Source organism: Candidatus Thiodiazotropha sp. AKAK3, assembly GCF_058244645.1.
Genome location: NZ_JBSYOQ010000023.1, coordinates 1 through 57,671, shown reverse-complemented (window position 1 = coordinate 57,671; position 57,671 = coordinate 1). Strand labels below are relative to the sequence as shown.

The window sequence follows — 57,671 nt, the reverse complement described above, 5'->3', positions numbered from 1 at the left end:
TTGTTCACTTGACTCTTGACGTTATCACTCCATACTCTTAAAAAAAGCTGTTTATCATATATTTACGTGAAATATTATAGTCGTTTACTTCTGCCTTCCCTGATACTTTTTTGCATTGCGCTGTCCGTTTTCGCAGAGACAGCCAGTTCTGATGCTGTATCGGTGAAAGGAACCAAGCTTTCAGCTGACAATCATCCTCTGCCAAGTAGTGCGCTGGAGGATGAATATTGGCAGTGGCTTACTCAACTGGCTGACGAACTGGACAAGATGATATCCCGTCAGCCAACTCTCCGATCAACGAGAAATCTCTTGAAAACCGATTGTGAAAGGTCTCAATCGGTTAACTATCGAGAGCAAGCGCTCTTGGCAGAAGCTGATCTGGCAAGAAAGGATCTTGGCCTCTATTTTGATGCTGGGGTAACTGATGAATGGGACTCAGAATTCGAATCAGAAGATAGTCAGCGGGCCTATGTCGGCTTGACGTGGCGAGTGCTCGAAGATGGCTATCGAGAGCAGCGGCACCGTGCCAATTTGGCTGAAGCCCGAGCAGAATCAGAAGTACTTCAGTCAAAGTTAGATCTGCGGAAATCACTTGAAACCTGTCGATATGATGCAACAAGGGATAGTTTTGCCCCTGTATGGCTGCCACTGCTGACCCTCAAGGAGTCTTTTCTGAGTAAGCTCTATGAGCTGCAAAAAGAGAGCTACTTGATGGGGGGAATATATTTAGATGATCTTCTCGACAGTCAAAGGGAGCTGAAATCGATACTTGAGCACTATCGCATGCTGCAGCATGGATTGGCGCAGCAAAATGATAGAATTGAGCCTGGAATGCCCCCGCTATTGGATCTGGATATGGCAGAAATTCGTCAACGAATTCAGGATGATCCTGAGCGGGAGAGGCTTTTGAATCTAAAACACTCTATTTTAGATCAACAGAGCATCTCCAATGACGATAAGCGTTTGCGTTTTTATCTTCGATATAACGTGCATGAGGATAGCCGCGAAAATGGTCCAACTGTTGGTGCAGCCTTCTCCATGCCACTTGCAGCTGGTCGTTATTCAGAGTCAATTGTGGATCTGCATAAAAAAGGTATTCAGCAGGAGATAGAAGATGGAGAGCGAAAAAGACTCAGACGAAGTGAGCTTGCCTATAGTGAATTGTTGGAGCAGCGTGAGCGCGTAGTAAAACAGAATTACCGCTATCTGGCAGCCTATGAACAGCTCAGGCGTACGATTGGAAGGCATCAATGGGTGGCTGGATCAGGAGAGTTTACACATGCTGTGACGAGGATGACTACCCTGATCGAAAGTGCCGTGGAACTCATGCGTGCTGTAGAAGAGATGTATAGACGGGTACATCGGGTGTTTGTCCGGGGGGGTATCTCCTACAGTCCTGAATTGGTAACACTTACGTCGCTACAAAATAGCACTTATCGGGCTAGAGAAGGGGGTAGGGCGGTATATATTTGGTCTGCCAGTTTTAACCGCTTTCCGAATGGATTGATTCAGGAATTTATACGTGCAAAAGGTATTAACGAGGTTATTCTGAGTGGCAGTGAGCAGATTCAAGATAAGAAGCTATCAGGGTTCCTGAGGGTATCAGAACAGAAAGGGGTTAAGGTTCAGCTGTTGCTTGGTGACAATAGCTGGCTTACCAAATCCAAGCAAAAAGCACTACTGGTCAGGTTGGGACGATTGATTGAGCGCAGTGGGCATCTACACATTGATGTTGAACCTCATACACTCGATGATTTTAAACAGAAGCGACGGACCTATCTGGAGAGCTACCAGCAACTGATTTCTGCGATTTCAAGTCGGCTTGGTAAACAGGGGCAAATCTCAGTATCAGTGCCGTTACATTGGGATCCACAGGACTATCAGCATCTCAATACTACAGTTGATCGTATCTATCTGATGGCTTATGAGATCAGACGGGTTGATACCTTGCAGCGTAGATTGGCTGAGGTTCTCCCTCATCTCTCACTCGAAAAAGTTGTCATTGCATTGCGGCCTGAGGATTTTATGAATGAAGTTGAACTTGAGTCTGTGATAGAGCAACTCTCGAAAAAATTTGGCGTGGAGCACTTTGCGCTACATGATATTGACAGTTATCTAGAACTCAGCGATGGGCAGTAGATGAGAATCAGAAACAAAAAAAGCTTTGTTGTAGTAGGGCCGGAAGGTAAAGCACCCAAGTCGATATGGTCAAAGTTAACCCATGTGGTCTACCTTCTATTCCTTATTCTGCTAGCTACATATTTAATCTATTTCATCTTTTACCGCTTCACTGCATTCGAATTGCAAGGTCAGGTAAGTGTAGAAAGAGTAAGAATCAGTGCTTTGCAGGGTGGACGTATAACTTTGCTCAATGTTCAAGCTGGGGAGTATGTAAAGTCTGGAGATCAGATAGTAATATTAGAAACCAATGAAACATGCATAGTAAAGTCAGATAAAACATTGCGCAAATTGAAACAGTCCATTGCATTAGATCAGCAACGTCTGAAACTCCTTAACAGTAGAAGAGATATTGTGGCGACTAGAAAGCAGGGTTTGCTGGATGAACGCAGACTTGGCAGGGTGTTGGAACTTGAACGCCGGAAATTGACTGAAACGCAGTCACTGCAACGTGACCTGGATGATTTGGATATGAAGATCCAGGTTATTACTGAGGAGATAAAACTGCAGCAATTTGAACTTCAACAGCAATCACAAATAGAAGACGAGACAAGTGACTGTGGACTGGAAAGAATTGTTGCACCAGTTGATGGAGTAGTGGTGGCAGTCAATCAGCACCTGTATGAGGTCATCAATCGAAAAGATACTATTCTGACCTTAATGCCGGACAAACCAGAAGTATGGGTCGAGGCCTTTTCTAAAAAAGATGAACGTTTGCCCAATCTATCCGGACAGAGTGTAGCTGTCAGATTGCCAAACAATGAGATCACGCAAGGAAAAGTTTCGAGTCTTCACGCTGCTGCATATCCATTCCCTGAAAGGGAATATGATATCTACACTCCTGAAGCGAGTTCACTAAGTCTAAAGATTATACCGATCAACAATGAGACAGCTGTAGAGTGGAGTAAATTCGATAGAATGGCTGTAACGGTAGAGGGCGAGCGATGAATAGAGGACTCTTGATTTCGGCTGATGAAAACCCGCTACGCTTACCCCTCTCGAATAGCGCAGAAGAATCTAATTGGCGTGGCTTGGATGCTGGCGCGGATGTTGATTATTTCCTCATTGATACACCAAATAAAGATCAAGCCAAAAAAATAATTGATTTAGTGAGGCATAAGTTGCTTCCGGCAGTCTATCTTAAACCGATTGTGTTAGTCAGTGTTTGGGGAGATCTGCCAAAATCATTGCAGGATCAATCTGATTTTGTCATTAGCCGACAGCAGATGAAGCGTGAATTGCCAGCAACCCTGTTGGATGAGATTGAGGCTCTTAATCGGCGTATCAACAGTCTGCAAGAGCAGAAATTAAGAGCTGATACCAACCTGGCGTTACGGCTTCTTCGCTACCTATATACAAGGGATAGGGAGATTGAGCCAATCCCTTCGATTCATAGTCGAGGAGGATTTACCTATCCAGGATTAGAGAGTCTTTTTGGCGTAAATGATCTGAGTATGTGGCAGACTATTGAATTTCTAACTGCTCAACATCTGATTCAGACTCGATTCATTACTCGAACACATCAGTGTGCGAGTTGTGGCTGTGCTTTTTTGAACTTTAAAGAGACTTGTCCTCAGTGCCAATCTGAAGAGCTTGATTCAGATGATTTGGTTCATCATTTTCGCTGTGGGTATACAGCAGAATTGGCAGATTTCAAACAACAGGAAAAGCTGGTCTGCCCTAAATGTGATCAGAGCTTGAAGCATATTGGCGTAGATTACGATAAGCCTTCGGTAATGTATCATTGCAGAGGTTGTGATCATCGTTTTCAAGAACCGGAAATTGCAACCACATGTTATGATTGCCATCGTACTGCACCACCCGAACATCAGATCCACCGCAATATAGATGCCTTTAAATTGAGTATGCTGGGAGTTAATGCTGCTCTGTTTGGTATCGACTCACTTTTTGCTTCGATACTAGAGCGTAAGCTACAGTTGCTTCCGCTTGATCTATTTGAACGATTTATATCTGTTGAGAAGGCGCGGATTATCCGTTACAAGCTTTCAAATTCAAGTTTGCTGCTTATTGATATCAAAGGACTTGAAGAGATCTACCTGAAACTGGGCGAGCGCACCAGCGAGGTCTACGAGGAACTTGCGAATCTATTTTATGCCATGTTGCGTAATTCAGACCTTATCAGTAGTCGAAACGAATCGCTATTTCTCATGCTGTTAACCGAAACCTCTCCCGATGATGCGAAAATTGTTCAACAGAGGTTAAGGCAGGGTGTGTCAGAGCTGCTTAAAGCCAGTTTGGGAACAACTCCTGAGATTATCTCGAATATTACCAGTGTAGACGACTCTTTAGACCTGACAGAGTTTATGGAAAAGTTTTTAAACGAAAACCATGCTGAATGATACTTTCGACTTTGTAACTGGTTTGAGTACAGGGCAGTTGATCGCCTATTTCTGGCCCTTCTTTCTATTCGACCTTACACGTTATGTATTGTTTGATGTTCTTATACTGACGCTATATTTACCAAGAAGAAAGCGTAACAAGCAGAGAAGGGCAGAAGCAAGGAGACTGCTTTTCCATGAGAAGCCTCTGGTCTCGGTGATCGCTCCTGGAAAGAATGAAGGTAAGCATATCCCAAGTTTAGCTGAATCGCTGACCAGGCAGACCTATAAAAATCTTGAGATAGTAATAGTAGATGATGGATCTGATGATGATACTGAAATTATCTGCAGAAAATTGCTCAAGGATGGAAAAATAGATCAATTTATCCGTAATGATGTGCGTGGTGGGAAGGCATCAGCTGCTAATACAGCACTATATTACTCAACGGGTAAATATGTAATCCATCTTGATGCGGATTCTGAACTTCGTTTCGACTCAATCGAAACAATCCTCCTGCCTTTCTATCAGGATTCCAAGATCGCAGCAGTAGGCGGTGATATCCGTGTCGCCAATCTTAACGATACAATGGCGACCAGAACCCAGGCAATTGAGTACTTCAAAGGGATATCTACTGGGCGAACGGTCTCTTCAATGCTGGGTATATTGCGCATAGTCGCCGGTGCCTATGGTGCTTTTCGCAGGGATGTTCTAGATCGGCTAGGTGGCTGGGATGTCGGCCCTGGACTGGATGGCGATATCACCATGAAAATACGTAAGCTTGGCCTGAAAGTGGTTCATGAACCCCATGCAGTCTGTTATACGAATGTGCCAACCAGTTTTCGTAAACTGGCGAAACAGAGATTTCGCTGGGACAGATCCATGGTGCGTTTTCGTGCAAGAAAACATTTTGATGTTTTGCTGCCAACGTCGAATTTCATGTTGAGTAATTTCATTGCAACAGCTGAAAACCTATTTTATAACCTATTTCTCAACTTCAAATGGTGGTTCTATCTTGCACAGGTAATATTTTTCTATGGTGCAATGCTTCACAATATTATAATAGTTAATTATTTACTCTACACCTTCGCAAATCTGGCAGAGTTCATGGTTGCTGTGGTATTGCTCAGAAAGACACTGCGCAAGCAGGATTTGTTACTATTTCTCTATCTGCCATTGATGCCACTCTACACTGGCTTATATCTAAGGATTGTTAGAACTTATGCCTATATCATGGAGTTTATACATAGATCATCCTACGCAGATCAATGGAATCCATGGAAAGTATCAAAGGTTGTCAAAAAAGATCGGCTTTAATATGTCTATATTTTCGAGATATCATCGACTCCCTAAGTAAAAAAACCGGGGCGTACCTGCTGCCCCGATTCCTGTTGATACTCGTTATTTGTATCGTCTATCTCATCTTGCCACTCTTCGATTGCACTATCTGTTAAACGTCTTGCCTGAACACGTGTTCCTGTTTTTGACTTTATATGTACCCCTCCTTTTCGCAGTAAAGGAGATTGGGCGACATGATTGCGTATAGGTCTATTCCGTTTTGGCATGGTAATTCTCCTTACAAGGCCAGTTTGTACCACTCAACCTGTTTTAGGTTACGTTTTTTTCGTTTAAAACCACGATCTGTCTTGATGAACTCAGGGTCTTCATTGGTGATTTGAAAGCAGAACTTCCTCGGAAGATCGGAGTAGATCGAACGAGGTGGAGATCCACCAAAGACCTGCTTTATTCTCTGCCCAGTTTCATGGGTATGGTAGTAGATTTTTCTGATCCCCAACTCTGTATAGATGAAGCGTATTGCAGCTGTCAGCATGGCTTCAGACCAGATGTTGTAAAATGGTGCTAGAACCTTCTCAGCATAGGTAATAAAGGCTTCCTGTTTACAATTACACCACTCTAAATGCCAGGGTGTAGATCCGATTTTGATACCCTTTAAGCAGTGCAATACCGACCGCACCCAATCACTCTGTATCTCTTCTATCAAGGCTTCGTTACTGTCTAAATCAAAGTCAATTCTTGCCCAGGCCAGAGTGTCACGGTATAGAGTGCGCTTGTTTCTATCCATAACCGGATGACCATTGTAGTTAAAGATATAGTCATCATCTGGTTTAACAAGACGGTGATAGGCTCGATTGTGCTTTTCTGAAAAATTTAGCTGAAGTACCAGGTTGCAGCCTTTACGAGTTGTTTGGTAGTCCCATCGATTACTATTGCCCCAGCGGTCGACTGTCAATACAAAGGGTTGACTGGTCTCTTTCCAGGTATGCTCAAATAGTTCTGGTGTCAGTTTGCCATGTCCATGGTGTGATAGCAGCGATTTAATATCTGGTTGGTTTAACAGATGCTGAAATTGTGACTGCTTGATTGCATTGACGCTGCACTGCTCCTTAGTGGCGCAGAAAAGCAGAAAAAAAGCATACTGACCCTTGAAGTAGTGAAACAGTGTGCGTTCTTCTGACAGGCAGGCAATAACTTCATCTAGTATCTCTTTCCTCATGACAATATCCTTTCTTGAAATCTGTTCGTTCTGCTCTATATTTTTTGTCTTCTTTAACTTTTCTCGTAAACATAATTGTTCTCCTGTGGTTTAAATCTATTGCTAACCTTTAATACAGATAATCTGTTTCAGTGTGTGTACTACATCAACCAGATCGTTCTGATTTTGCATAACAGATTCGATGTTTTTATAAGCATCAGGGATTTCATCTATAATTCCCTTGTCTTTGCGGCATTCAACCCCTTCAGTTTGGTTGACTACGTCCTGCTCAACAAATTTTCGTTTGGCTGCACTACGACTCATTTTCCTTCCTGCACCATGTGAGCAGGAGCAAAATGATTGAGGATTGCCCTTACCCCGGACTATAAACGACTTGGCGCCCATGCTGCCTGGAATGATGCCTAATTCATCTATACCAGCACTGATCGCCCCCTTACGTGTAACAAAAACATTTTCACCAAAATGTTTCTCCTGGGAGATATAGTTGTGATGGCAATTGATCGCCTCTTTAGTAATACCGAATTTTGGTAGTTTCTTTCGTAGTGTCTGGAGAATGAAATGCATCATTTCACGACGATTGGCAGTGGCATAGTCTTGAGCCCACTCTACCGCCTCAATATAGTCATCAAAATGTTTCGCACCCTCCTGGAAATAGGCTAAATCTTTGTCTGGAAGATTAACGATGTGTTGCCCCATATCTTTTTTTGCAAGATTGATGAAATATTGTCCAATTGCATTACCTACGCCTCGACTGCCTGAGTGAAGCATTACCCAGATATCATCGTTCTCATCTATACACAATTCGATAAAGTGATTACCGCCACCCAAAGTGCCAATTTGTCTAACCCAGGTTTGATAAGGTCTCTTCTGTAGAGAATAGATCTTTTTGTGCTTATTAATGATCCTGTCCAGCCCCCCGGAAAGGGCGCGGATAGTCGACTGACGTGCACGATCAGATTTATGCATGTTAAAACCAACTGGAATTGATTCTTCAATCCCCAATCTTATGGCTCTCAGATTGTCAGGTAGATCCTTGGCCTTAATCGATAGGCGTATAGCATTCATGCCACAGCCAATATCTACACCAACCGCCGCAGGAATAATTGCCCCCTTTGTCGGTATTACTGAGCCAACAGTGGCCCCTTTTCCATAATGCACATCAGGCATAGCAGCAACATGGTTATGTACAAAGGGCAGCTGTGCAATGTTGTAGAGTTGTTGCATGGCTTCAGCTTCCACTTCGTCTGTATAGATCTTTACCGGAACTCTGCCTTTACTGATTGTTCGTTTAATAGGCATGGTCGTTAACCTCGTCTGATACCGCAACTACTTGGAATTTGAGTGCAGGTACACGTTTTCTGGCAAGAATACGCGGATCGATGCCATCTTCAGAGTCAAGTTTGCTGCATAGTTTGTTAGCTTCAATAAGCCACTGTTTTGATCTCTTCATTGTTAATTCCTACACTATGGCGTGATAATGGAATTGCATAGGGCGCAATAATCCACAGCCGCCAGTAGATGTCAGCGTAAAATATTCAGTGCTATGTAGGAGCCCGGTCCAAGCGACCGGATGAAGTTACCGGAAGGTAATGGACACGAGGCTCATGAGTAGTTGAAATAGATTCATTCATTGCCTCCTGAAAATTGAAAGTAGAAAAGATGGAGCGGGACTCTACGATATGGATTTATCTCTGTCAATAAATATATATAATTACTTCTAAATAGTTGCTCCGCAGCAACTCTATGAATACAGAGGTGCCCTTAACACTGTGGCTGAATAGCTCAACAAGGTATTTAATTGATATTGTTACTACTGTCATAAACGGAGTCATCGTCTTATCTAAAGCACCAGAATTGACGGGCAGGGTACTACGCCACTCCAAAGCTTTTTGTGATTAAACAGATCTGTGTTGTCGGATTTAGTGCGTCCTAATACGGTAGCGCATGCACAGGTTTCGTGCGCAGGCGCACCTTGATAGTGCGTGTCTTCTGCAATTACCAGGTTATTCTGACAGGTATTATGATCTTTTTCGCCGCTAAGGTCTGGCATAAAGGGGTAAATTGCCCACATACCACCCATTCAACCACACCCCGTGTGCATCAATAGATATAATCTATTTTGTGGCATAAAAACTGCTCTGTTTAATTATCAACGTGAGATTAGTCATGAGCGCCCGCCATTCAATGCTTCGCTCCAAGCTGTCATATCAATCGCTCGCGTTTAATAATTTTTACCATCAATCTTACGGACGCGGTGCACCGTTTTCCGGTAGATAAACGATAATTGAGGAAACAATATGAGCCAGAGTGCAGCACGTTCCCATGCAGTTTTTGAAATCACTACAGGCGCACCGATATCAGTTAAAAAACCAGAGTCTTTGGAGAGTATCTGGGCCAGTGATGTCTTTACATTAATCAAAATGGAAGACGCCTTGTCGAAGTCCGCTTTCAAGGCAATGAAGAAAACTATGGAAACAGGTGATTCACTTGCACCTGAGGTTGCTGATGATGTGGCGGCTGCAATGAAGACTTGGGCACTATCCAAAGGTGCTGATTACTTTGCACATGTGTTTTATCCACTTACTGGTGCTTCAGCAGAAAAGCACGATAGTTTCATCGTCACTGACGCAAGTGGTAAAGCAATAACAGAATTCAATGGCAGTCTGCTGACTAAGGGCGAACCTGATGGCTCCTCATTTCCAAATGGTGGAATCCGTCAAACCAATGCAGCGCGCGGCTATACCTTTTGGGATCCAACCAGTCCCGCATTTATTCTTGATACAGAGAATGGTGCCACACTCTGTATTCCTTCGGTTTTTGTCTCCTGGACCGGTGAAGCACTAGACAAAAAAGTACCTCTGCTACGTTCCAATGCAGCCGTTAATGAGGCCGGAACCAAGTTACTCAAATTGATGGGTGAGAGTGAAGTGGCACCCCTTAATTCAAGTTGTGGTGCAGAGCAGGAGTACTTCCTGGTTGATGCAAAATTTGCAAACCTTCGGCCTGATCTGCTGTTGGCTGGTCGCACCCTGTTTGGTGCCCCTTCGCCTAAGGGACAGGAGTTTGATGACCACTATTTTGGTGCGATTCCAGAGCGTGTGCAGGTCTACATGGAGGATGTCGAGGAGTCACTCTACCGACTCGGTATTCCTGCCAAGACCCGACATAATGAGGTCGCTCCTGGTCAATTCGAAATCGCTCCCTATTTCGAGGCGGCCAACGTGGCGGCGGATCATCAACAGATGTTAATGACTGTACTTAAAAATATCGCCAAGAAACATGGCTTTGTATGTCTGCTGCATGAAAAACCCTTCGCAGGTATCAATGGTTCAGGTAAACATGTTAACTGGTCGATCGGAAATGCTACCCAGGGCAATTTACTCGATCCTGGTGACACCCCACATGAGAACCTTAACTTTCTTCTGTTTTGCGGTGCGGTCATCCGTGGCGTTCATAAATATGGACCACTGCTCCGTGCTGTTATTGCATCGGCCGGTAATGACCATCGTCTTGGTGCTAACGAGGCCCCTCCTGCTATCCTCTCTGTCTATCTTGGCACAGAGATAGAGCAGATTTTTGAACAGATTAAAGAGGGTAAGCTCGATGGGATAGGTGCCAGCGGTATAATGGATCTCGGTTTGTCACAGATCATCCCGTTTGCAAAGGACTCGGGGGATAGAAATCGCACCTCACCTTTTGCATTCACTGGAAATCGATTTGAGTTCCGCGCTGTTGGTTCGAACCAGTCTGTCTCTGGTCCGTTGATTGCAATGAACACCATCCTCGCTGATTCACTAAACTGGATGTCCGAGAAACTGGAGGCGGAACTTGCCAAAGGTTCCGAGCAGCCAGCTGCTGTAATTGCAGTTTTGAAGATGTTAATAAACGAACACAGTGTGGTTATTTTTGGTGGTGATGGCTACTCAGCTGAGTGGCACAAGGCTGCTGTCGAAGAGCGTGGACTTTTGAATCTCCCTACAACGGCAGATGCTTTACCCTACCTCTGCGATGATGATGTCAAAGCGCTGTTTGAGCGCACGAATGTATTGTCTCCGGTGGAGCTTCAGAGTCGTTACGAGGTCTATACCGAAATTTATATCATGTCGATTGCAGTCGAGGCCAAGCTGGTTGTTGAGATGGCCAAGACAATCATCTATCCAGCTGCAATGCGCTACCTGGCAGAGCTTGCTGATACAGATGCAGCAATAGGTGCTATGGGTATTGAGCTGGATCGATCGGTAGCCAAGAAAACAGCTGAAAGTGCCAATGCCATGATTGCGAAAGTTGCAGAGTTAAGCGAGGTCTGTAGCCGCGAGGAGTTTGCATCTACCGATGAGCATATGCAGTTTTGTGCAATGACGATTCGTCCACTTATGGACGAGGTACGCTTGTACGCGGATTCACTTGAAGCTGAACTCGCTGACGAACAGTGGCCATTGCCGAAGTATCGCGAGATGCTTTTCATCAAGTAAGACAGCATCAATGTGATATTGAGAGTGGCGGGATTCTCTCTCTAAAGATCCCGCCACTTGCATATTGCCGCTGTCAATATTTCTTTGGGTGAAGTTTAGTAGCTTGGCGAAATACAACTTGGATTCAGTGATCAGAGTAGCTGGAAGAGGGGAATAACAGTCAGCTGGTCTGGCTTTTATTCCATCAGAGGTTTACTTGGTATTGATTGATTGTGACACGGAAATACCGTCTTATGAAAGGGGTAGTAGTTCTGGGATTTATAAGCATATCCTTTAATTAGGCATGAAAATTCTTTATGATGTTCACTAGTTACGTTGCTGTCGCCCCTAAAATTGCCAGGCAGAAACGAATCAAAGCCTTTCTCCTGAACAATGAAAACGACCTGATAATATAAAATATTTGTCGCCTGGAAGACGATGCGCTGCTCACCATCAATCTCCTTTTCGCATGGCTTAAGTCATCGCGCTGAGTCGAGCTTAACCTCTGGCAATACGGCTAACACCGTAACTGCTATGTCATCCCCCGTGGCCATCAGAATCACGATTTTACTGATACTCTTGCTGAACGCTGTCAATTCATTTGCAGTGGAGCTGGAGGTTTCACCTGAGCGTTCCACCAGTGGCACCTTTAATCTCAGCTGGAAGGGGGAGGTGGGGGAGAGCTACCGTCTGTTCCAGGTCGATAGGGGTGATCAGTCTGATTTGATCTATCAAGGTGTGGATACCGCGCGAGTTATGACCGGCTTGCCCGATGGTGACTATATCTATCGGGTAGAGGCGGCGTCAGGCAGCAGCGAGCCACGTAAAGTCACAGTTGCTCACCATAGCCTGGTTCGAGCCTTCAGCTTCTTCGGCGTTGGCCTGGTGGTCTTTATTGCTACAGTGATTATGATTGTTCGCGGCAGCAAGGGGCACTAAGCATGGAGAGTGAGTTACGCATCAACTTCGAACGCTTGAAGCAGAATCTGGACGACCTTTCCAATATCGGTCGGGAAAAGGATCACGGCATCTACCGCATGGCCTTCAGTGATGGGGATATGGAGGCAAGGCGCTGGCTCTCGCAACAGATCGAGTCTGCCGGTCTGAGTCTCTACCAGGATGGTGCCGCCAATCTGGGGGCACGTCTCAACTGGACTGATGACCGACCGGTGGTAATGACCGGCTCACACATCGATACAGTCCCCGGAGCTGGCCACCTGGACGGCGCACTGGGTGTTATCTGTGGTCTTGAAGCTCTGCGGGTTCTGCATGAACAGAATGTTTCACTAAGCAGCCCAGTTGAGCTGGTCGCCTTTTCCGATGAGGAGGGGCGGTTTGGAGGTCTACTTGGTTCCCAGTCTCTGTGTGGCCTGTTGACACCGGAAGCGATCCTCGCAGCTGAGGATCTGAATGGGATACGCCTTACCGAGGCTATGCAGCAGCAGGGGCTGAATGCTATGGATGCGCTCTCCGCCCAGCGCGATCCCGGCAGCATAAAGGCATTTCTGGAATTACATATCGAACAGGGGCCGGTACTTGACCGTCAAGGCATGCAGATTGGTGCGGTTGATGCTATCACCGGACTCTTTAAATGGAATGTGCGCCTGATCGGCACCGCCAACCACGCAGGTACCACCCCAATGGAGATGCGCCAAGACGCCTTCCAGGGGCTGGCCGAGTTTGCCAGTCAAGTCGACCGGGTACTGGAAGAGCACGGCTCGCCCCGTAGCAGAACCACTATCGGCCGTGTCGAACTCTTCCCCGGTGCTGCCAATGTTGTACCTGGCATCGCCGAGTTCTCGCTTGAGGTCAGGGATACCGATCAGCAGGTGCTCGAAGCCTTGGCTGATGCTTACCGCCGGGCTCTCTCGGCCATAGCTCGCCGTCGTGACCTGATGTTTGAATTCGAAGTTCTTAGCACTATTGAACCCATACAGTGCCACAGTAGCGTGATAACTGCCGTGGAAACCTCAGCCCGGGATCTTGGTCTGGAGAGTCATCGTATGCCCAGTGGCGCGGTGCATGACACCCAGATTATGGCCTCCATGGCACCAGCAGGTATGGTTTTCGTGCCGAGCAAGGAGGGGCGAAGCCACTCCCCGGCAGAGTGGACGGCCTGGAAAGATATTGAAGCCGGCGCTAACACCTTGCTTAACGCTTTGGCCCGGCTAGCAGCCTGAAAAAACTACGATAAGAAGTAATGCCCATGATGCAAAAAGATAAACTGGCAGAATCGATTGAGACAGGCGGTGAGTTTGTCAATCTCGATCCCTTACGCAATACCTATCGGGAGGCGATCACTGAAACTCCCGCAATAAAAAGTTCTCTGCGCCATGCTGACACCGCGCTGCTCTGTATCGATATGCAGTATCTCGATGCAGCGCCTGGCTACGGGGTTTTTGCCGATGCCGCTGCTTCCGGGGTGCCGCTGGAGGCCCAGGAGTACTATTTTGATCGGCTTAAGTACACTGTATTGCCCAGCGTCAACAGACTACAGGAGGCATTTCGCAGATTCGATCTGGAGGTGATCCATACCCGCATTCAATCTCACACCTCTGATGGACGTGATCGCAGTGCAGGCCACAAACGACTCGGCCTGCATGCAGCTCCAGGTTCCAAAGAGGCTGAGTTTCTTGAAGATGTGGCTCCCCAGGGGGATGAGATTATTATCAATAAGACAGCCTCAGGTGTCTTCAATTCCACCAATATCGAGTACATCCTGCGTAACATGCATATCACCGGTCTGTATGTTACCGGTGTCTACTCCAATGAGTGTGTCTCCACGGCCATCCGTGATGCATGCGATCTCGGCTTCCATGTCACTTTGATCTCTGACGGCTGTGCCACTGTGACCCCTGAGCTGCAGAAGGCGACTATTACCACCATGAAAGATCGCTATGCCAGGGTGCTCAATGCCAATGAGGCCATTGCCGAATTAGAAACACTATTTGAGTCGCGTAAAGCGTTGTGAACAGCGTCAACTCCGCCATCCTATCTCCCTCTACCGGCTGGTTTATTCTTGCGGTCTTCAGTCTGCTATGGGTAGCGCTTGGATGGTGGTTTGGTCGTGGCAACAAAGATCTGGAAGGCTATATGCTGGCCGGGCGAAAAGTTGGCATGGCGCTGGGTACCGCCACCGCCATGGCTACCTGGGTCACCAGCAACACCACGATGGCAGCGCCGCAATTGGCTCTACAGATGGGTATTTGGGGCATGATAGGTTACTCCCTGGGTTCTGTCGGCCTGCTGCTCTTCGCACCTTTGGCGCGTCGTATTCGCCAGCTGATGCCTGGCGGTTTTACCAGCGGTGACTTTATCCGCCTTCGCTATGGCAAGACTGCCTGGCGGGTGTTCCTCGCCATCTCTCTTTTTTACGCCTTGGGTTGGCTCATCTCCATGGGCATGGCCGGTGGTGTTCTGATCCATGCCCTCACTGGCATCGACTACCAGTTTGGAATGAGCGTGATCGTGCTCATCTGTGTGCTCTATACACTGCTTGGAGGACTGCGAGCAGTCATCGGCACAGATTTCCTGCAGACCCTGATTATTCTGGTCGGTATCGTGGTGCTGGCCTGGCTGGCGATCGATAAGATCGGCTTCGAGACCATGCACACGGCCCTTGAAAAGGAGCGCCCTGAGCTGCTCAACCTGCTGATGCCTGCGGCGATCATGTTCCTCTTCAATAACCTGCTTTTCGGCGTTGGTGAGATCTTCCACTCCAACGTCTGGTGGAGCCGCGCTTTCGCCTTTCGTGAGGGGGTGGGTTTCAAGGCCTATCTGGTTGCTGGTCTCTTCTGGGCTCCGATACCGATCGTCGCTGGATTTATCGCACTGAGTGCGCCAGCCCTGAATCTGAACATACCTGCTGCCGATATGGTTGGCCCTATGGTAGCCGCAGAATTGCTTGGCACCGGTGGTGCGATACTGGTCTTTATCGTCGTCTTTGCTGCGCTCGCGTCGAGTCTTGACTCGCTGTTGGCAGCTACCTCCGATCTGATCCTCACCGACATATACAAGGGACATTTCAAACCCGATGCCGATCCGGAGATGCTGGCCCGTGCAGCACGCTGGGTGATCATCGGTCTGGGTATCGCCACCTGGCTGGTCTGCCTGCCAAGGCTGACTACATTGGCGGCTCTACTCCATTTCACCGGAGCTTTTGTGGCGAGTACCATCTGGCCAATCGCTACCGGTCTCTTCTGGTCCAGAGCCAATGCGACCGGTGCCACTCTGGCCATGGTGCTTGGTACTGCTGCCGGACTCACTGCCTATTTCCAGGTCGGTTTCTATGTGGCTGCGCTGGTCTCTGCCGCTGTCTCCATGAGCGTCGTATTGATTGCGACCTGGAGTAGGCCGGCGGACTTTGACTGGCAGGATCTTGATCCCGACAAACTCACCGCAAGACAGGAGTCAGGTGTATGACTGCATCCGTCACTTTTCTCTCTATCCTGGTAGGCGGCGCTACTTTCATCGCAGCGCTGATTCCATTCATTTTGATCGCGCTCTGGCTCTTGGACCTGCGTCGTGGGAGGCTGTGGTGAATAGTTATCTCGACCCTCGCCTGAAAGATCCTATCGAAGAGGATACACTCGATAGACAAGGCTTTGAGCGCCCCCATGAACTGATGCAGGTGGTGGAGGAGGATCTGTTACCACTCCTGGAACTGGCCCACAGACCAGTGATCTCATCGCGTCAGTTCAACCGGGAGCAGTTGATCCAACTCTGCCGCTTGGCCGCGCGCTTTGAGACCCAGCCTTCAATTATCAGCCGGCCACTCACCGGGAAGATTCTGATCAGTGCTTTCTATGAACCCAGTACCCGCACTCGTCTCTCGTTCGAGAGTGCCTGGCACCGATTGGGGGGGGATATTATGTCGATCACCGATCCCGCCTCTACTGGTATTGCCAAGGGTGAATCACTCTTTGATGTGGGTGAGATGCTGAATCATTACGGCGATATGGTGGTACTGCGTGACAGCAATCAAGATGCTGTGTATGAGATGCTTGAAGCGCTACGAATTCCTATCATCAATGCTGGAAACGGCCTGGATGAACACCCCACCCAAGCCATGGCCGATATCTACGCTCTTCTCAAATGGAAGCCTGAGCTGGTAGCCAGGGAGTCGAGTTGTCGAGTACGTATTGGTATCATCGGTGTCCCCAGCCGGATGCGTACAGTACGCAGTTTGCTGATCTACCTGTCGCAGTTTTCACAGGGCATCGATGAGGTAGTGATCATCGCTGAGGGCAATAGTGACAGTGAGATGTTTGATCCCAGTCAGCGGGAAGAGTTGGAGGCATCTGGACTGAAACTCAGTGTCACCGACGACATGCAGAGTGTGCTCCCAGAACTTGACGTGGTCTATATCAATGCCATTGCCTGGACTGGCGACAGCTACGAATCCCACGGCACAAAGTATACCTTGAGTGCCGACTCCAACTTCAAATCTGATGCTATTGTTTTGCATCCCCTTGCGCGGGGTGCTGAGTTGGATCGTAGTTTGGACGACACAGCGCACAACTGGTACTTCGCCCAGGCACGTGGTGCTGTCTTCATTCGCATGGCCTTGCTTTCGACCATGCTCAAAACATTCAGCTAAGTGGATATTTAATCATGTGCGGTATTGCAGGTATCTTTCACGCTGATCGGGACAAACCGGTCTCTCCAGAAACCCTGGTTGCGATGGCGGCCATTCAGTACCATCGCGGGCCTGACGGTTTTGGTTGGCAGGCGATGCAGGGCATAGGTTTCAGCCACGCCCGTCTGTCAATAATCGATCTGGATGAGAACCGGGGGCGTCAGCCTTTTATTACTGAAGATAAACAGTTGATGCTGACCAAGAACGGTGAGCTCTACGACTATAAGCGTATCCGCGCAGATCTTACTGCGCGGGGGGCTCGCTTTCAGACCAAGAGTGATTCGGAGATCATCCTCCACCTATACCCGCGTCACGGTCTGGCCGATACCCTGACTCACCTGCGTGGTGAATTCGCCTTTGCCCTCTACGACAAGCAGGAAGATACCCTGCATCTTGTGCGCGACCGTTTTGGCATCAAGCCCCTCTACTGGACTCAGGTAGGAGAGACCCTGGTCTTTGGTTCCGAACTCAAGGTTCTATTTGCCCATCCTGAGGTGCCACGTCGTTTCGATCCGCAGGGCCTCTATCATCAGCTGATGCAGACCATTGTCCCTGGCTCCACCGCTTTTGACGGCATCCATCAGGTCAAGCCCGGGCATGTGGTGACTATCCGTCGCCGTAACAATAAATTGGAAATTTCTGACAAACGTTATTGGGACATGCCTTTTCCAGAGGATGGTGTACATGCTGACCTCAGTGAGGAGGATGCAATTGAAGGTGTACGCGCCAAACTGTTAGAGGCGGTCAACCATCGCCTGGAGGCTGATGTACCAGTAGGCTGCTATCTCTCTGGTGGCATCGACTCCTGTTCCATTCTGGGGCTGGCATCAGCGGCTCAACAGTCACCGGTGAAGGCCTTTACCATTGGCTTTGATAGTGCACAGTATGATGAGACCCCGATCGCCACCGAGATGGCCCAGGCCACAGGTGCTGATCAGGATGTGCTGCGGCTCTCCGCAGACCACCTCTACGACAATTTCGAAGAGACCCTGTGGCACACAGAGCGAACGATTTACAACACCCTGGCAGTGGCCAAGTTTTTAATGAGCCGCCATGTGCGTGACGCTAACTATAAAGTTGTGGTCACCGGAGAGGGCTCAGATGAACTCTTTGCCGGATACCCGGCTTTCCGCAACGACCTGTTTCTGCACGGCCTTGACCATCTGCCTGAGGCAGAGCAGCAGGAGTGGCGCCGAATGTTGCATGAGAATAATGCCTTGTTTAAAGGTGCCATGTTGGCAGAGAACGAGATTGATGATCCAGCTCTGACAGCGAAGATTGGTTTCACCCCCGCTTGCTTACAGCCCTGGTTGTCCAGTTCCTCTTTCGTACCGGGCATTCTCAACCCGGATATGGCAAATACGCTCAAGGATTACCGACCTGGTGATGCGATCGCTGAGGCACTCGATGCAGACAGTCTTGCAGGTCGCCATCCCCTGGATCGCGCGCAATATGTCTGGATCAAAACCATGCTGGAGGGGCAGATCCTCACCTGGGGTGGTGACCGGGTCGATATGGCCAACTCGATGGAAGCCCGTCCTGCATTTCTCGATCACCATTTAGCTGAATTCGCCGCCACCCTACCGCCCTCTATGCGTATCAAGGGTAAAAAGGAGAAGTGGGTGCTGCGTGAAGCGATGAAAGGGCTGTTGCCGAAGGTGCTCTACGAACGCGAGAAGTTTGCCTTTATGGCGCCACCGGCTCATACCGATCCTAAGAAGTGGCAGGCGATGCAGGCTCTGGCTGACAAATACCTGAACCCTGAAGCGGTCGAATCAGCCGGGCTTCTCAGTCGCGCTGGTATCGAAGCTCTGTTTAAACAGCATGACGATCCCAACACCACAGACGCCACCAGAAATACTATGGATGCGGTATTCAACCACATGCTGGGCGTGCAGGTGTTGCATGAGCAGTTCGTAGCCACTGATCTACCCGCGCAGGCTTTGGCCAAGGCAAAAGAGTTGGGGTGGTCTCACCTGGAGTAGGGCAGGCCTTACTAACCAGGCCATAACCATCCCGATACTTATGGTCTGATTTGTATGGCTAACAAATAGCTAAGATCAGGGTGTGGCGCACAGGGAACGGCCCAGCCCATTCCTGCCAAGCGCAGCTACACCGAGCTGATCTACTCTTGTAGCCGCTAATCTTTGAAAGTAATGACAGACCGCCTGGGTGATGGGAGTGGGCCATTTGCCATATATCTTCCAAATCATGAATCTATCGCCACAAACTTTGAAATTATCAGTTGGACATTGCTGATTTTATTGGTAATTAAAAAAATTGTTCAATCTCGCGATTTTACTCTAAAATAGTCTGGTAATAGGTTGATATCAATAAAATATTTCTTGGCCAGAATCATGCGTAAAACCTTTGCCTTCATCATAGTGGCTTTCTGTATCACTCTCACGACGCCCACGATAACTCTGGCTGCCCAAGGCTATGATGTCTCATATGTGTGGTCACGTAACCTCAGCAGTGTGCAGGAGTATCGCGACAAGGTCTCCTATGTGTTGGGGCAGAGTGTGGCCAAAGATTTGAAAGTGGTTGCCAGGGATGATCTCTATGGTCTGATTTACAGTCGAAATGGTAGCAGTGAGAGTACGGCGCGGGTTGTTAAATCGCACTCAAAACTTTTACGTGCAAAGGGGCTTGATGCAGTCAGTCCGATCAAGTCACGTAACTGGAAAAAAGTGGGCGAAGCGCCCCTGCCCAAAAAGATCATAACCGCAGTCGCGCCTACACCGAGAGCGAGTCGCAGCAGCCATATCAATCATCTTGAGTCAGCTGTAGAAGCCTACATTGATGAATTACGAAACAGAGGGAAGATCACTGCTGATGAGCGCACTGGGTGGTCTGTATTCGATTTCACCACAGGTAAAAAGCTGGTAACGATCAATGAAGATGTGCAGTTCCAGGCAGCCAGTCTGGTTAAGCCTTTCATTGCTGCTGCCTTTTTTCATAAAGTGAAACAGGGGCAGTTGAAGTATGGCCCAAAAAGCCGACGGCACATGCAACGCATGATTCAGCATTCGAACAACGCCTCAACCAACTGGGTAATAAGGCAGGTTGGTGGTCCCCAGACCGTACAGAAGATTCTTAAACGTCACTATCCACGCATCTTTCAAGAGACGCTTCTGGTCGAGTATATTCCAGCCAATGGGCGAACCTATAAGAATCGAGCCTCTGTGCATGACTATAGCCGGTTCCTCTATGCAATCTGGAACAAAAAGATAGCGGGGGCGAAAGAGATCAAACGTTTAATGGCCCTGCCAGGAACCGATCGCCTCTATACCGGCGTGCCGGAAGTACCCAGAGGTACCCGGGTATACAACAAAACTGGTAGTACTGCACGGTTGTGCGGAGACATGGGTATCCTCAGTGTCAAGGGTTCTGATGGCAAACGATACCCCTATATCTTGATCGGAGTTATCGAAAAGCAGCGCAATGCCAAGAACTATACAACCTGGATTCGGTCCCGTAGTGAGATCATCCGTAACGTCTCTGCGATCGTCTACAAGGGTGTAATTGCACATCACAGTGACAGTTGAAGGGTTAATAGGATGATCAGGAGCTGTCTTTACTTGACTGGGGGTAATGAATCCTCGCAAAGATTCTGTTCAGAACACATATTAAGGTCAATCACTGGTAATTAGAAGATTGAAAATGCCCCCCACAAAACTCAATATTTTTGTTGATGATGAGGAATCTAACTTTTTCTCAAATCTGAAAAGCCCCTCTCCCTTTACGGGAGAGGGGTTGGGGAGAGGGTGTACGCGAAGCGTTTCATGTGGTTGAAAGAGAAAAACTGCATTGATCGTTCATATTTTTCTTGCTGATTGTTGGGGAAAATAGGGTGGTCATTCTCCCCCTCTCCCCCGGCCCCTCTCCCGCGAGGGGAGAGGGGAGTTTCACTCCCCACCTATTTAAAAATACTGATGACTTGTAAGTTTTTCTAGCTGTGATCTCTGCTTTACGATGCTTTTCATGGCATCAATAGTCAGTACTGACCCAGGCCCATCTCGATGTAACCCGTGGGGCAGACCTCCTTGCAGATGTGGCAACCGACGCACTTGGTATAGTCGGTCTCAACATAACGTCCCATGGCGCGCTCACTCTTGTTTACGCGGTAAACAGCATCCTGCGGGCAGTAGATGACACAGTTGTCGCACTCGAAGCAGAAACCGCAGCTCATGCAGCGCTTTGCTTCACTGATTGCAGTCTCCTCTGAGAGTCCAGTAAAACGCTCCATCATGCTTCCCAATACATTGGAGGTATTCACATCCACCTCATCCCTGGTATTCAATGGCTCGTATGAGAAGTGCCCTGTAAACATTGCACTACTCTTGACCACATCTGCATCGGCACGATTCTCAAAATTGTGGACAGACCACTTGGCGTCGCTGGTGCCCCAGGTCTGGCCATGGTTGTACTCATCCGGGGAGAGATCTTTCTCAGCCAACTCCTGTAACAGATCGAAATGATGACCTTCCACCTTGGGTCGGTCATCCACTGTTTTGCCATTCAAATATTTATCAATACCCTCAACAGCTATAGAGGCCTGACCAATAGCAGTGGTCAGCAGATGTGGATTCACAGCATCCCCAGCTACGAAATGACCGGTCTTACCTTTGACCTGCATACTCTGGTCGGCATCGATTAGATTCCACTCATTGGCAATGCCATCGATACCTTCATAGTCACCGGTCTGGCCGGTAGCAGCAACAATCAGCTCGCAGCTGATCTCGAATGGTTCTCCGTTGGCCTCCATTTTGCCGCTGGACCAGTCTACCGGTTGCACTTTCAGAGCATAGGCACGACCCTGATCATCCAGCATCACTTCAAGTGGTGCCAGGCTGTCGTGGATCTCCACACCCTCTGCGATACAGGCCTCCAGCTCATGCTTGGTACAAGGGGCCTTGGCAATGGGGCGGCGATAGACCAGCCAGCAATCAGAATCGGAGCGCTTGGCTGTCTGGTCGTTGCTCTGGCTGCCTGAGCCATCAAAAACGGCCTCAGGTCGTTCAGAGCTATCGAGGTTTGCCACTTCACCAATGCGCTTGGCCACAGCGGCCACGTCCATCGCAGTATCGCCACCACCAATTACCAGGATGCGGCCGTTCAGATATTTTAAGGAACCCTCATTGAATGACTTCAGAAAGGTCATTCCATCCACACAGTTTGGTGCAGCACCACCTTCAACACGTAGCGGCTTTCCAAACACAGTGCCTACGCTCCAGAAAATGGCATCGAAATCTTTCTCCAGCGCTTGTACCCCTAGGTCACGCCCTACACGGATATTAAGTTCCACATCGATACCACCTACGTCGAGGATACGTTGGGTCTCGTGTTGCAGTACATCCCGTGGAATACGATAACCAGGAATACCGAACACCATCTGGCCGCCCAGAGCGCTATGGGCTTCATAGATGGTTGAGCGATGACCAAGACGGCGCAGAAACAGCGCGGCGGCAAGGCCGGCAGGACCACCACCGATGATTGCCACGCGCTTACCGGAGTCTGTCTCAGGTTTGGTGAAGGCCAGGTTGTTCTCCCGCGCCCAATCACCAATATATTGTTCTATTGAGTTGATGCCAACATGACCGTCCAGAGTGTTACGATTACACCCTCCCTGGCAGGGGGCAGGGCATACCCGACCCATGATCGCTGGAAAGGGGTTCGCCATAGTCAATCGCTCAAAGGCGTGCTGCTGCCAGGGTATACCGTCCTTGGGTTTATCCAGACCACGTACAATCGATAACCAGCCACGGATATCGTGGCCAGAGGGGCAGACATTTTGACAAGGAGGCGTGCGCTGGATATAGGTGGGGCAGACGTAAGACTCACCTTGATTGATCACATCACTATCCCAGTCATAATGCTCATCATCACCATCTTCATAGCGCCGATATGTTGGATCACTATCACTCATTTTACTAATCACTCCTTTAACTGCTTATTGATCTAATCTTTGTGCACTGCCAATTAACTCTCCACTGCCCCAGAAAAGAGTATGCAAAGTATATAGAGTGAAGGGGCTGTTGTGCACAATTTAAACAAAAGTTTTTTAAGAGAGGCTTAAACCTGGTATGTAACCGGTCACCCTTTTAAAAAATTGAGACAAATTTAGTCTCATGCCGGAGTATATCTATACCCGAGTTTGTTTATGTCACATAGCATTTTCATTGTTGCTATAAGCAGTATGTTAAATCTAATTGATCCAGATCATAGATACTAACCAGGTCATAGATATTCGATGTATGGGGTACAGATTGGCTAAGGTGCAGATTAACTAACCTCCAAGGCAAATATTTGTGATCAAAGTCTCAAGCCACTTCATGGTTACTTAAGCTATTGCATAGATAATCATTCTGACGAAGTCCTGTGTCAGGCCAGAGAAGGGTAGATGTAATGGACATTTTCACCATTATAATTATGATATTGGTTCTTGTGGTAGTTCCGATAGGGGTTAGCTATCTCGCGCGACGAGGAAAAGCACTCTACGATTCCGGGGAGAGTTTCGCTTTTGAGGTATCGACTTTTTCGCCGGATGTAAATGGTGAGGCAGTGGAAAATGAGCAAGAGATCACTGTCTCCTTTTGCGAAAGCAGTAAGCAGTATCGCTGGATTGGAACAAAGGAGTCTTTACTGGAATTTGCTGAATCGAGAGGTATTGAGGTTGAGTCCCTTTGCCGGGCAGGGGAGTGTGGTTCCTGCCGGACCAGGCTTGTTGAAGGCGAGGTGAAATATCATAAGAAGCCCGGTATCAATCCAGGTCGTGGCTATTGTTTGCTGTGTATCTCTAAACCCAGATCGAACATCGTGTTGAAGAGGTAGGGCTGTCAACCAGGGAACCTCATGTTTATCAAAAAAATTAAAATAACCAAGTTTCAATTAGGGGAATAGAGGCTGCACTTTACTATCTGGTAGTTATTGATCAACTCTATTGAAGCCCTGAAGACGATATATGTTAGTTTTCGGGGTAATAATATCGTTAATAATCCTCTCTATATTGCAAATGATCTTATTAATTGAGATAGGTCAAAGAATTAGTATATTTGCATGTTCAATTATTGTTGATTATGACACTATATAATCCGAAAGTTAAAAGAAGTATTACAACTGCTTTCGCCATAGATGCTTCAATAAATCTAGACGCGGTTATTTTTGGATGTCCCGTCTCTATCGCAAAAAGCGTGACCATGAATATATATCCTATATGTTCTGCAGTTTTATTTTTGTTAGTTGCTCGTTAATAGATAGACGTAATTTCTTATATTGAAATTAGTCACTGGTTTCTAGAGTGTCTCTTTATTATTAACCAATGCTGTTTCGTGCTCTAATTTTCAATCATGAGTGGTAACTTGTAAGTATTCAACTTCAAGTATGGGGATTTTGCAGACAAATCTTACAGATTATTATCTATCCTGCTTCTACTAAAAAATCATTCTTCTTTTGTGATTTGATTTATCCATTTTGTAGTTACTGAGCCCTATGGTTTGACTATCTAGTCTCAGCTTAATTAGTATTTAGGAGAAATCAATGAAAATAAAAAGCTTGTATTTAGTCATGCTTGTTATGTTTTTTGGACAAGCATTTGCCGCAGAAGATTCAACTTCGACAGGTGATGTGGGGAAGCTTGATTTCAGTCTCAAGGCGATGCACATTCTGGGTGATGCCGGTAATGGTTATGATCCATCTGAAGGTAGTGCATATTTGATTAAATTAAAATACCTGACTCCATCCTGGAAAGACCTGAAATTAGGCGTAGGCTTTTACAATGTTGGGGATTTGTTTAACTTGACTGATTTTGATGCGGCTGCTGATTCTGATAAGCGACTGGCACGTGGTATGTTTGTAACTGATGATGGCCAGGAAAAATCCCATATGGGTGAATTCTATCTGAACTACACGCATGAAAAATTTGTGGTTAATGGTGGACGACAACTTTATAAAACTCCATTGACAACTATTACTTATAGTACCATGCCGAATTTTCATACGGCCTTCGGTATCAGTACATCAGCTATTCCGAAATTAAAGTTGTCTTTAGATCAGGTCACTCAGATCTCCTTTGGTGCGCGATCTGCGACTGACTATGGATTGATAGGTGAGGCTACACGAACTGCTGGTGCATCTTTTAGCCCCGTTGCTTTAGAGCAAGCTGAATTTTTGAGTGTTTCAAAAGCTGCAATAGGCGTTGACGAAGATACAAATGGCATTACAGTTCTCGGCGTTAACTACGATTTAATGAAGAATGTAAAAATATCAGCCTGGAATTATTATGCTGATGATATTTCAAACACACTCTATATGGATGCCACCGCCGGATTTCCAGTTAATAAATTTAAAATTGGCATTTCAGCACAATACTTAACCCAGAGCGAGACTGGTGATCTAATTGATGAGATGGATTTCCGTGGGTTTACCGATGGTATTGATTACAATCTTTTTGGACTTAAGGCTGTATTGAAAGGTAAGGGCTGGATGGCTTTTGCTGCATATAATAAATCGAGTGGCGACACAGGTATGTTTAATTCTTGGGGTGGTGATCCTGCATACACAAGTACAATCTTTTCTCGCAACGCTTATCGCGAGAACGTCAGTGCATATAAGCTTGGCGTAAAGTACAATTTCATGAAGAACTTATTTGCAATGCTTAGTTATGCAAATTATGGTCAATCAGATACTCTTGGCTTCGGTGGTGCTGGCACTGCGGCAACAACAGATGCTGATGAAATCGACCTGGTATTGGTTTATAAGCCGATAAAGGATCTGATGGTGAAACTATTTCATGCCGAACGCACAAGCGAATATGATGGTGTCGTTGATAGAACACAATCTCATACACGACTGATAGCATCCTATAAGTTTTAGTGGATTATATTGCAGAGATGAACTCCCGATGAATAGTCGGGAGTTCAGTATTACACCATGAAATGGTAGTGATTATATCTTCACGAGTAGAGGGAATCGCCGATCTCCATAATCAGATGTTGACTCGCTACTGAGTCATCATTATGTGTCAGGAAAAGTAACAAGCTATCTTATTCACTCTAGCCTACTACCTGGAGTTGACAGGTAGGGCCATAAGAGAGAATGTGGTTTTATTTGGGAGGCGGTTCATTGCGGCTTTGTCGATTTTCTGAAGCCAAATTCAGACTCCATAGACAATAGTAAAACTATAAACTATCTGTTGAAATAAATGATCGATCTCCCGAAGTGGTATGGTTGTATCAATACCTGATACGCCCGCTCTTAGATTAGCTTTCGATAGAGATCCCAGGGACAAGTGAAGTTATGAAATTACTGTCTAAACTCAATCCTGATTACAGCAACAGGGTAGTTCGTTGCGACAACTGATCATCCAGGCTGCAAAACTGCCCTGGCTGGTTCTCCTGATACTGGTTGGTGTTAGTCTGATGGCAGCCAATCAGCTTTACAAACTTACATTCAATGTCTCGACTGGTGATATGCTGGTCTTGGATGATGTCGATCTCGATTATTATCGACAGACGCTGCAGAATTTTGGCTCTGACAGCGTGATTATTGCCTACTTTGGAGATGGTCAGTTGGCCACAGCCGGAAAGCTACAGGCTGTACGCCAAGTATTGGATCGCATAGAGGCTTTGCCTGACGTTCAACGTTCAGAAAGCCTATTCAATTTGCCGCATATCCGCAGCGTCAATGGTGATGTCACCACTACCCCGTATCTGGCAGAAGTGCCGGTAGACCAGGAAAGAGTCACTCAACTGTTCTCTCAGGCGCTGAAGAACCCCTTTGTCACAGGTAACCTGTTGGCTCCCAGCCACAAGGCTATGGCCGCTGTTTTTTACCTACAGACAGGGCTCGATGAAGCCAGGGCCGAAGTCGTGTCAAACAGTATCGATGCCCAACTTGCCACCCTGCAGCAAGAGCTTGAGCATGCATTTCAGCTCGGTACGCCTTTTCTCAACAAAGAGATCGCACTACGTATAGACCAAGACCTGCGACACACCTTACCAATCGCTCTGGCTGTTCTGCTTATCACCCTGGCGCTGGCTTTGCGTCGTGTAAGCGGTATGCTAATTCCGCTCCTGTCCGCTGGCATCAGTGTATTGTGGACGCTTGGTCTGATGGCTGCACTGGAAATCCCACTGAATGTGGTGACAGTGATCGTACCAGCGCTACTGATTACCATTGGCTCAACAGAAGATATCCACCTGCTCTCAGAATACTACACCCTACGTGATGCTGGTCATCGTAAGAGTGCAGCAGTAAATTACATGGCCAGTAACATGGGCACTATCATCACCCTGACCTTCTTCACTACCTACCTGGGTTTTCTATCGATAGCCCTCAACGATATCAAGCTACTTAGCCAGTTTGGCCTGATTGCCTCCAGCGGCCTGCTGATAAACTACCTTGTGACGATTGGTTTGGTGCCGGTTCTGCTCGAACTATTTGGCACAAAATCCACCAACAATGCAAAACGTGGCCACCGCCGTCTGCTTCCCCTGTTAGCTGAGCGCACCTATCAGATAGTCAGTCATAATCGACCTACCGTAGTTGTACTGATTATTGTTGCAGTGGCACTTTCCGCCGCAGGTATAGGAATGTTGAAACCTGACAACACTACACTTGGTTATTTCGAGGAAGATTCAGAACTAAGACAACGCCTGCAGACAATTCAATCTGAACTTGCCGGCATGGAAACCATGTCCATCGTGCTCGATTCCGGCATCGAAGGTACTTTTCTACAGATACATTATCTTGAGGAAATAGAGCGTCTACAGCGTTACCTGGTCGAGTCCGGTTTTGCTGATTCAACTCTTTCCTTTGTCGACTATCTCGCGTTCATGCATGTGGCAATGGAAGAAGATAACAGCGCTGAGCTCTATCTGCCAGATGACGATGCCATGGTTCGCGAGTATATGTTGTTCATTAAACACAATCAGGTTAAGAGCTATCTGTCGGAAGATCACAGTATGGCTCGTATTGCGATTCGCCACCGGGTAACGTCATCCTATGAGCTCAATCAGTGGACTGAAAAGATCCGCGCCCACATTGCAGCTGATGTCGATCCCGGATTGAACGTCAAGCTCACAGGAGAGTCTCTATTGGCTGCCAAGGCAGCTGATTATATGATCGATGCGCAGTTACAATCACTTCTGCTGATGATTGCCGTGATTTTCATGATTACCTCGGTACTGTTCTTCAGCAGCAAGGCTGGCTTGATAGCAGTTCTGCCCAATCTACTTCCGATACTTATCCTATTTGGTACCATGGGCATGATTGGGCTTCCCCTGAATACAGGTACTGCGATGACAGCCAGTATCGCACTTGGTATCTGTGTGGATGACACCATGCACTTTATGATGCGCTACAACCAATTGGCAAAGCGCATGAGCGACAAGGCAGATGTCCTGCGCCAGACAGTTCGTCACGAAGCTATTCCCATCCTTACCACATCAGTCGCCCTTGCACTGGGTTTCGCGGTAATGGCGATATCAAACTTCCCGCCAATCGTCCATTTCGGGTTGCTCAGTGCATTTGTCATTTTTCTCGCTGTAGTGGCGACTTTTATCTTTACTCCGCTGTTATTGAGCTTCGTCAGCCTCATCACTCTGTGGGATGTATTGTCACTCAAGCTCAAGCGCGAGGTGGTTGAAGAGTCCCAACTGTTCAGTGGACTGAGCGCGCTGCAGGTTCGTAAAGCAGTACTGCTTGGTACTATGAGCGAGCATCAGGCGGGTGAGGTCGTAGTACGCCAGGGTGACATGGGCCGGAACCTTTACATTATGCTCGATGGGGATGCAGTCGTTTCCAAGCAGCATGAAGATGGTTCAAAAAATGTGCTCGATACCATCCAGGTTGGTGACATGTTCGGTGAGATTGCACTCGTTGCAGATCAGCCACGCATGGCTGATGTCACCACGCAGAGCCAGGTCACGCTGTTGAGTTTTGACCGTGCAGCCCTCGCACGTATCGCACACATTTACCCACGCATAGCTGCAAAAATCCTCGGAAATATCTCCCTCGTACTGGGGGCACGTTTTACCCGTATCACTAAGCTCGATCCAATGCTTCTCGACGATGAGACAGGAGCCTTGAAGAGATCTGTATTCACACTCCTGCTGGAAAAAGAGATCAGTGCAGCACGACGCCACAGTCATCCCCTCTCGCTGTTGATCCTGAAACTACAGGGCATGGAAGAAGATGGCAAGGTAACTTCAATTGCTCAGATTTTCCACATATCTCGCATTACTCTGATGCATCTGCGTTCAGAAGACCACCTGTGCCGCTGGAACAATTCAACCTTTATCCTGTTGATGCCAAAGACAGGACAGGAGCAGGCAGAGCGGGTGAGGGACAGATTACTGGCAGCGATCGGCACCGAGAGAGGGTCACTAAATCACTGCACGATGCTAGACGAAACAGAAAGTTTTGAAAAGTTTCTGAAACGTATAGAACAGAAAGAACGTTCAATGCGCTAGGGCCTGTTAACACTAATCGAATCGGCCCTGCTGAGACTGTTTTTTTATCCAGAACCAGGAGTATGGTGATCATCTCAGAGAAGTACGCTTAGAATATATTGATTTTTGAAGGGGGTGTCTTCGGGAAAGAGAGGCTAAACCCTACATATTTATGTAGATCTGTTACAAGCTGTTTCACAAACCAATACATAGCAGTTACATGGATGTATACTTTTTGAAAGGATTACAGGAATAGTCGTGGGGTATGAGGACAATGAAACCAGTGACTGCCACTTTTCTTCAGCTGGGTTTACTAACACTGACTGCAGTTGTACAAATTAACTCCGCTATCTGTGCAGCTGGTTCCCCTGCTCAGGATTCACGTAAAAAACCGGGATTCTATACTGATGATTTTCGTATACTTCCTGAGGTTGAAGCGACCGTCTACTACGATAACAACATCTATGCGACTAAACGGCTCAAGGAGGCAGATTGGGTTGCTTTGATCTCTCCAAGGCTGGGCGTTGACTCCCTATGGGAATCTCATAGCCTGGAATTAGATGGCGGTGCTGATTTTGGTCGTTTCACCGACAACGGATCTGAAGACTACGATGACTATTGGCTGAATGGAAATGCTGAGTTTGAGATCAGTACAGATCGTCAACTCTATAGCTCTGCCAGTTACAATCACAATCATGAGAACCGGGGTTCCAAGGAGGGGGGCAGTCTGCAAATTGATGAACCTACCACCTATGATCTCATTGATGCTCAAGCTGGTGTTAATCAGAAATTCGACCTGACCTCCATTAAAGCCGGTCTAACCTATAAGCAACTGGACTACGATAATGTTGGTAGTCTCTATAACGACGATCGTGATCGTACAGAATCAGGGTTTGGGGCTCGTTTGAGCTATGGCTTATCGAGTCGGAGTGAAATCTATACTCAGGCAATTTTGAATCGTAGAGATTATGGGGATCGTCAGGACCAGTTTGGATATAACAGGGATTCGAAGGGTAGTAACCTGATAATTGGTGCGTCCCGCCGATATGGTAAAGGCAATAAATTAGACGCTTATCTGGGGCAGATAAACCAGGAATATGATGATTCCCGTTTTGATAGTGTCAATCTTTTGATTTATGGATTAGATCTTAGATGGTACCCCTCAAATAAGACAAAGATTACCGCAAAAGTAGAGCGCACACAGAATGAAACAACTGAGGTTGGCGCCTCAAGCTATCTATATACTTATGTCGATCTGCAGATTGACCAGAAACTCGGCAAGGATATTCTGGGATACGTCAATGTCAATCGTGGTGTTGCAGACTTTCAGGATGTGGGTAGGGAAGACGTGAGTCAGTCATTGGGTATTGGATTGAAATACTATCTCAATCCCTTGGTTATGTTTTCAAGTAGCTACAGCTATATTGATAATGACTCCAATGATACGAATCGTGTCTATGGTGTGTCTGAGAGCTATGATTATAAACGGGGCGTTATTTTCTTCACTGTGCGTGCCAGATTGGCGCCATGATATTATATGACGCACCACACTAGATTAGCGGCCTCTACCGCCGCCACCTTTGGGTCCACCATTACCCCCAGAACCTTTATTTGTGCCGCCAGGAGAGGTAGCGCTATGATTTGCAGAAGATCCGCGACGAGATTCGTAGCCCATGCCAAACCAGGTCCATCCGTCTCCCTTCTCGTCCTCCTGCCACCCCTCCTGCCAGCTGTCCAGTGCTGAGGTTTCAGACTCCTGATCATCTTCAATCTGACTGCCGACCCCACTGTCGTCCGCCCATAGGCGACCGGCAGAGAGGAGTAGCACAGAGATCAGAAAAGCTTTGAATGTCTGACTCAACATGTTTATTACCGTTGTGTATCAGTGGCCTTAGCGTCTTCCATTGCCGCCACCTGAGCCATGTCCAGCACCCCCTTTAATGACTTGGGTACTACCACCCATGGTGGCACTACCATTTCCGGAGCTGCTATTGTTCTTACTGCGAACTATTGAACCACTTGTATTGAAGCCCTGTCCAGAAGCGCGATCGTTTGAATTAAATCTAACATCGAATGCCTCCTCATTTTCAGTCAGTTGCTGGGTGGATTGGTTCACTCTTTGCCGCTTTTGGGTCTGCTCAAATGTGGCGTCATCTTTGTGAATGTTATCGCGATCCCTGATCCGGTCCCTGTCATGGGAAGGTGTCACAACACTCTCCTGGTCGCCATTTTCTGGTTGGCCGGCCGCTGTCTCATCAGATTGCGATTCGTCTCCAAGTTGCAGACGATTGCGCTGGGCCTGCTCAATATCTCGTTCCCCAACTCTATGACGTAACTGAGTGTTTTTGTCAGGGTTTTCGAACCGGTGCTGTTGTGTCGCCTCAGCTCCGTTTAAATCTGGCAAATCATCGCTGGCATAAACTACCCCGTTTACTGCAGAGAGGGTCATAGCAAGCATAACTGAAAGGTGTAATACTGTTTGTGAAGTTTTCATCGTGATTCTCCTGTTTGTGTTTCTCCCTTGACTCACTTTCAGCTTAGAACCAGACTATTTCTATTAGATTTCTGCTGTCAGGCAGTATGTTTCAAGTTGTTTCACTTTAATTGATATCTACTGTAGCTTGTGTAGTGTCTCGTACTGATTTGAGTATTTCAGGTTTAATGTGAAGCTCTCTGTTAGGGGAGCGAAAGTAAAAATGAGCTTATAGTGACGATATGGAATCGCAAAAGATATTGGTCGTAGATGATGACCCGAAACTACTTGATCTTGTTATAAAGTTTCTTAGCCGAGAGGGCTTCCAGGTGGATGGTGTTGGAAGTGGCAAGGCAATGGACAATTATCTTGCTAATCACACAGTTTCTCTCATTGTCCTCGATTTGATGATGCCAGGGGAGGATGGACTCTCGATAGCCCGTCGACTGCGTGCCAACGGCAGCGTGCCTATATTGATGCTCTCTGCCAGAGGTGAGGATATAGACCGCATTATCGGTTTAGAGGTGGGTGCAGATGACTATCTCTCCAAGCCTTTCAATCCAAGAGAACTATCTGCTCGAATTAAAGCGATATTGCGTCGTACTCAAGAGCTGAATCATCAGTCCAATGGTGGCGACCCGCAATCCAGAACTTATCAATTTGGCGATTATCTGCTTAATCTGACCACCAGTAACCTCTCCCGCAATGGACAACATATCAAACTGACATCAGGTGAGTTTTCACTGCTCGAAGTCTTTGTTCAACATCCCAATCGGATGTTGAGCCGGGACCACTTAATTGAGTTGATCAAAGGTTATGAACGATCACCCTTTGATCGCAGCATCGATGTCCGGGTTACCCGTCTTCGTAAAAAGCTTGAGGATAATCCAGACCAGCCAGCATTTATCCGTACAGTTTGGGGGCGTGGTTACATCTTTACCCCTCAAGGGGACGATGTGGCTTTGTGAGAAAGCTCTTTCACAGCGAAACACTATTTGGTCGTACCGCTACGGCCTTTACATTGGCTTTCCTGCTTTTTTCACTGTTTTCATTAGGCTTGGTTGTCTATTTCGTTACCCTGCCATTGAAACAGAGAGCCGCAAGCGATCTCTCAGCGATGGCCGTGCTCGCTGCTCAAATCTGGGTAGAGCTGCCACCTGGCACACGACCAGATTTTGAACGTGAAATGCGAGAGCACCATGACATCACTATTGGATTGTCACGAGGCGAGCCTATGATTGAAGCGCCGCAGGCTTTCTATCTTGAGGGGTTTCTTGAGGCGCTCAAAGGGCGAACAGATAAACAGCATGCCATGTTTATCGATCCTGAAATGCCGAACTGGCGGTGGGTTGAAATCCCTATGGGAGGTCGCAATTTACTAATTGGCTTTGACTCAACCCGTTTCATGATGCGAATACCCTTGACCTTGATCCTTATGGTTGTGGCTGGAACTCTGATCGCAACGGTGACTTCACTGTTAATCGTTCGTCGAATAACCAGACCCCTGGCAGCATTGGCGCAGGCCTCGACACGTATAGGTGAGGGGCGTCAGGGTAAACCTTTACAGGAAAAGGGGGCCAAAGAACTTAGAGATTTGACGCGTAACTTTAACCATATGGAGCAGCAGTTACAGGTGTTGATGGACAACCGGACTGTGATGTTGGCGGGGATTTCCCATGACTTAAGAACTCCTATTGCACGCATGCAACTGGGGTTGGAGCTTGCCGCTGATAAACTCGATGAGGATCAACTGAAAGGTTTACGTGAAGATCTTGATGAGATGAACGGCATCATTTCAGCAACCCTGCAACTATCCAAAGGCATATCTGATGAGGTTGCCAAACAGGCGGAGGTTTGCCAACAGGTCGTAGAGGTTGTGCAAGAGTATCAACAGCAGAGCTATCAGGTCGAATTTCAGGGGCTTTCTGAAATCTACCATGATCTGCCGATTGTTGCTTTTCGGAGGGTATTGCACAATCTGATCGATAACGCGATTCGATATGGTGGGGGAAAACCGGTCAAGGTGAGTTGCCAGAATGTCGAAGGTGCTGTTGCTATTTCGGTTATCGATCAAGGGCCAGGAATCCCAGTTGATCAACGTGAGACCATTCTCCAACCTTTCAAAAGGTTGGATGAGTCCCGTAGCCCCACTTCAGGGGGTAGTGGCCTGGGGCTGGCAATCGTAGACCAGCTTTGTCGTATGAATGGCTGGAGATTAGAGCTGGATGATGGTGAGGATGGCGGTACCATCGCTAGATTGTGGCTTACGGATTGATTCGGGCTGGCCATCTTTAACTCAACCCAACATATCCACGTCCTAAATGTTTCAAACTGTTTCATCACTGATCAATCAAGCAACACCTTGATACAGTAACTATTTCACTGTTCGTTATGATATTCCACATCAGAGGGGGAACCTCAACACCAATGCGAAACACTCGCTAAATCGATAATGGAGTAACATAATGACCAACCAAACATACAAAAAACCACTACTAATAATCCTCCTGTTTATACTCTTTCAATCTCAACTTTCAGTCGCCGGTGGCGGCCAATCTTTCAGGGGTAGAGGAGGGGGTGCAGGGATGCAACAGCAGACTGCAAATCTTGATTTCAATGAGGCGACCCACCTGATATTCATGCGGGAGGAGGAGAAGCTTGCAAGAGACGTCTATACAATGTTGGGAATGATGTACCCTAATTCAGTAGTCTTTGGTCGAATTGATGATTCAGAGCAGGTTCATACAGACAGAGTCAGGCAAACCTTGGATGCCTATGGTGTGGAAGACCCGAACACCAATGATAATCTGGGAATATTCACCGGAGAGTCTTACGGAGAGTATTTCACTGACAAGTATGATGCACTTATCTCTCAGGCGTCGAGCAGTGAGTTGAACGCACTCTATGTTGGCGCCTTAATTGAAGAGTTGGATATGCTCGACATACAACATTGTCCTGATGTTATCCTGGAGCAGGATAATGGCATCGATTCAGATGCGGAATGTGGATTGGTCTATACAGATCAGCCTGATGTAGAGAATCTCTATGAATCCCTCCTCAGAGGTTCAGCCAATCATTTAAGGGGATATGTCAGGGCAATCGAAGCAGTGATTGGCGAAGGGGCATATGCACCCCAACTGTTAAGCCAAGCGGATTTGGATGAGATCCTTGGTCGTTGAGATAGTTAAAGGGTAAAAATCATCTTCTGAAAAGTATGGCACCCTCCAGCTTGTCACTTGATAAGCTGGAGTTTCATTCGATATGAGTGCCCGATCCAGGTGATATAGATCTGACCAATGTGCAGCAACGTCAGTGGAAAGAGACGGCAACTGTAAAACTGAAAAAGAGACAATCACGACCTATTCAGCATGACACTATCGTCATAGTAGCCTGGATGAAGTGCAACGGAATCCGGGAAGATCATCGCACCATTCTCCCCGGATTCCGTTGCACTACATCCAGGCTACCAAATTGGCGTAATCTGGGACATCCAACATTTAAAACTCAAATAATTAATAAATTCTCAGTCTCTCTTTGGGTGTTGTTTGTATGTGGTTTACTGACTGCTGCACTCATATGTTTGTTCCAAATCAAGGCGTGCTTTTGAAGTAATGCTTATTGCCTGTCGAAAAAGCGCAACGCAGAGTCTGGACAGGTCGTAAAGCCCCGTAGGTACAGCATGAATTCAATGCCTGTTTTATAGAACAATCTGAGATAGAGTGAACTTTCCCCCCACGTCCCCGAATTACTGCTTGCCTACAGAAATCAATCCACTTTTATGAGCTGACAAAACTCATGCAACATTTGATAGATAGTCATACAAATCATTTAAACAATTAAGTGAAAAAGAGGTGAACACCGTTATCTTAGATTGGATATTTTATTAATTGCAGAATTAGTGAAAGAACTAAAGAAGACTATGCTATTCTCGCAAGGTATAAGTCATTCTGGTTATTAGAAGTGGTCCGCATACAATATATTTAAAAGTAAAAAAGGGATATTACATAATGAAATTAATGAACACTGTAATGTTTTTGGTGCTTTCATGTTTTTTCTGCCAAGCTCAAGCAATAGAATTTGCAAGCGTTGGTCAAATTGGACCAACTCCACCTTGGAATCCAATGGCTGAGCCCCTCGAAAATATCGACCTTCAAGCAACCGAAGATATCGCAGGAGATTCTATTATGGTTGCCCTAGGTGCAGGTGATCCTGCTTTTGCTGTGGGCGGTCGGATTGTATTAACCCTAACCGGTGGTGCCACATTTGCTGATGTTGCCTATTCCTTAGAACAATGGGCGGGAGGAGCGGGTACAGGCAACTTGAATTTTGCAGTGTTTCAAGTACCAGTACCCAATCCAGGGTCTACGCAAATTGAATTTATACTGCAAGATGATGGCCTTAACCCAATCGCAGCTGAAGATTCATTTATCCTCAGTGGTGCAGTCATTGCTGGACAAGCAAGCAATTTTAACCTACCAGTGATCCCAGGAGTGGATATCAGTCTAGAAGTAGAGGTGTTCGATAATCTCAATGCTTCCAACGGTAACGCTCAAACGATTATATTTGAGAGTAACCTAGCGCCCGTTTCCCGGCCGATACCAACTATCAGTTTTTGGGGATTGGCTGCACTGTCTCTAGTCCTGGTTGGTTTCGCGCGCTATAGACTGCGTGAAGATTCTTAAGAGGAGTATTAACCAGGCATTCCAGGTTAGATCCACTCTCAACCAGTGGCGAGATAAGGCTAGGCGTGACGAAGGTGATACGAGGATAATCATCATTTGGCACTACTTCGTCAAGTAGTGCCTGGCTTTTGAACCGGCCCTCCCAAGTCCCTATACAGTTATCCTCGTCATTGGCCTCTCTTGCGATTCTTACATTGAGGTTTCGCATGAACCAGCTGACATCATAGTGTCTGAGACGCCACTTTTCGATATCTTCTGTAAATTAATCTATGTCGTATTCATTACTGTGTATCAATCTCAACAGATTGAATAACTTCAGTTTCTCGCTTCGATGCATCAATCCATTCAATGATGCTCGGATGATTCAATACACTCTTCATATATCTCTCTTCAATGGCTGGAAGAGGAATACTATAACCATAAAACCGAATGGCTATAGAGCGCTCATGGGGATCGACTGGCCATCCATGGTTTTCAAGATACTGCTCTGATATATATTCGAGAATGGATAAAGAGTCCCATATGACCAACTCATTGTCTTTCAATATCGGAACTTTGTAGTCTGAATTGTAATCAGATAATTCTTCGTCTGTTGTTTGTGAGAAGAGCGGAACCTTTTTCTCTTGGAAGTCTATATGATGATGCTTCAACAAAATCCAGGGCCTGAGTGACCAGGATGAATAGTTTTTATTCCCTATTATGAGCGTTAGATTTGACATATGTTAAGCCTTTATTCGTATTTGTAGATCAGAACAACGGCAACGCTTGTAAACTACAATTTGTATAAATAGATTTAAGTGCAGAGATTTAAATATTATAAATAAACACAGATTTAATCTGTCGTGGTTTGTATAACTAGGCGCTTACTTTGATAGGAAGAGTTTAGGCACTCAATTTAACTAAAAAAAGTTCGTATATAAAATAGGACGTAGGATGCGGTGAGGCACGAACCGCATCAATAACAGAATGCAGCGATTCACAAACATCAATGATGCGGTTCATGCCTCACCACATCCTTCGTAATAATCTTACCGTACGTTACGAGTTGGTACTTGGACTGGGGTGCCAATCATCGGCTTTAGCGTGATGGCTGCGGATGTCAGCTCAACTCAGCTCAGGTAGGCGAGACGGTTGAGCTCATACGAAGGGTTAATCGGAATTAGATCACTTAGCAGAAATAGAATCGGTTCCATGAGTCATTAGCTCATTGATAATAGAGTGGGGTGAGTGAAACTAATCTAAACATATATTACTTGGTGGGCTCACTAGGACTCGAACCCAGGGTCAAGGGATTCTGATTTTACCTAAAGAACAATAAGTTATTGTTAAGTACGAGAAAGTTACCCTAATCTAGCGAAACTGAAAGAACCTTATATACAGTAACTTAGCGTAATTTGGCGTAGATGGGCAAAACTAACGGATGTACCGCTGCTGTACCAGGTCCGGCTTTTACGCGCGCCCATTAAGGACGACCGTGGGAATGGACGGCGGAGAAGGTGATAGCTATAGTAGTAAGAGGTATTACCTTTGACTATAGAGGTCGTAGTATGGCTAAAGCAACATCCATCAAGCTTGATGACGAGTTGAAAGGGCGTGTTCAGCGCCTGGCGGAAGCACGTCGACGCTCTTCGCACTGGATCATGCGCGAGGCTATTGCTCAGTACGTCGAGCGCGAGGAAGCACGCGAGAGCTTCAAGCAAGAAGCCTTGGCCTCCTGGGCGGCCTACAAGGAAACGGGCCGCCACCTGACCGGCGAGGAAGTTCGCACCTGGCTGAGCACCTGGGGCACCGATGACGAAACGGTGGTGCCTGAGTGCCACGAGTAATTGTTACCGAAGGCGCAGCAGAAGGAGGCAGGCTATTCATGAAAACCAACCAAAGCTATGAGGACAGTCAGAGCGCCGAGGTAGATCGGCAAAAGATTAGCGGTGAAAGCCTGCTACTTGGTAAGGAATAGCGATCTGCAAGACCCCGAGTCATAGGCTTGGTGCATGTGCAGATGTCTTTTGTGCGGAACTTGGGAGATCCTGTCTATCACTGAGGAGAGTGCCGTTGGAGGAAAGCGCAAGCATTAGCTCCTCGAAATAGCGTTCCACTCTGTGTCAAACGGGTTGGCTGACATTTTAGTGGGCAGGTGTCGAGTAATGGGGGGGTCTGCCTCATACCACAACAGGATTCACATTGGTTGGCATCTGGCATTTGTTTTTGAATAGGACGTAGGATGCGGTGAGGCGCGAACCGCATCAATAACAGAATGCAGCGATTCACAAACATCAATGATGCGGTTCATGCCGCAAAACATCCTGCGTAATAAGCTTACCGCACGTTACGAGTTTGGTGGGCCCACTAGGACTCGAACCTAGGACCAAGGGATTATGAGTCCCCTGCTCTAACCAACTGAGCTATGGGCCCGAAAACGGCGGGATTTTAGCAGATAGCAACACCTTTGGTATAGGTGGTATTGCTACTGCTATCCGTATTTTTTAATCGTTATCGAGGAAACTGCGGAGTCTGTCGGAGCGGGAAGGGTGGCGCAGTTTGCGCAACGCTTTGGCTTCGATCTGACGGATACGTTCACGGGTGACGTCGAACTGCTTGCCAACCTCTTCGAGGGTATGGTCGGTGTTCATGTCGATACCGAAACGCATGCGCAACACTTTGGCTTCGCGGCTGGTAAGGCCGGCGAGCATGTTTTGGGTTGCTTCTCCAAGTCCTTCTGCGGTGGCAGACTCGATCGGGGATACCACGCCGGAATCTTCAATGAAGTCACCCAGGTGGGAATCTTCGTCGTCACCGATTGGGGTCTCCATGGAGATCGGCTCTTTGGCGATCTTCAATACCTTGCGGATCTTGTCCTCTGGCATCTCCATACGCTCTGCCAGCTCTTCCGGGGTGGCCTCGCGACCCATCTCCTGGATCATCTGGCGCGAAATGCGGTTGAGCTTGTTGATTGTCTCAATCATGTGCACTGGAATACGGATAGTACGGGCCTGATCCGCAATGGAGCGGGTGATGGCCTGACGAATCCACCAGGTGGCGTAGGTTGAGAACTTGTAGCCGCGACGGTATTCGAACTTATCCACCGCTTTCATCAAGCCGATGTTGCCTTCCTGGATCAGGTCGAGGAACTGCAGGCCGCGGTTTGTGTACTTCTTGGCGATAGAGATAACCAGTCGCAGGTTGGCTTCGACCATCTCTTTTTTGGCTCGACGAGCCTTCGCTTCACCAATCGACATTTTGCGATTGGTCTCTTTGATTTCGCTGATGCTCAGCTGGCAGTCGCTTTCGATGGAGACAAGACGCTTTTGCGCGCGCAGGATCTCCTCTTCGTGCTCTTTCAGAGCCTCAGCATAGGATTTGCCGCTGTTGATCTGTGCGCCAATCCAATCAAGGTTGGTCTCATTATCTGGAAATGAGGAGATGAACTCTTTACGTGGCATGCGAGCTTTGTTCACGCAGAGCTGCATGACAATACGCTCTTGATTACGAATGCGCTCAATGATGTCTCGCAGGGTGTAAACCAGCAGATTGAATGTTGCGGGCACCAATTTGAACTCAAGAAATGTCTCGGAGACCGAGTCTGCTGCTTTCTGGGTTTTAGCGCCGGAGCGGCCGTGCTTCTTGAGGGCTGTGCATAGCGTGTTGTAACGTTTGCGCAGCTCTTTGGCTTTGGCTGCAACCTCTTCAGGATCTGGACCGGTGTTTTCCGGTTCCTCGTCCTCATCATCGTTGCTGTTATTGTCACTGTTGGCCTCGGCGTTCTCTTTTAATGCCTGAGGCTGTACAGGGGTAGGGATCTCATCTGGTTCGTTGGGGTCGATGAATCCACTGGTGATATCAGCCAGTCTGGCTTCGCCTTCTTCTACCTTCTCCAGTTGTGTGCAGAGCAGATTAACTGTCGTCGGGAAGGTGGCCAGGGCTGCTGAGACTTGATTCAGTCCCTCTTCGATGCGCTTGGCAATGCGTAGCTCACCTTCACGAGTGAGTAGCTCCACTGTACCCATTTCACGCATGTACATGCGCACCGGGTCGGTGGTACGTCCAAATTCACTGTCAACGCTTGCAAGAGCCGCAGCTGCAGCTTCAGCCGCATCTTCATCGGCCGAAACGGCATTGTCACTGAGGTTTGTGTCTTCTAAGTCAGGAGCAGACTCATGGACAGTGATACCCATATCGTTGATCATCCTTATGATGTCTTCGATCTGTTCGGGTTCAACTATACCTTCAGGTAGGTGATCGTTAACTTCCGCGTAGGTGAGGAAACCTTGTTCCTTACCTTTTGCAATCAGTTGTTTTAATTGAGATTGCTGCTGTTCCTGGTTCATCTTCTACCTTGTTATCAGACGAGGTTGGGAATGCCGAGACTGAACTCGCCATATTAGCACATTTTTATATAGTTGCACTAGTTACAGATAGGGTGGTTTAAATTAAGATTCTGTATCATCCTGTTGTATCTTTCCTGGAAAACGCCGTTTTATCTCTTCAATCTGCTCTTCAGACAGCTCGCTGGGGGGTATATTCCCCAAATGTGGTCTGGCTTGTTTGTGATATTGTTCGTTCAACCTGTGAAGTGCGTCACGAAATTCTGCCTCTTGATCCATCCCTGGTAGGTCAAATCTATAGTTTGCCTGGGTCAATTTATTGAGATGGGTGAAGTACTTTGTGTCACGCCACCGTTCTATCAAGGCTGCCTTACTAAGCGTAGGTTGCACTCGAATAATTTCAAGTAGTTGCTTCAATAACTCGATTCCAGGGTTATCCCAATTCTGCCACGTAGTGGGTACCTGATCTGCCACCTCATACACATGGGGATGATCCAGCAATAATGCAATAGCAGTTCGAATTGGTGTGGGTGCATGTGGCTTGGCTGGAGCGGTTGTGGCACTGGGTGGTGGTGTGTGGTGGCTCTGCTCTGATTGGCTGGTAGCCTGCAGATGGCCCTGTTTGAGCCCTACCAGCTCTTCCAGGCTTTGATACATCATTTGACGGAACACCCCTTTGGGTAACTTTTCCACTAGGGGCTTGGCTAATTGAGCCAGCTTGGCGCGTCCATCAATTGATGCCATGTGGACTTGATCAGAGAGGTGCTGCAGTAGGAATTCCGATAGGGGTGTGGCCTGTTCGATGCGCTGCGCGAAGGCGTCGCTGCCCTCTTTGCGTACCTGAGTATCAGGATCCTCTCCCTGAGGAAGAAAGAGGAATCTCACTTCACGACCATCGCGCATCAGGGGCAAACTGGTATTGAGCGCTTTCCAGGCGGCATCGCGACCAGCACGGTCACCATCAAAACAGAAGACAACTTCGGAACAGTTTCTGAATATCAGCTCCAGATGTTCCTGGGTGGTGGCTGTACCCAGCGTCGCAACGGCGTTATAGATGCCGTGTTGAGCCAGTGCAACCACGTCCATATAGCCTTCCACAACCAGCAGGTAGGTGATTTTCTGGTTGGCCTGACGTGCCTCATAGAGACCGTAAAGCTCTCTGCCTTTATGAAACAGCAGGGTTTCCGGGGAGTTCAGGTATTTTGGCTTATCGTCTCCCAGAACCCGGCCACCAAAGCCAATTGTTCTGCCTCGGGGATCCCTGATGGGGAAGGTGATCCGGTCTCTGAAGCGATCGTACTGTTTGTTGTTGCTCTCACTGAGTAGGCCGCATTTAAGGAGCTGACCCATGGTTGCGTTGTCGCTGCCCAGATTGCTGGCCAGGGTATCCCAGCCGGGCGGGGCGTAGCCGATGCCGTAACTGGCTGCAATCTGGCCACTCATGCCCCGTGATTTGAGGTATTCGATGGCGGTCGGCCCGTTGGTGTGGTGTTTGAGCTGGTGCTGGTAGAACTGGGCCACTTTTTCCATCAGTGCATAGAGTGGTCGTAAATCCGGACCTTGCTCGTGACTGCCCTCTCTGGGGACTTCCAGGCCTGAGTGTTGTGCCAGCTCTTCCACTGCTTCCACAAAGCCAAGATTGTCATACTCCATGAGAAAACTGATGGCAGAGCCGTGGGCGCCACAACCAAAGCAGTGGTAGAACTGTTTTGTCGGACTGACAGTGAAAGAGGGGGTCTTTTCGTCGTGGAAGGGGCAGCAGGCCTGGAACTCCTTGCCGCTCTTCTTAAGTTGCACGCGCCTGTTGATGATATCGACGATATCAACGCGATTGAGCAATTGATCGATAAACTGTGCGGGGATCTTGCCTGCCATAATTGTCAGATGGCCGCTTGTGTAGTGGTGGCAAGGATAACCGAATATTCGGTGGACTGCCTCAGCTGCTTATCAACCAGCCAGCTTCTGTTTGACCAGGGCGCTTACTTTGCCCATATCGGCACGCCCCTGCATCTCAGGCTTGAGCTTGCCCATGACCTTGCCCATGTCCTGCATGCCAGCTGCACCGACTTCCTGGATGGTGCTTTCGATCATGCTGGATATCTCATCTTCGTCGAGACCGGCAGGCAGGTAGTCCTGGATGATGGCGATTTCACGCTTCTCCTGGTCTGCCAGCTCCTGGCGTCCAGCGGATTCGTATTGATCTACCGAATCCCGGCGCTGCTTGATCATTTTGTCCAGGATGGCTAGAACCTGACTGTCGTCAAGTTCTATTCTCTCATCCACCTCACGCTGTTTGATGGCAGAGGTGATCAGCCGCAAGGTGCCCAAACGGGCCTTATCCTTGGCTTTCATGGCCACCTTGACATCATCTTGGATGCGATTTTTCAACATGAGGGATAGCTACTGATCAGAAGATCAGTATTGACGTTCGAAACGACGGCTCTCACGTGAGACCTTTTTCAGGTTACGCTTAACAGCAGCGGCTGCTTTGCGCTTGCGTTCCCAGGTGGGTTTTTCATAGAACTCACGGCGACGGACTTCGGCAAGTACGCCAGCCTTCTCGCATGAGCGCTTGAAACGACGCATAGCAACTTCAAAAGGTTCGTTCTCTTTAACGTGTACGTTAGGCATCTATGATGTATCCTCGCTTGTTTTAAGCTTCGCCGATCGATCGAAAGGCGGGAATTCTACTCATTGCTACCCCGGTTTGCAAAGGGGTTGTGTAAAAAAATCGGGTTAAATCCACTCTATATGCGTATTTTAGGTATTGAAACCTCCTGTGACGAGACCGGCGTTGCTATTTTCGACCATCAGCAGGGGTTGCTGGCGGAAGCTCTACATAGTCAGATTGCTATTCATTCAGAGTATGGGGGGGTGGTGCCGGAGCTGGCCTCCCGGGACCATGTGCGAAAGGTACTGCCTCTGATTCGTCAGCTTTTCGCTGATGCCGGCATCGAGCCTGAGAGTCTCGATGGGGTGGCCTACACAACCGGGCCGGGTCTGGTTGGTGCTTTGATGGTTGGGGCATCGGTGGGAAGAAGTCTGGCCTGGTCCTGGGGGATTCCAGGGATTGGGGTTCATCATATGGAGGGGCATCTGCTGGCACCGATGCTTGAAGCTGAGCCGCCGGCGTTCCCATTTATAGCCATGTTAGTCTCTGGAGGACATACCCAATTGGTTGAGGTGCAGGGGGTAGGGCGTTACCAATTGATGGGAGATACACTGGATGATGCCGCTGGTGAGGCTTTCGACAAGACAGCAAAGCTACTGGAATTGTCCTATCCAGGTGGACCTGAACTCTCAAAACTGGCTGAGCTGGGTGACCCGAAACGTTATCGTTTTCCCCGACCAATGACTGACCGTCCCGGTCTCGATTTCAGTTTCAGTGGACTGAAGACCTTTGCCTTGAATACCCTGCAGACGGCAACTAAAGAGGAGGGTGGCTCACTTTCAGATCAGACCCGTGCAGATATCGCCCGTGCTTTTGAAGAGGCGGTGGTGGATACCTTGCTAATCAAATGTCGTCGCGCAGTACGTCAAAGCGGAATCACACGCCTGATCATGGCCGGTGGAGTGAGCGCCAATCAGCGCTTGCGAGCGCGTATTGGGGAGATGATGGAGAAGGAAGGCGGTGCTGCATACTATCCCAGACCAAGGTTTTGTACCGACAATGGGGCGATGATCGCCTACGCCGGGTGCCAGCGTTTGATGGCGGGAGAGCGTGCTGATTTGAGCTTTTCAGTCACTCCGAGATGGCCGATGGATGAGCTTAGAGGCTTGTAACACGCCGTACCCCGGGGTCGGAGTCGAATCGAGGGCGGAGTGGCTTGCTAGGGAAGTGCACATGCGTTTTTTCGAGGTAAATTCACGATGCAGGCGCTCTCGACTCCGACCCCTGATGTTAAATAGGCGTTTTTGATGCTTCCCCGGCGATTTCACGAACCATTTTTGGTACCAGGTAACCGGGTAGTCGTTGCAGCAGTTGCTGTTTGAGATCTTCTGCGATCTGCTGCTCCACTTCGAAGTGGGCAGCGCCGGAAACCCGGTCGAGCAGGTGGAGGTAGTAGGGCATGATGCCGACTTCAAACAGCCTCTCACTCAAACTTACCAATGTTTCTGCGTCATCATTGACCCCTTTTAGAAGTACCGATTGATTCAGCAGCGTGATGCGAGAGCGCTTCATCAGGCTACACGCCTCTGCCACTGCTGGTGAGAGTTCCCTGGGGTGGTTGACGTGTAGCACCATAACCGTTTGCAACGGGGTATCCCTCAATAGGTTGAGCAGTGCTGGCGTGATCCGTTGGGGTAGCACCGCGGGAAGGCGGGTGTGCAGTCGCAGGCGTTTGAGTTGCGGCAGGGCGTGTAACTGCTGCAGCATGTTGCTGAGGCGCTGATCATTGATCATTAAAGGGTCGCCGCCGCTGAGAATCACCTCGTTGATTGAGGGCTGCTTCTTCAGGTAATCGATGATCTGCTGCCACTGCTGTGGGGTTGCTGTACCGTTCTGGTATGGATAGTGACGTCGAAAACAGTAGCGACAGTGTATGGCACAGGCCCCGGTGGCCAGTATAAGCACCCGGCCCTGGTACTTATGCAGCAGTCCAGGTTGCTGTTTTGCTACCAGGTCGCCAACTGGATCGGCAACGAAACCGGGGGATTCAATCATCTCTTCACTGCAGGGGAGAACTTGCTGTAGTAAGGGGTCGTCCGGGTCTCCCTTGTTCATCAGAGCAGCGTATTCCCTGGGCAGCTTGATAGAAAATTGGCGCTGGGCCTGGGTTGCGCTGAAGGCGTGATCAGGATCGAGTTGCAGATACGCCAGCAGGCTTGTCAGGTCGCTAAAGCCCTGGGATAGAGCATCTTGCCACACTGATCCCTGCACACCGGCTCTCGACTCAGGTATGATGTGCGCCGCAATTGAATTGTTTCGTGAGGATGACATGGCTAGCTATAGCACCAATGAGTTTAAGGGTGGGTTGAAAATAATGATGGATGGCGACCCCTGCTCTATTATTGAAAACGAATTCGTTAAGCCTGGCAAAGGTCAGGCCTTCAATCGAGTAAAAATACGCAATCTCAAAACCGGCCGGGTTTTGGAAAAGACCTTCAAATCCGGTGAATCTGTGGAAGCTGCTGATGTCCATGAAACCGACATGCAGTACCTCTACAACGACGGTGAGTTCTGGTACTTCATGGATCCTGACAGTTTCGAGCAGGTAAGTGCCGACCAGGCAGCGGTGAGTGATGCTACAAAATGGCTCAAGGAGCAGGACCTCTGTCAGGTGACTCTGTGGAATGGCTCGCCGATTATCGTTGAGCCCCCTAAGTTTGTGGTTTTGAGTGTAGCCGATACAGATCCTGGTCTGAAAGGGGATACTTCAGGCAGTGGTGGAAAACCGGCGACATTAGAGACTGGTGCTGTGGTACGTGTGCCTCTGTTTGTGCAGATTGATGAGCTGATCAAAGTCGACACCCGCTCTGGTGAATATGTCTCTCGTGCCAAGGAAGATTGATCACGATTTGTTTTCACGACAGATCTTGTTTGAGTGATCTCTTGAGATGACCTGGAATGATGATTGGCGGCCCTCGGCCTCCTTTGCAATGATGCGTCGCCGGGCGAAGTTGTTACGTGATATTCGGGACTATTTCTGGCAGGCGGGGGTACTCGAGGTTGAGACCCCTGTCTGCTCCAGATACGCCAACACCGATCCTGCCATCGATTGTTTCACCACCAACTATACCGGGCCAGATGCCGCACAGGGTCTTGCGCTCTATCTACAGACCTCCCCTGAATTTCCAATGAAGCGTCTGCTCTGTGCCGGTAGTGGGCCAATCTATCAAATATGTAAGGCGTTCCGGGATGGTGAGTTGGGTGGTCGGCATAATCCTGAATTTACCCTGTTGGAGTGGTATCGGCCTGAATACGATCACCTCAGATTGATGAATGAAGTGGCTGATTTAGTCAATGCTGTGAGTGATAGAGCCCTGCCGGTGGAGAAGCTGACCTATCGAGAGGCTTTTCAACAATTCCTTCAGATTGATCCACATATCGTTGATATCGAGCAGTTGAGAGCTTGTGCCATTGAAAATAAGCTACCAGGTGTCGAGGATCTTGTATTAGATCGGGATGGCTGGCTCGATCTGTTGCTTAGTCATTTGATCGAACCCCATTTAGGCGAACAGAAGATGACTTTTCTCTACGACTACCCAGCCAGTCAGGCTGCCTTGGCAAAAGTCAGGCAGCAGTCACCTGCGGTAGCCGAACGGTTTGAGCTCTATATGTCAGGCGTTGAGATTGCAAACGGATTCCATGAGCTGGATGATGTGGAAGAACAGAAACGACGCTTCACTGAAGATAATCAGCGCAGACTGGAAGCGGGACGATCATCATTGCCTATGGATGAGTGGTTGCTACAAGGGCTTTCTGAGGGATTGCCCCACTGTTCTGGTGTGGCCTTGGGGTTGGATCGTTTATTGATGGTGTTGTCAGGCTGTGACAAGATCGAGGATGTGATCAGCTTCGGTTTTTTTCGGGCTTGAGCGGTTCAGAGAGCAACCCTGCTAAAATAAATTCTCATCGATTTGTCTACTATGCTTCAGGTCACGCAGAGGACACAAGCAATCAATAGAGGTGCTCTTGATTCACTTTTTCAGAGAAGGGATAGAGCAGGGCAACTCAATGGTTTATGTCGACGATATCCGCAAGCTCAACTCTAGTCGTATTGAGCTGTTGATCGAATGCAGTTTACAGGCCTATAACGCCTTCTCAGAGAGCCAGGCTGACCAGTGTCTTTCAGAAAATGTAACCCCCCCTATGGGATTTGAACTGCTCGACTCCTGGAGTGGTGTGGATGCTCTGTTTGGAGAGGGAAAAAAAGTTGAAACCTATGGCCTGGTATTTCGTTCTGTCGAGGCCCCCTGGCGATATGTTTTTGCTTTTCGTGGTACAGACAGTGTATTGGATATGCTCGATGATTGTGGTGTCGAACCGCAAGCTTTTGTGCCCTTTGACTCTGATGTGGTTGTGCCAGATGAGGTTTGGGTCGAGTCTGGATTCAACGATATTTACAGAGGTGAATATGGCGCTGTGAGTTCGATGCAACAGCAGTTGTTCGCTTTGATTGACAAGTATCTGGCTTCATCAAAGCCTCTCAGTGAAGTCTATATCACTGGCCACAGTCTGGGGGGAGCATTGAGCCAACTGTTCATGCTGGATCTGGCCCTCTCCAGGCCGGAAGTTACTGGTGAGAACATCAATTTTGCATCACCACGTGTAGGCAATGGAGCATTCGTCGATTTTTACCGGACTCAGACACCCGATACAAACCTGAGAGTAGTGAATTTTCATGATGCTGTTCCTAATATGCCCCCTGAAGAGCTAGGATTCAAACACTACCCTGCGGGCTACCTGATTGCTTTTCATGCTAATGACATGCTTGGTAAATTGGATCTCAAGGCTGCGCATTCTAGTGTCAACTATAAGGCGGTCATTGCCTGTGCCGTAAACAGCGGTGATGGCATATGTTGTGACAAGCAACTGCCGGTTGGTGAAAATGTAACGATTCGATGCGATCGGCCAAAAACTTAAGTATTGATGATCTAAACTATCTGGAACAGTGGCCGCAAAGCTTTCATAGCTTTAATGGAACGGTGTACAGTGGTTAGTGGGCCGTTAGGATACCGCTGCTGAATAGCCACAATCAAAGAGGCATGATATGTCGATAATAAAGGATGTTCTGGAAGAAGCAGAAGCGATAGCGGTCAAGTTACATAAGCAGCCAGATGGCTATGATCCAGCAGAGTTGAAAACGCTTGCAGAAATAGCCGATACGATTAGCTGTGGATCTGTATTGCTATGTAGTGGTACAGCAGCAGAGAGTCGATTGATTGAAGAGGTAGATGAGACAGATTTCAGCCACTCTGCGATGATTGTCCGATTTCATGGTGATCCTCAACTCTATCTGTGGACCGCTGATACGATAGATCAGATGGACGATCAGATAGACAAGGAGTCGAATCCGGATCATCCAGGAACCCATCTGTTGATTCTTGCGGACTATGTTGCCAATCTGGACAAGTACTATCCTTCCCCCGATGGTTCAAAATATCGTTTTGCTGTCGCCAGATTGCAGGGGGTAGAGATCGATGAGAAAAGACTCTGGTCAGTGATGTATGACTATGACGGTACACCCTTTCCTCCAACCAAGCAGGAGTTTCTCCATTGGATAGAGGGTCAGGCTGATGTAGATAGCGGTATGTTGAATTCGTTCTGTGCCCAGATGGTGGCCAATACCTACCAGAAAATGGGTTGGCTTAGCAAGAAACACCCACCAAATCACTACAATCCTGGTTCATTTGCCAAGACAGAGACGATCAACAGGGAGTTGATTGGCAGTGCAAGTCTCCAGCAACCTCAATATTTTAAGCTGTAGCGTGATTCACCCAACAGGTGATCATGACTATCGAAGCTATTTTCTACAAAATCAGGAATCAGCCATTAGAATGGAGCGGTCAACTGATTTTTTTAGGTTCAATGTCTGCTCTGGTTATCTGTTCAAGCCAAAGCTTTTCAACTATGATGCGAGCAAGCGAGGGAAGCGCTTTTTATAGCAAGGTGTTCTTTTTTTTTTAGCTTTTTGCAAACCAAACCTATCCTCGCATGACACTCGATATCCCATCCATCTACTTTGTCAGCGTCGTCACCAATCTGGCGATGACCTTTGCTGTGGTGATTGTTGCACTACGTCAGTCAATACCTGGATTGACAAAGCTTGGCTGGGCACTGGTTGCGAATAGCGGTTATTATCTTATGGTCGGTGCCCGAGATGTCATTCCTGAGATCCTGGCAGTCGGTATTGGTAATATGTTGGGGGCATTGACCCTTACCTTGGTTTTAAAGGCTGTGCTCAACATACGTCGTGCACAATTACTCCCTGCACTCTATATCATTCCGGTTGTGCTGATGCTGATTGTGAGCCTCTTGCTGATTGATGACAGGGCGGCCAGACTCATCATCGCTTCGTTTATCCTCAGTTATCAGATTGCTTTGATTCTATGGGCGTTGTTGCGCAAGGGTAATGTTTTCGTCGGGCGCGGCCGGATGATTATGGCCATAGCCTGTGTTGTCGGCATGTCGACTATGACCTATCGAGGTTTATCTTTGTGGTTTGGATGGCATGAGGTTTCGCCATTCCAGTCCAGGGATACTCTGACAACCCTGTTCTACATGATCAACTATCTGGGTATGTTTTTTCTTGCTTTTGGTTTTGTATTGACAACGGTTGAACAGAGCGCTGAACAGAATCGGCGCATGGCCCGCGAAGACCCTTTGACCGGACTCTCAAACCGACGTGCACTCTTTGAAATCATGGATAAGCTATTTGCCAAAGCTGAAACTGATGGTCAGCCGCTAAGCTTGATGATTATAGATGTGGATCTGTTCAAGCAGGTTAATGATCGTCACGGACATCAGGTGGGTGATGTGGTGTTGAAACATGTCGCGACTACCATCAAAGAGCGTCTTCGCAAGGGTGATATTGTTGGACGCATCGGAGGCGAGGAGTTTCTCGTGGTCTTACCTGAAACCCCGCCTGATGGGGCGATACAACTTGCAGAGGAACTGAGGCACTCCATGGCTTCAAAATCGGTTGCCAACAATGGAGATGAGATTGGCGTGACAATCAGTATTGGTCTCTACTGCTCTGGATGTTTGGCATCTTCGCTGACCCCTGATAGTGTCATTGCCTCTGCGGACAATGCCCTCTATCGGGCCAAGAGTAATGGTCGCAACCGGGTTGAGATCAATGAGGTTATCTCCGCCGTTTCCGCATAAACTATCTGTTCACATGCCCATTTTGAAGTGGAGGGATCCGCCCCTCTCTGTATAGTTATGCTTAGGGTGGTTGTACTGCTGATCCTCTCTGAACGAGTGGTAGTAGGAGATGTCAGCTGTAATATCTTTTCCAACAGGGAGGGCGATCGATAGTGACCACTTGTCCTCATCCCGTTTGTTGTTATAGGGGCCGATACCACCGAGTATGGCAACATATAATGGGTCAGCGATAGTTGCATTGGCCTTGTGGATCGATTTTGAGTTTTCTAGAGTCATCTGCCAATCATCCCAACTAATACCAATTGTGACTATATTGCTCTCTTTCCGCTCGGTCAGTTTTTCTGTTGCGGGAAGATAGGGTCGCTGACCTTCGCCATCATGGCGCACAAAATTCAATTCAATTTCAAGACCATTCAATCGACCTGCCAGCTCAATGCCTTTTAAAACATCGTCGCTCTCAAGTGGATTGAAAGAACCCCGATAGGAGCCCCAACCAAAAATGGGAGCAATCAGGGTTATGCCATCCGTTTCACTATTCAGATGGAGACCAGCGGCAATATCGGTATGGTCATAATCAAAACGGTTGTCCGGAAATAGTGGGGTGGTATAGATGTTGTTCTTATTGCCACTGATACTCTTCGTGTGAAGATAGAGCTGGTTGTAAGTGCCTGTTGCTTCAAAGGTGTTTTCAGCTGCATCAACCAGACTGTTATAGTCGACAAATGATGTGTGATGTCTGAGCGTATAGTCGTGGATCTCTCGTTGCCACTCCAGCCTGGCATCAAATTGATCACTGTCATAGTCAATCATTGCGCCAATACCTTCAATGCTAATATGCTTTCCACCCGGCTCATCATCGGTCTTACCCAAATAATCACGAATGCCGAATCCAGCCTTGAATACACCTTCGCCTGTATCCCATTTTGCCCCGTAACGGCATTCTAGGTCGTGTGCTGAGAACGATTTCCAATCAGCATTCCGAACATCAGAGATACCAACGATATTGTTGAACGAATCAATTCTTGTCTCGCCAGTCAGCAAACCTGGTTTACAACGGAAGAGTCCTACTGGCGTTATGAGTGAGGCGGAAACCCCCAAGGTATTGAGGTGGTAGTCGATATCCTGGCGTGTCTTGGTGAAGGCACCGATTGTCAGACTCTCTATAGCTTGCATATCCGCGACCAAAAAGAGAAATAGCAGGGGGAGTATCTGGCGGATTCTTTGTAACATATGAATAGGAAATAGTGGATCTATGTGTGAGTGCGTCGACGACAGTAATAGAGCCTGTAACTAGACACTATTTAAATATAATAATCCAATCTACATTTTTCAGATAGCTGACAGAGTTTAAGGACTCTCAACTTTACCCTGTTATTAGCAGGGCTAAACTGTTTTATTCCCCATTCTCCACTAAGCTTAAGTAAGCATTGATTATTCTGGTTCAGAGGATATGTGTGGGCTAATTTCAGGGAAGAGAGGCTTTATTAGTACTGGCGAAACATCCCGTCTGATATGAGTCGCCTGCCACTCCAGTTTTTCCAGCCAGAAGCTATTAAAGAGATTTTTACGATATTTTACAGTATTGAATCATGATTCAGTATGCGAGTCGTATGGTGGTGCAACTATATAGGCGTTGTCGAATTGGTTTTTTTGTGTTGCTGCTTTTGGCTTCGCTAGGCGTGGCCAATGCCGGCACTCTGGCGGTAGAAAAACAGGGGCTGGTAGTACCTCTGATAACAGATCTGCCTAAAGGGTTAGTGCTCGATTGGCCTCAATTGGAACAGTTTTACGAGACCCAGCAGCAATCGTTTGTCTGGCATGATGAAGGGCAACTCAACGCTCGGGGGAGGATGCTGTTTGAGTGGCTTGCGTCGTCTGTTCAGCAGGGATTGAATCCACGAGACTACCATGTGGATCGATTACGCTATCTGTTAAATAGCTTTCAACCCAGTCATCGCTTTCTTCGTGAACTACTGCTTACTGAAGGTTATCTGCGTCTTGCAAAGGATATGCGCCTTGGCAGTACTGATCCACAACTGGTTGATCCACAGTGGCAACTTGCTGGTGACCAATTTGATCCATTGGCGCTTCTTGTTGACGCACTGCGGGATCACTCACTCTCCGCTTTATTGGCTAAGCTCAAGCCGACAAGTGCCGCTTACTGGCGTCTTGCTCAAGCACTGAATTACTATCGGGCCATTCAGGTCTACGGCGGATGGGATTCACTCCAGGGTGAACAGATACTGCGCCCTGGAGCGCGTCATGCTCATGTCGCTGATCTACGCAGGCGTTTAGAAGTTGAGCAGCGTTGGCCACAACAACCTGTAAATGATGCTGACTATTTTGATCAAAGTTTAGCTGCGGATTTACGCCAATTTCAGCGACGTATGGGCTTGAAAGATGACGGCATTCTTGGCAAGGATACACGCCAGGCGTTGAATGTTTCCGTTGAAACCCGTATCGCTCAAATTCGGCTCAACCTGGAACGTTGGCGTTGGTTACCCAATGAGTTGGCGGCTCGTTATCTGCTGGTCAATACCGCTGGTTTCGAGATTGAGTTGATTGATCAGGGTCGTACACTGTTTCATGTGCGAACAGTAAATGGTCGTAAAGAGCGACAAACCCCATCTTTTAACAGCACGGTCACCCATCTTGTGTTTAATCCTCAGTGGACAGTGCCCAGATCGATTGCAGTTAAGGATATATTGCCGAAGCTACAGTCAGACCATGAATATCTGCAGCATAAACGCATGAGTGTCTACGAGAGGATAGGGGGTGAGTGGCAAGAGGTCGATGCATCACAAATCGACTGGATGGATTACCATGAGGATAACTTCCCCTTTGTGCTAAAGCAGGAAGCCGGGGCAGGTAACAGCCTGGGACGTATTAAATTTCATATGCCTAATCAGCATGATATCTATCTGCACGATACCTCTGCGCCGGGGCTCTTCAATCGCCAGAGTCGCGCCCTCAGTTCAGGTTGTATTCGTGTGGAATCAGCAGATCAACTGGCTCGATTACTGATGCAGGATCATACTACTCAAGAGCTCTCCGTAGATGAGTTACTCGATTCAGATAATACTCACCTGACCTCTCTGGTAAATCCTATAGCTGTCTATCTGACCTACTTTACCAGCTGGGTGGATGAGTCTGGACAGATCCATTTTCGCCCCGATATCTATCATCGGGATTGGCAGTTGATGATGTCCATGGGGGAGGGGATGGGCCATTTTACTGCCGAGTACGCAGCTGCTCCAGCAGGGGCCTCTCTCTGAAGTTAGTTGAAAATAGGGTAAAAGCTACTATTGAAGCAACAAGGCTTGTTGCTTGATAGATAAGCGGCGGTTTATTAAATTTCCACTTCAATAATCCACCACAGATCGATTTAGATCAACATCGGTGTGGCTCGATATTACCTGGTTTCCAATGGGTTAAATCCTTAATGCTCAGTAGGTTACTGTGACCTCAGTCACACGCCCAGCGTACCTGTAGGCTGTTTATTGAACTTTGTCTGGATTTTCTTCAGAAACTGCCGAAAATATCGTCGACTCCTTACTGCAGAGTGAACAAACAGTCATGGCGATTTCTCAAGTTTCAACGGTCAGCCGATTAAGCCGAAGAGCATTTTTAGGTGGATGCCTCTCGGTCGGGGGTATGCTGGTTGCCTCACCGCTGATGGCTGGTTTGATCCAGGAGAATCAACGGACACTCTCTTTTCGCCATACCCATACCGGTGAAAAAGAGAAGATCACCTATTGGCGTGATGGTCACTATCTCAATCAGGAGCTGCAGCAGCTTAATCACTTGTTGAGGGATCACCGAACTGGTGAAATTGCGGCTATGGACACCGGTCTGTTGGATCTGTTGTACGGGTTGCAGCTAAAAGTCGGCAAGAGAGGCGACTATGAGATCATCTCAGCATATCGATCGCCTAAAACAAACCAGATGTTACGCAGCAAGAGCAATGGGGTTGCTAAAAAGAGTTTTCATATGCAGGGAAAGGCAATCGATGTCAGGCTCTGCAACTGTGACTTGAAGTATCTCAGAGAGAGTGCGCTCGCGTTAAAGGCTGGAGGTGTTGGCTACTACCCGAAATCCGGATTTCTACACCTTGATACCGGCCGGGTTCGACGCTGGTAATCCTCTGCTCTATCTGAGCTCCTCCTTAGTTTTTTATATCACATCAGTTGAATGGCACTTTAAACCCAACACCTCCATCATCCCGACACAAGCACACTGTTGTAGAGGGTAAATACAGGAAACTGGTCTGAAGTTGTTGCGGCGCCTGTTTTTAAAGGGTAACCCCCTGAAGCAACTCGGAAGCAGGGGAGACTACAACCCTTATATGAGGTCTTGTTTATCAAGCCCGGTCTACCCAGGATTAGTTTACTGGTGGATCACCTTCTGTCATGACTGTCCTTCCGGTTCTGCTTTTGAGTAAGTCAGTCTAGATCTGTTTTTTGTTGCCTCGGTTCTGATGTGAGATCAGACCATTTTGCCAGATACCGCCTTCTATCCGTTCTGGTCTCGTAAGCCTGCAACTCGTAGCCTGGATGAAGTGCAACGAAATCCAGGAGAGCAGTGCACCAATCATCCCTACTGCCTAGTCCGTAGCCTGGATGGAGTGTAACGGAATCCGGGGGGAACAGCGTACCAACCATCCCGGATTTCGCTGTGCTCCATCCAGGCTACCTGGCTAGAAGAATTTGATTGTAAAAATAAGGCCACTTGATACTGCTTTTGCCTTCAATGGTGGGGCATGGCCCCACCCTACAGTTCGAGCAGTTAGGGGCATGGCTCCACCCTACCTGTCCGTATTGGCGTAGGGTGGGGCCATGCCCCACCGAGAAGTCAAGTTGATCAACTGGTAAGGGTGGTGGCAAGTTTCGAAGTGCCTGCAGGGGGTTGTAATGTTACTCCTCAAGATGCGGCCGACGCTCTGCAGCCGCTACTTGCTGAGAGCTGGCAGGATACTGCCTAGTCCGTAGCCTGGATGGAGTGAAACGGAATCCGGGGGGTAACAGCGTACCAACCATCCCGGATTTCGCTGTGCTCCATCCAGGCTACCTTGCTTGAATTTATTCCGGTTTATGAAAAGCGAAGAAAATCTTCAAAAGTAGTTTCCATTCACTTCAGCAGCTATTTTCTTAAAAGGTATTGTCATTTACAGTTTTGTCTTCTATAGTTCGAAATATGTCGAAGTATAGAAAAGATGATGGTGAGTTGGCTGAGATGTTCAAGGCTTTGGGTAATTCCCATCGGCTGCAGATCTTTAAGCGCTTGAGCAGTTGCTGTCAGCCTGGTACCCGTTGTGACTTAGAGCAGGCTATGTCGTTCAGTGTAGGAGAGTTGGGCGAAGGACTTGGAATAGCCCCTTCAACACTCTCACACCACCTTAAAGAGCTGCACCGATCGGGATTGATCGAAATGGAGCGGCAGGGAAAGCGCGTAGTTTGCTGGATCGATCCTGAGACGCTTACAAGTCTCGGTAACTTTTTCAAAAACGAATTCCGAGTAACACCTGGAGAAGATTTATGACTGAGAAAACAAGCTGTTGTGGAACAGAGTCAAAACATGAAGCTGGTGATGATAGCCATCGTCAACAAGTGCGAGAAGCCTATACTCAGGTTGCCATTGCCAACAATGAAGGCGATTGCTGTGGGGTTGAGTCAAGTTGCTGTGGTGTGTCTGACGATGCCTCGATCAATACTCTGATTTCAACCCGTCTTGGATATAGCGAGAGTGACCTCCAGCATGTGCCAAAAGGTGCAGATATGGGACTGGGGTGTGGTAACCCTAAGGCAATTGCATCTTTACAGCCAGGAGAGACCGTTGTGGATCTGGGCTCGGGTGGTGGTTTCGATTGCTTTCTGGCCGCAGCTGAAGTGGGGGAAGAGGGGGCTGTGATCGGTGTCGATATGACCCCTGAAATGTTATCTAAAGCCCGAAGTAATGCTGAAAAAGGAAACTACAACAATGTTGAGTTCCGCCTCGGTGAGATAGAGGCATTGCCGATTGCGGATAACACCGCAGATGTGATCATTTCAAACTGTGTAATCAATTTATCACCAGACAAGGCAAGGGTCTTCAAAGACGCACATAGGGTATTAAAACCAGGTGGCCGTTTGGCGATCTCCGATGTTGTGGCAACTGTGGAGTTACCTGAAGAGATGCGAAATGATCCTCAGCTTATCGCAGGTTGTATGGGGAATGCTTCATTGATTGGAACCCTGGAGGGGTGGATAGAAGCGGCAGGTTTTGAATCCATTCGCATCCAGCCCAAAGATGAATCACGGGATTTTATTCGTGATTGGGCACCGGGGCGTGGTGTTGAGGATTATGTGGTCTCGGCAACCATTGAGGCGATAAAGCCGATAAATGGGTAGTTCTAGAAGATTTTGATTGTAAAAAAAGGCTGATTGATACTACTTTTCACCTTCAATGGTGGGGCATGGCCCCACCCTACCTCTTCATATTGGCGTAGGGTGGGGCCTTGCCCCACCGAGAAGTCAAATGGATCAACTGGTGAGGGCGGTGGCAATTTTCGAAGTGCCTGCAGGGGTTGGTAATGTTACTCCTCAAGATGCGGCTGACGCTCTGCAGCCGCTACTTGCTGAGAGCTGGCAGGTTACTGCCTAGTCCGTAGCCTGGATGGAGTGTAACGGAATCCGGGGGGAACAGAGTACCAACCATCCCGGATTCCGCTGTGCTCCATCCAGGCTACCGAGCTAGAAGGTTTTTGATTGTAAAAAAGGCCGATTGATACTGCTTTTTACCTTCAATGGTGGGGC

46 protein-coding genes, 1 tRNA gene and 1 pseudogene are annotated in these 57,671 nt (G+C 47.9%); 32 read left to right on the top strand and 16 right to left on the bottom strand.

The features are described from left to right. Positions 1 to 162: 162 nt before the first annotated feature. From AC4IE7_RS03680 to AC4IE7_RS03665, 4 genes are read left to right on the top strand one after another with little or no spacing between them, the layout of a single operon-like run. Entirely contained in the window at positions 163 to 2,139 is a 1,977-nt protein-coding gene (locus AC4IE7_RS03680; RefSeq protein ID WP_490775451.1) for a hypothetical protein, read from the top strand. Then, entirely contained in the window at positions 2,140 to 3,126 is a 987-nt protein-coding gene (locus AC4IE7_RS03675; RefSeq protein WP_490775450.1) for an HlyD family secretion protein, read from the top strand. Further along, on the top strand, positions 3,123 to 4,538 hold the full coding sequence (locus AC4IE7_RS03670; RefSeq protein WP_490775449.1) for a TackOD1 domain-containing metal-binding protein: 1,416 nt from the start codon (positions 3,123 to 3,125) through the stop codon (positions 4,536 to 4,538). The genes AC4IE7_RS03675 and AC4IE7_RS03670 overlap by 4 nt, the downstream gene beginning before the upstream one ends. Then, entirely contained in the window at positions 4,528 to 5,832 is a 1,305-nt protein-coding gene (locus AC4IE7_RS03665; protein ID WP_490775448.1) for a glycosyltransferase family 2 protein, read from the top strand. The genes AC4IE7_RS03670 and AC4IE7_RS03665 overlap by 11 nt, the downstream gene beginning before the upstream one ends. A 32-nt stretch (positions 5,833 to 5,864) precedes the next feature. Here AC4IE7_RS03665 and AC4IE7_RS03660 read toward each other — a convergent pair whose 3' ends face one another. From AC4IE7_RS03660 to AC4IE7_RS03645, 4 genes are all read right to left on the bottom strand, one after another. After that, entirely contained in the window at positions 5,865 to 6,080 is a 216-nt protein-coding gene (locus AC4IE7_RS03660; RefSeq protein ID WP_490775447.1) for a hypothetical protein, read from the bottom strand. Between the two features lie 11 nt (positions 6,081 to 6,091). Then, positions 6,092 to 7,030: a hypothetical protein gene (locus tag AC4IE7_RS03655; protein WP_490775446.1), complete on the bottom strand. Its 939-nt coding sequence runs from the start codon at positions 7,028 to 7,030 to the stop codon at positions 6,092 to 6,094. 102 nt (positions 7,031 to 7,132) lie between these two features. Beyond that, a complete protein-coding gene (locus tag AC4IE7_RS03650) occupies positions 7,133 to 8,329 on the bottom strand; it encodes an RtcB family protein (protein WP_490775445.1) in 1,197 nt (398 codons plus the stop codon). Further along, positions 8,319 to 8,480 carry a hypothetical protein gene (locus AC4IE7_RS03645; RefSeq protein ID WP_490775444.1) on the bottom strand — a complete coding sequence of 54 codons (162 nt, stop codon included), beginning with the start codon at positions 8,478 to 8,480 and terminating at the stop codon, positions 8,319 to 8,321. Before AC4IE7_RS03645 ends, AC4IE7_RS03650 begins: the two co-directional genes overlap by 11 nt. 847 nt (positions 8,481 to 9,327) lie before the next feature. On the opposite strand from AC4IE7_RS03645, the gene AC4IE7_RS03640 reads away from it, so the two are divergent. The 8 genes from AC4IE7_RS03640 to AC4IE7_RS03605 all read left to right on the top strand — a co-directional run bounded on the left by AC4IE7_RS03640 (position 9,328) and on the right by AC4IE7_RS03605 (position 20,667). Next, the gene (locus AC4IE7_RS03640; RefSeq protein ID WP_490775443.1) at positions 9,328 to 11,502 is read left to right on the top strand and encodes a glutamine synthetase III family protein; all 2,175 of its coding nucleotides are present in this window, start codon (positions 9,328 to 9,330) and stop codon (positions 11,500 to 11,502) included. A gap of 525 nt (positions 11,503 to 12,027) precedes the next feature. Next, positions 12,028 to 12,420 carry a hypothetical protein gene (locus AC4IE7_RS03635; protein ID WP_490775442.1) on the top strand — a complete coding sequence of 131 codons (393 nt, stop codon included), beginning with the start codon at positions 12,028 to 12,030 and terminating at the stop codon, positions 12,418 to 12,420. A 2-nt stretch (positions 12,421 to 12,422) separates the two neighbouring features. Beyond that, complete coding sequence (locus AC4IE7_RS03630; RefSeq protein WP_490775441.1) at positions 12,423 to 13,661, top strand: Zn-dependent hydrolase; 1,239 nt, start codon at positions 12,423 to 12,425, stop codon at positions 13,659 to 13,661. A gap of 29 nt (positions 13,662 to 13,690) precedes the next feature. Further along, on the top strand, positions 13,691 to 14,452 hold the full coding sequence (locus AC4IE7_RS03625) for a cysteine hydrolase family protein (protein WP_490775483.1): 762 nt from the start codon (positions 13,691 to 13,693) through the stop codon (positions 14,450 to 14,452). After that, the gene (locus AC4IE7_RS03620; protein WP_490775440.1) at positions 14,449 to 15,903 is read left to right on the top strand and encodes a sodium:solute symporter family protein; all 1,455 of its coding nucleotides are present in this window, start codon (positions 14,449 to 14,451) and stop codon (positions 15,901 to 15,903) included. The genes AC4IE7_RS03625 and AC4IE7_RS03620 overlap by 4 nt, the downstream gene beginning before the upstream one ends. A gap of 139 nt (positions 15,904 to 16,042) precedes the next feature. Further along, a complete protein-coding gene (locus AC4IE7_RS03615; protein WP_490775482.1) occupies positions 16,043 to 17,080 on the top strand; it encodes an aspartate/ornithine carbamoyltransferase family protein in 1,038 nt (345 codons plus the stop codon). A gap of 14 nt (positions 17,081 to 17,094) precedes the next feature. Next, positions 17,095 to 19,104: an asparagine synthase (glutamine-hydrolyzing) gene (gene asnB / locus AC4IE7_RS03610; protein ID WP_490775439.1), complete on the top strand. Its 2,010-nt coding sequence runs from the start codon at positions 17,095 to 17,097 to the stop codon at positions 19,102 to 19,104. A gap of 372 nt (positions 19,105 to 19,476) precedes the next feature. After that, positions 19,477 to 20,667, top strand: a complete 1,191-nt coding sequence (locus tag AC4IE7_RS03605) for a serine hydrolase (protein ID WP_490775438.1) — start codon at positions 19,477 to 19,479, stop codon at positions 20,665 to 20,667. Positions 20,668 to 21,116: 449 nt separating this feature from the next. Here AC4IE7_RS03605 and AC4IE7_RS03600 read toward each other — a convergent pair whose 3' ends face one another. Further along, positions 21,117 to 23,048 (bottom strand): NAD(P)-binding protein, encoded by a 1,932-nt coding sequence (locus tag AC4IE7_RS03600; protein ID WP_490775437.1) that lies wholly within the window; start codon positions 23,046 to 23,048, stop codon positions 21,117 to 21,119. Between the two features lie 479 nt (positions 23,049 to 23,527). Here AC4IE7_RS03600 and AC4IE7_RS03595 point away from each other — a divergent pair, with 479 nt between their 5' ends. The 4 genes from AC4IE7_RS03595 to AC4IE7_RS03580 all read left to right on the top strand — a co-directional run bounded on the left by AC4IE7_RS03595 (position 23,528) and on the right by AC4IE7_RS03580 (position 31,102). Next, positions 23,528 to 23,953 carry a 2Fe-2S iron-sulfur cluster-binding protein gene (locus AC4IE7_RS03595; RefSeq protein ID WP_490775436.1) on the top strand — a complete coding sequence of 142 codons (426 nt, stop codon included), beginning with the start codon at positions 23,528 to 23,530 and terminating at the stop codon, positions 23,951 to 23,953. A 705-nt stretch (positions 23,954 to 24,658) separates the two neighbouring features. After that, a complete protein-coding gene (locus tag AC4IE7_RS03590; RefSeq protein ID WP_490775435.1) occupies positions 24,659 to 25,993 on the top strand; it encodes an OprD family outer membrane porin in 1,335 nt (444 codons plus the stop codon). Between the two features lie 473 nt (positions 25,994 to 26,466). Next, positions 26,467 to 29,592 (top strand): MMPL family transporter, encoded by a 3,126-nt coding sequence (locus tag AC4IE7_RS03585; protein WP_490775434.1) that lies wholly within the window; start codon positions 26,467 to 26,469, stop codon positions 29,590 to 29,592. 244 nt (positions 29,593 to 29,836) lie between these two features. After that, on the top strand, positions 29,837 to 31,102 hold the full coding sequence (locus AC4IE7_RS03580) for an outer membrane beta-barrel protein (protein WP_490775433.1): 1,266 nt from the start codon (positions 29,837 to 29,839) through the stop codon (positions 31,100 to 31,102). A 24-nt stretch (positions 31,103 to 31,126) separates the two neighbouring features. On the opposite strand, the gene AC4IE7_RS03575 is transcribed toward AC4IE7_RS03580, so the two are convergent. Continuing rightward, positions 31,127 to 31,435, bottom strand: coding sequence for a hypothetical protein (locus AC4IE7_RS03575; protein WP_490775432.1), 309 nt, complete (start codon positions 31,433 to 31,435; stop codon positions 31,127 to 31,129). Between the two features lie 27 nt (positions 31,436 to 31,462). Next, the gene (locus tag AC4IE7_RS03570) at positions 31,463 to 32,065 is read right to left on the bottom strand and encodes a hypothetical protein (protein ID WP_490775431.1); all 603 of its coding nucleotides are present in this window, start codon (positions 32,063 to 32,065) and stop codon (positions 31,463 to 31,465) included. Positions 32,066 to 32,286: 221 nt separating this feature from the next. Between AC4IE7_RS03570 and AC4IE7_RS03565 the strand changes: the two genes are divergently transcribed. From AC4IE7_RS03565 to AC4IE7_RS03550, 4 genes are all read left to right on the top strand, one after another. After that, complete coding sequence (locus tag AC4IE7_RS03565; RefSeq protein WP_490775430.1) at positions 32,287 to 33,012, top strand: response regulator; 726 nt, start codon at positions 32,287 to 32,289, stop codon at positions 33,010 to 33,012. Next, positions 33,009 to 34,319: an ATP-binding protein gene (locus AC4IE7_RS03560; protein WP_490775429.1), complete on the top strand. Its 1,311-nt coding sequence runs from the start codon at positions 33,009 to 33,011 to the stop codon at positions 34,317 to 34,319. Before AC4IE7_RS03565 ends, AC4IE7_RS03560 begins: the two co-directional genes overlap by 4 nt. Positions 34,320 to 34,509: 190 nt before the next feature. After that, a complete protein-coding gene (locus tag AC4IE7_RS03555; RefSeq protein WP_490775428.1) occupies positions 34,510 to 35,223 on the top strand; it encodes a DUF2202 domain-containing protein in 714 nt (237 codons plus the stop codon). 828 nt (positions 35,224 to 36,051) lie between these two features. Next, positions 36,052 to 36,726, top strand: a complete 675-nt coding sequence (locus AC4IE7_RS03550) for a hypothetical protein (RefSeq protein ID WP_490775427.1) — start codon at positions 36,052 to 36,054, stop codon at positions 36,724 to 36,726. Positions 36,727 to 36,832: 106 nt separating this feature from the next. Here the strand turns inward: AC4IE7_RS03550 and AC4IE7_RS03545 are convergent. Next, positions 36,833 to 36,958: pseudogene (locus AC4IE7_RS03545) on the bottom strand (alpha-amylase family glycosyl hydrolase); the annotation flags it as partial. A 49-nt stretch (positions 36,959 to 37,007) separates the two neighbouring features. Continuing rightward, positions 37,008 to 37,445, bottom strand: coding sequence for a glutathione S-transferase N-terminal domain-containing protein (locus AC4IE7_RS03540; protein WP_490775426.1), 438 nt, complete (start codon positions 37,443 to 37,445; stop codon positions 37,008 to 37,010). An 828-nt stretch (positions 37,446 to 38,273) separates the two neighbouring features. Between AC4IE7_RS03540 and AC4IE7_RS03535 the strand changes: the two genes are divergently transcribed. Further along, complete coding sequence (locus AC4IE7_RS03535) at positions 38,274 to 38,552, top strand: CopG family ribbon-helix-helix protein (protein ID WP_490775425.1); 279 nt, start codon at positions 38,274 to 38,276, stop codon at positions 38,550 to 38,552. A gap of 509 nt (positions 38,553 to 39,061) precedes the next feature. On the opposite strand, the gene AC4IE7_RS03530 is transcribed toward AC4IE7_RS03535, so the two are convergent. The 5 genes from AC4IE7_RS03530 to rpsU form a co-directional block, all read right to left on the bottom strand. Next, positions 39,062 to 39,138, bottom strand: a tRNA-Ile gene (locus tag AC4IE7_RS03530). 71 nt (positions 39,139 to 39,209) lie between these two features. Beyond that, on the bottom strand, positions 39,210 to 41,051 hold the full coding sequence (rpoD, locus tag AC4IE7_RS03525) for an RNA polymerase sigma factor RpoD (RefSeq protein ID WP_490775424.1): 1,842 nt from the start codon (positions 41,049 to 41,051) through the stop codon (positions 39,210 to 39,212). A 102-nt stretch (positions 41,052 to 41,153) separates the two neighbouring features. Next, positions 41,154 to 42,923, bottom strand: coding sequence for a DNA primase (gene dnaG / locus AC4IE7_RS03520; protein ID WP_490775423.1), 1,770 nt, complete (start codon positions 42,921 to 42,923; stop codon positions 41,154 to 41,156). A 72-nt stretch (positions 42,924 to 42,995) separates the two neighbouring features. Next, the gene (locus tag AC4IE7_RS03515; RefSeq protein WP_490775422.1) at positions 42,996 to 43,439 is read right to left on the bottom strand and encodes a GatB/YqeY domain-containing protein; all 444 of its coding nucleotides are present in this window, start codon (positions 43,437 to 43,439) and stop codon (positions 42,996 to 42,998) included. Positions 43,440 to 43,463: 24 nt separating this feature from the next. After that, positions 43,464 to 43,679 (bottom strand): 30S ribosomal protein S21, encoded by a 216-nt coding sequence (gene rpsU, locus AC4IE7_RS03510; protein ID WP_490775421.1) that lies wholly within the window; start codon positions 43,677 to 43,679, stop codon positions 43,464 to 43,466. Positions 43,680 to 43,799: 120 nt separating this feature from the next. On the opposite strand from rpsU, the gene tsaD reads away from it, so the two are divergent. After that, positions 43,800 to 44,831 carry a tRNA (adenosine(37)-N6)-threonylcarbamoyltransferase complex transferase subunit TsaD gene (gene tsaD / locus AC4IE7_RS03505; RefSeq protein ID WP_490775481.1) on the top strand — a complete coding sequence of 344 codons (1,032 nt, stop codon included), beginning with the start codon at positions 43,800 to 43,802 and terminating at the stop codon, positions 44,829 to 44,831. 118 nt (positions 44,832 to 44,949) lie between these two features. On the opposite strand, the gene epmB is transcribed toward tsaD, so the two are convergent. After that, positions 44,950 to 45,990 carry an EF-P beta-lysylation protein EpmB gene (gene epmB, locus AC4IE7_RS03500; protein WP_490775420.1) on the bottom strand — a complete coding sequence of 347 codons (1,041 nt, stop codon included), beginning with the start codon at positions 45,988 to 45,990 and terminating at the stop codon, positions 44,950 to 44,952. Here epmB and efp point away from each other — a divergent pair. The 5 genes from efp to AC4IE7_RS03475 all read left to right on the top strand — a co-directional run bounded on the left by efp (position 45,989) and on the right by AC4IE7_RS03475 (position 50,880). Continuing rightward, positions 45,989 to 46,561 carry an elongation factor P gene (gene efp, locus AC4IE7_RS03495; RefSeq protein WP_490775419.1) on the top strand — a complete coding sequence of 191 codons (573 nt, stop codon included), beginning with the start codon at positions 45,989 to 45,991 and terminating at the stop codon, positions 46,559 to 46,561. The genes epmB and efp overlap by 2 nt on opposite strands. Positions 46,562 to 46,607: 46 nt before the next feature. Continuing rightward, on the top strand, positions 46,608 to 47,588 hold the full coding sequence (gene epmA, locus AC4IE7_RS03490) for an EF-P lysine aminoacylase EpmA (RefSeq protein WP_490775418.1): 981 nt from the start codon (positions 46,608 to 46,610) through the stop codon (positions 47,586 to 47,588). 97 nt (positions 47,589 to 47,685) lie between these two features. Continuing rightward, on the top strand, positions 47,686 to 48,636 hold the full coding sequence (locus AC4IE7_RS03485; RefSeq protein ID WP_490775417.1) for a lipase family protein: 951 nt from the start codon (positions 47,686 to 47,688) through the stop codon (positions 48,634 to 48,636). A 127-nt stretch (positions 48,637 to 48,763) separates the two neighbouring features. Next, a complete protein-coding gene (locus AC4IE7_RS03480) occupies positions 48,764 to 49,480 on the top strand; it encodes a hypothetical protein (RefSeq protein ID WP_490775416.1) in 717 nt (238 codons plus the stop codon). 227 nt (positions 49,481 to 49,707) lie between these two features. Then, a complete protein-coding gene (locus AC4IE7_RS03475; RefSeq protein ID WP_490775415.1) occupies positions 49,708 to 50,880 on the top strand; it encodes a GGDEF domain-containing protein in 1,173 nt (390 codons plus the stop codon). 9 nt (positions 50,881 to 50,889) lie between these two features. On the opposite strand, the gene AC4IE7_RS03470 is transcribed toward AC4IE7_RS03475, so the two are convergent. After that, entirely contained in the window at positions 50,890 to 52,110 is a 1,221-nt protein-coding gene (locus AC4IE7_RS03470) for a hypothetical protein (protein WP_490775414.1), read from the bottom strand. Positions 52,111 to 52,469: 359 nt separating this feature from the next. On the opposite strand from AC4IE7_RS03470, the gene AC4IE7_RS03465 reads away from it, so the two are divergent. From AC4IE7_RS03465 to AC4IE7_RS03445, 5 genes are all read left to right on the top strand, one after another. Next, positions 52,470 to 54,155: a L,D-transpeptidase family protein gene (locus tag AC4IE7_RS03465; RefSeq protein ID WP_490775413.1), complete on the top strand. Its 1,686-nt coding sequence runs from the start codon at positions 52,470 to 52,472 to the stop codon at positions 54,153 to 54,155. A 301-nt stretch (positions 54,156 to 54,456) separates the two neighbouring features. After that, the gene (gene mepK / locus AC4IE7_RS03460; protein WP_490775412.1) at positions 54,457 to 55,020 is read left to right on the top strand and encodes a peptidoglycan L,D-endopeptidase MepK; all 564 of its coding nucleotides are present in this window, start codon (positions 54,457 to 54,459) and stop codon (positions 55,018 to 55,020) included. Between the two features lie 1,053 nt (positions 55,021 to 56,073). Beyond that, a complete protein-coding gene (locus tag AC4IE7_RS03455) occupies positions 56,074 to 56,418 on the top strand; it encodes an ArsR/SmtB family transcription factor (protein ID WP_490775411.1) in 345 nt (114 codons plus the stop codon). Continuing rightward, a complete protein-coding gene (locus AC4IE7_RS03450; protein WP_490775410.1) occupies positions 56,415 to 57,266 on the top strand; it encodes an arsenite methyltransferase in 852 nt (283 codons plus the stop codon). The genes AC4IE7_RS03455 and AC4IE7_RS03450 overlap by 4 nt, the downstream gene beginning before the upstream one ends. Positions 57,267 to 57,393: 127 nt before the next feature. Further along, a complete protein-coding gene (locus AC4IE7_RS03445; RefSeq protein WP_490775409.1) occupies positions 57,394 to 57,519 on the top strand; it encodes a hypothetical protein in 126 nt (41 codons plus the stop codon). The last annotated feature ends 152 nt before the right edge of the window (positions 57,520 to 57,671 follow it).

Excerpts from the sequence above, each read along its gene's own strand:
- AC4IE7_RS03675 (WP_490775450.1), top strand. The coding sequence starts at position 2,140 with ATGAGAATCAGAAACAAAAAAAGCTTTGTTGTAGTAGGGCCGGAAGGT.
- AC4IE7_RS03670 (WP_490775449.1), top strand. The coding sequence starts at position 3,123 with ATGAATAGAGGACTCTTGATTTCGGCTGATGAAAACCCGCTACGCTTA.
- AC4IE7_RS03665 (WP_490775448.1), top strand. The coding sequence starts at position 4,528 with ATGCTGAATGATACTTTCGACTTTGTAACTGGTTTGAGTACAGGGCAG.
- AC4IE7_RS03660 (WP_490775447.1), bottom strand. The coding sequence starts at position 6,080 with ATGCCAAAACGGAATAGACCTATACGCAATCATGTCGCCCAATCTCCT.
- AC4IE7_RS03655 (WP_490775446.1), bottom strand. The coding sequence starts at position 7,030 with ATGAGGAAAGAGATACTAGATGAAGTTATTGCCTGCCTGTCAGAAGAA.
- AC4IE7_RS03650 (WP_490775445.1), bottom strand. The coding sequence starts at position 8,329 with ATGCCTATTAAACGAACAATCAGTAAAGGCAGAGTTCCGGTAAAGATC.
- AC4IE7_RS03645 (WP_490775444.1), bottom strand. The coding sequence starts at position 8,480 with ATGAAGAGATCAAAACAGTGGCTTATTGAAGCTAACAAACTATGCAGC.
- AC4IE7_RS03640 (WP_490775443.1), top strand. The coding sequence starts at position 9,328 with ATGAGCCAGAGTGCAGCACGTTCCCATGCAGTTTTTGAAATCACTACA.
- AC4IE7_RS03630 (WP_490775441.1), top strand. The coding sequence starts at position 12,423 with ATGGAGAGTGAGTTACGCATCAACTTCGAACGCTTGAAGCAGAATCTG.
- AC4IE7_RS03625 (WP_490775483.1), top strand. The coding sequence starts at position 13,691 with ATGCAAAAAGATAAACTGGCAGAATCGATTGAGACAGGCGGTGAGTTT.
- asnB (WP_490775439.1), top strand. The coding sequence starts at position 17,095 with ATGTGCGGTATTGCAGGTATCTTTCACGCTGATCGGGACAAACCGGTC.
- AC4IE7_RS03605 (WP_490775438.1), top strand. The coding sequence starts at position 19,477 with ATGCGTAAAACCTTTGCCTTCATCATAGTGGCTTTCTGTATCACTCTC.
- AC4IE7_RS03600 (WP_490775437.1), bottom strand. The coding sequence starts at position 23,048 with ATGAGTGATAGTGATCCAACATATCGGCGCTATGAAGATGGTGATGAT.
- AC4IE7_RS03595 (WP_490775436.1), top strand. The coding sequence starts at position 23,528 with ATGGACATTTTCACCATTATAATTATGATATTGGTTCTTGTGGTAGTT.
- AC4IE7_RS03590 (WP_490775435.1), top strand. The coding sequence starts at position 24,659 with ATGAAAATAAAAAGCTTGTATTTAGTCATGCTTGTTATGTTTTTTGGA.
- AC4IE7_RS03580 (WP_490775433.1), top strand. The coding sequence starts at position 29,837 with ATGAGGACAATGAAACCAGTGACTGCCACTTTTCTTCAGCTGGGTTTA.
- AC4IE7_RS03575 (WP_490775432.1), bottom strand. The coding sequence starts at position 31,435 with ATGTTGAGTCAGACATTCAAAGCTTTTCTGATCTCTGTGCTACTCCTC.
- AC4IE7_RS03570 (WP_490775431.1), bottom strand. The coding sequence starts at position 32,065 with ATGAAAACTTCACAAACAGTATTACACCTTTCAGTTATGCTTGCTATG.
- AC4IE7_RS03565 (WP_490775430.1), top strand. The coding sequence starts at position 32,287 with ATGGAATCGCAAAAGATATTGGTCGTAGATGATGACCCGAAACTACTT.
- AC4IE7_RS03555 (WP_490775428.1), top strand. The coding sequence starts at position 34,510 with ATGACCAACCAAACATACAAAAAACCACTACTAATAATCCTCCTGTTT.
- AC4IE7_RS03550 (WP_490775427.1), top strand. The coding sequence starts at position 36,052 with ATGAAATTAATGAACACTGTAATGTTTTTGGTGCTTTCATGTTTTTTC.
- AC4IE7_RS03540 (WP_490775426.1), bottom strand. The coding sequence starts at position 37,445 with ATGTCAAATCTAACGCTCATAATAGGGAATAAAAACTATTCATCCTGG.
- AC4IE7_RS03535 (WP_490775425.1), top strand. The coding sequence starts at position 38,274 with ATGGCTAAAGCAACATCCATCAAGCTTGATGACGAGTTGAAAGGGCGT.
- rpoD (WP_490775424.1), bottom strand. The coding sequence starts at position 41,051 with ATGAACCAGGAACAGCAGCAATCTCAATTAAAACAACTGATTGCAAAA.
- dnaG (WP_490775423.1), bottom strand. The coding sequence starts at position 42,923 with ATGGCAGGCAAGATCCCCGCACAGTTTATCGATCAATTGCTCAATCGC.
- AC4IE7_RS03515 (WP_490775422.1), bottom strand. The coding sequence starts at position 43,439 with ATGTTGAAAAATCGCATCCAAGATGATGTCAAGGTGGCCATGAAAGCC.
- rpsU (WP_490775421.1), bottom strand. The coding sequence starts at position 43,679 with ATGCCTAACGTACACGTTAAAGAGAACGAACCTTTTGAAGTTGCTATG.
- tsaD (WP_490775481.1), top strand. The coding sequence starts at position 43,800 with ATGCGTATTTTAGGTATTGAAACCTCCTGTGACGAGACCGGCGTTGCT.
- efp (WP_490775419.1), top strand. The coding sequence starts at position 45,989 with ATGGCTAGCTATAGCACCAATGAGTTTAAGGGTGGGTTGAAAATAATG.
- epmB (WP_490775420.1), bottom strand. The coding sequence starts at position 45,990 with ATGTCATCCTCACGAAACAATTCAATTGCGGCGCACATCATACCTGAG.
- epmA (WP_490775418.1), top strand. The coding sequence starts at position 46,608 with ATGACCTGGAATGATGATTGGCGGCCCTCGGCCTCCTTTGCAATGATG.
- AC4IE7_RS03480 (WP_490775416.1), top strand. The coding sequence starts at position 48,764 with ATGTCGATAATAAAGGATGTTCTGGAAGAAGCAGAAGCGATAGCGGTC.
- AC4IE7_RS03475 (WP_490775415.1), top strand. The coding sequence starts at position 49,708 with ATGACACTCGATATCCCATCCATCTACTTTGTCAGCGTCGTCACCAAT.
- AC4IE7_RS03470 (WP_490775414.1), bottom strand. The coding sequence starts at position 52,110 with ATGTTACAAAGAATCCGCCAGATACTCCCCCTGCTATTTCTCTTTTTG.
- AC4IE7_RS03465 (WP_490775413.1), top strand. The coding sequence starts at position 52,470 with ATGATTCAGTATGCGAGTCGTATGGTGGTGCAACTATATAGGCGTTGT.
- mepK (WP_490775412.1), top strand. The coding sequence starts at position 54,457 with ATGGCGATTTCTCAAGTTTCAACGGTCAGCCGATTAAGCCGAAGAGCA.
- AC4IE7_RS03455 (WP_490775411.1), top strand. The coding sequence starts at position 56,074 with ATGTCGAAGTATAGAAAAGATGATGGTGAGTTGGCTGAGATGTTCAAG.
- AC4IE7_RS03450 (WP_490775410.1), top strand. The coding sequence starts at position 56,415 with ATGACTGAGAAAACAAGCTGTTGTGGAACAGAGTCAAAACATGAAGCT.
- AC4IE7_RS03445 (WP_490775409.1), top strand. The coding sequence starts at position 57,394 with ATGGATCAACTGGTGAGGGCGGTGGCAATTTTCGAAGTGCCTGCAGGG.